The organism is Oceanobacillus sp. GQ8 (assembly GCF_059758495.1).
Genome location: NZ_JCAXEV010000002.1, coordinates 459,723 through 517,393 on the forward strand (window position 1 = coordinate 459,723; position 57,671 = coordinate 517,393).

Consider the following 57,671-nt stretch of genomic DNA (forward strand, 5'->3'; position numbering starts at 1 on the left):
ATCCCATGCCGGGTATAATGGCGCAATAAAGTCTCTTAACGCTTTGCCAGAAAAGGCATCCCAACCAATCATCGTTTGTGGCTGGTAGGCGATATGAGTTTTCCACTCTTCATTAAGACCGTTCACAAACATGTTGTGGATTTTAATATTGCCAGCATCTGCTTTAGCCAGATTCATCATCAGCTTAAGGAGCGTACTTTTTCCAGAGCCATTCGTTCCTACTAATGCTGTTATTGTCCCAGCTTCAATCGATAAATTTATTGGACCGAGTTTAAATTCGTCCACATTTTTTTGGACCTGTTTTACTTCTGCTAATGCCTTCATGTTTATGCATCTCCTTTAGGCTTGCGAGATTCTATAACTTCCGTGAATATTTCTTTCACTTGATCAACTGTATACTCGTAGCTGAGCGCGACGTCTAAGGCATTTTCAAATGCCTGATAGACGGCTGTTACCTTAATCTGTTGTTTCTTTTCATTGGCAATCTCTGCTACGAAGGTACCCTTACCTTGTTCTGTCTGGATAAATCCTTGGTATTCCAAATTCTGATAGGCACGACGAATCGTGATGACACTCGTCTCTAAATCCTTTGCCATAATGCGAATGGAGGGAAGTGGAGACCCGGCCTTTAAATAACCACCAGCAATGAGTGCTTTTATTTGGTTCTCAATTTGATGATAAATTGGTTCACGAGAAGTTTTGGAAAGGCTTATTGGTAACTCCATTGTAAACATCCTTCCTTTATAGATAATCCTGTTTCCCTATTCGCATTTTCATGTAAGAAATCCAATATCCCATTGTCCCAACGGTAAGTAGTAATGCAACAGCTAGAGAAGCGACAGGCCACTTTTCAATCGCTACTAAGCTCCAATAAACGGGTCCTTCGCCTGTGCTGATATGGACTGTTGTAAGGATCGTGAATGAGCCAATGAGCAATATTAAACTGGCAAAAATAGACCCAGCGATTGTTGTAGTAAGCTTACTCGTATCCCCGGCGTCTGCTACTGGCAGGGCAGATCCAAAAAATATGCCAATCAATATCCATAATGCTGCAAAAGCTAAATATTCTTGTGTGCTCAATACATTGTTAATTGGAGAAAAGATATAGAAGGCGATTAAGAAAAGCAGTTGATATGGGAAAGAGTAAAAAAACTGAATGATAAACCTGCTTTTCACCAACACAGAACGCTTTATAGGTAATGCCAGCTGCATCATTAAAATGGGTGATGCTAGGAGGACACCACTAACCTTTTGAATTTGAAAATCCTTTGGTTTTGCCCATATAGCCCCAACAGAAAATAAAAGTAAGAAAAAGAAATCATAACCAACGTACCCATTGTCCAAATAAGATGACAAAGTGGTAATGAGGAATAGTGTTACGAACATCGTGAGCGCAAATCCGTAGATAAAACTGAGTTTTGAAGCCTGTAGCTCGAGCTTAGCGAGCTGATAGGCTTGATTCCATTCTGACATAATCACAACTCCTTAACTGTTATACTGTATATATTTATATACACAGTATATGTCGGAGGTAGATTAGAAGTCAAGAGCGTTTTGAAATAAAACGGATGAAGTGCATGTTGCCTGGTTTTTCTCCCATTTCGCTGTCAAACATCATGGTAATACGCACCGTGACACAGTTTTGCCATAACTTTGTGTCTTAATTGTGAAATGGTGAGCAATCATCTTTTTTTATTGGAAAATGATGCTAAGATATAAGTGTAAGAAGGAAACACACAATATATTGTGAAACATTGAGCAATCATTCTAAAATAAAAGGAGTCGGTAAAAATGATGAACAACTTTATTAGAAAGAGCAGTGTTGCAGCAGCTATTTTAACGTTCTTGAGAGTATATCTTGGATATCAGTGGTTAACAGGTGGATGGGGAAAACTAACAGGTGGAGAATTTGATGCAACTGGGTTTATACAAGGTGCTATTAACAGTGCTGGTGGAGATCACCCAGCTGTGCAAAGCTGGTGGGCGACTTTCCTAGAAACGGTTGCTCTTCCAAACGCAGGCTTATTCAGCTTCATGGTTATGTGGGGTGAGGTTCTTGTAGGAGCAGCGTTGATTTTAGGAATCTTTACAAACTTTGCAGCATTAATGGCAATCACAATGAATTTCGCTTTCCTATTTAGTGGAACAGTAAGCACCAATGCACAAATGGTTTTGCTAACCGTATTTATTATAGCAGCAGGGTATAACGCCGGAAGATTTGGTTTAGACAGATGGGTTGTACCATTCTTGAAAAATCATAACCCTCGCCGTAATAAGAAAGAGAAAAAAGAATTAGCTGTCGCGTAGTCAAAAAACGATAACAGCGGTAAGAGCTAGTAAATGGATAGAAGCCCGGTTGAAACCCGGGCTTTCTTGTGCCCGACAATCAAAGCAAGACTTCCAACGTTTAAATGCTCTCTAAATGGAAATAAATAGGGCTATAATGAAGGAAGGGAGCAATGAATGTGAAGCGAATGTACATATTTTCTGTTATGACTTTTCTAGTACTATTCCTAACAGCATGTGGTGGGGATGAGACAAAACAGGAGCAAGGCAGCAATAGCAATGGAAGCGATAAGATGGAAAACAAGGAAACACAGGATGTCGCAAATGTAGTGGAAGAGGAAGTGTTGGTTTCCCTTAAAGATGCTGCTGGAGATGTGGTAGCAGTTGCGAATTTAACGCAAGAGGATGATTATATGAAAATAAAACTGGAAGGGCAAGGACTTTCTCCTGGTGAGCACGGTTTCCATATTCATGAAACGGGGGAATGCAAGGCACCAGACTTTACGTCAGCAGGGGGTCATTACAACCCAGAGGATACCAAGCATGGTAAAGAGCATCAGGACGGATCGCATGCTGGTGATTTACGTAATATTGAAGTGGCAGAGGACGGAACAGTAAATACAGAGATAATTGCAGAAAAGGTTACCCTAAAAAATGGGGAGCTGAATTCGGTTTTCAAAGAAAATGGTACAGCATTAGTTATCCATGCAGGAGCAGATGACTACGCTTCCCAGCCGTCAGGTGACGCAGGTGATCGAGTCGCGTGTGGCGTTATTGGCGATTAAGAGAAGCCCGGAGGATTCCGGGCTTTTTTAGTGGGTGGGCAATAGTATGTTTGCTATGCTACTCTCTTTTAAAATCCTATAGCGTCCACCTAATCGTTCCTTCCTTTTGCCAATTATCTCCTGTATACTATATTTCGAGTATCGAAGAAAGGGCGATCATGATGGATACAAAAAAAGCGATGAACGCACAAACTTCTTCAGATAAAATCTGGACGAAGGACTTTTTTCTAATATGCCTTGCAAACTTTTTTATATTTCTTGGCTTTCAAATGACGTTACCGACACTTCCACTGTTTGTTAATGAACTGGGGGGGAGTGATCAATTAATTGGTATTATTGTTGGTATTTTTACTTTTTCTGCATTGCTGTTACGACCTTATGCCGGTCATGCGCTTGACTCGAAGGGCAGGAGATTTGTTTACATGACAGGACTTGCCATCTTCGTTATTTCAGTTGGCTCCTTCTCTATTATTAGTAGTATTGCAGTATTACTGGTTATGCGCGTTGTACAGGGGGTAGGCTGGGGTTTTTCTACTACTGCAACAGGTACAATTGCCACAGATTTGATTCCTGAAAAGCGTCGTGGCGAGGGGATGGGATACTTTGGTCTTTCAGGGAACATTGCCTTAGCATTTGGGCCAGCATTAGGCCTGCAATTGGCAGGGCTCATTTCCTTTACACAGTTGTTTCTTATCTGTGCTGCATTGGGGCTTGTTGCCTTTTTACTATCAGCAAAAATAAAGTATAAAAAGGTAGAAGAATCACCTGCTAAATCTACCACGGTGAAATTTGATATATTTGAGAAAACAGCACTAGAGCCAGCGGTATTGTTATTTTTCATTACAGTAACATTCGGAGGAATAGCATCCTTTTTACCATTATATGCAGAGGATAAAGGGATCGAAGGGATCGGTTTATACTTCCTAGTGTTTGCTATTTTTCTTATGCTCTCAAGAACCTTTGCGGGTAAAATTTATGATAAACGAGGCCATATCTATGTATTTTTGCCTGGGACGGTATTAATTTTTATTGCCATGCTTTTGCTTTCTTGGCTTCCTAGCACTCCTGCACTGCTTATTGCGGCAGGTTTATATGGATTGGGATTCGGCAGTGTGCAGCCGGCACTACAGGCATGGGCTGTAAATAAGGCCCCGGATAATCGAAAAGGAATGGCCAATGCTACGTTTTTCTCCTTTTTTGATTTAGGTGTCGGACTTGGAGCTATCGTATTCGGACAGCTCGCTTTTCAATTCGGTTATGCAATTATTTATTTAACCGCAGCTGGATCTGTACTTCTTTCTATCATTCTATATGTCTACTTGCTGTTAAAAGCACGAGCTCGGTATGTAGAAAACTAACGTATATTAAAAAGGATGCCAGAATCTGTTCGATTTCAGCATCCTTTTTATGATTAACTAGCAACTCTTTAGAACTGCTTAGGCAGTACAATTCGCTTGTACATTTGCACTGTAATGAAATAGTAAATACCATAGATTACGAAGAACAATGTAAGCGGGATCCATATTTTTGTGTATGGTTCGATAATAATAAAGGAAAACATCTGCATTCCCACGATAACATGGACAATCCCAACAATGGCTGGGAAGAGGAATAGCAAAAACAGCTCCCGGTAAATCGACCTGACGAGTAGTGTCTTTCTAACCCCAATTTTGCGTAGCATACTATAACGATGGACGTCCGCGCCAGCGCTAGATAGAAGTTTAAACATGAGAACACTTGCCATCATCATTAGAAATGCAATACCAAGAAACACTCCCATAAAAATAGTTCCGCTGGCAAACCCTTTAAGTGCAACATAATTACTGTATTTTCCACCAAGTTGTTCAACTTGATTACCAGTATACTTCTCTGCAAGTGCTTTTTGACTTGCATTCAATTGTTCCAATTGTGTTAGATGGGCTGTGAAATCATCAAGCTTAGCTACTATTACTTGATGCTCTTCTCCGTTTACCTCTTGATAGTTGGATTCTCCATAAACAAAAATAGATCTGTTGCCAAACATGGAGCCTGCCCCTAATTCTGTACTAACTGCTGTCCACCAGTTTCCTGGTAATTCAGTCACGTCTTCTTCGCCATATAGTGCATACTCGTCCGCAGACAATTTTGCTTCAGGAATAGTAGGTGAAAAACCTTCCGATCCTTCTTCAAATGCCATAACTTCAGGTGCATCTGCTTCAAGGTCTGTTTTTAAAAAATAGACTCCCTCATCATTGTACTTATAGCGGTAATCCTCTTCTTCTGTCACATCCATTGTTGCCAATGTTTCTTTCTCGGTTTCGTTTGGCTCATAAAGCACAACATCATTGGCATGGAACATAGAGGCCTGAATCCCGATATTATGGTAAAAGGATGTCCCAGCTGTCATTGCTCCTAGTCCCAATGCAATGAGCATAGCGACAGTTCCTAACACCATCATTAAGTTCAGCATGCGAAAACGTAGCTGCCCTAATGTAAAGGAGTTAATGCCTTTTTCATTTAAATTTCGATTCTGCTTTAGCTTTTTAACCAAGTATGGCAGGAGGGAGACAAAAATAAGGTAAGTCCCCGGTATGATGGTCACGGTCGCAAGTATGATACCGAAATGCATCAATTCTGCAATATGCACCATTGCATAGTAACCGACAGCAATCAAGATGACGGATAACAAAACGCCAAAGAAAGTACGTAATCCACTTGTTTTCACCTGATCTTGTTGCTGACCTGAACGCAACAGACTAAGCACACTTTTCCTGCCAACTCTCCAAGCATTTACAATGGAAGTAAGGAAGAATAAAGCGACATAAAATAGCACTGTTATCAGAAGGGAAGAGGAGTAAAATGGCTGAAATCCTCCACCTTGAAAGTCAAGTTGCCACATAAGTAGCTCGGCGATGCCATAGGATAGTCCAACACCTAGCACAATCCCGATAATGAGGGCAGTTAAGCCGACAAAAAAGGTTTCCATAAACATTAACTGGGTGATCTTACGTTTTTTAGCGCCTAACGTCATGTACATGCCTAATTCCTTTTGCCGTAAAGATAAAAGAAAGGATGTCGCGTAGAAAATGTAGAAAACCGTGATAATGCCAAGAATAAATGTCCCCACATGAAATACGAAGACAATAGAGCTAATAAGGGAATTCGCTTCAAGAAATACTTTATTTTGGGCAAGTGTTTCAAACATATAAAAAATCGAAATGGAAATTGTTAAACCAAATAGTAAGACCAAATAGTCCTTTGCTAATTTTCGCATACTCGTTAAAGATAATTTTAGCAACATATTGTTCACTCCCCTAGTCCATATCCGGCGACGCAAATTGAGCAAGCACGTCAAGGATATCCTGATGAAATGCGCTTCTGGTGCTGTTTCGGTGAATTTCTTTATACAGTTTTCCATCCTGGATAAACAAGATGCGCTCACAATAGCTTGCACTTAATGGATCATGCGTTACAAGCATAATCGAGGTGCCGTGATTTTCATTTAAGTGGACCATCGTCTCCATTAGGCTCTTAGCATTCTTAGAATCAAGCGCGCCTGTTGGCTCATCTGCAAGAATTAATGCAGGCTCATGGACTAATGCACGAGCAGCAGCTACGCGCTGTTTTTGTCCACCAGAAATAGTGACAGGGTACTTATTTAAAATTGCCTCAATCCCAAGCTTTGTCGCAACACTTTCTACAGCTGGTTTAATGTTTCGCACTGCAACACTTTGTAAGGAGAGGGGCAGGGCAATATTTTCATAAACCGTTAAATTCTCCAACAAATTAAAGTCTTGAAAAATAAAGCCGAGTTGACTTGAACGGAAATCGGCTAGCTGACCTTGTTTCATTGCGGTGATGTCTGTTCCAGCAATTTTAACGGAACCGTTTGTCGCGGTATCCAATGTTGAGATGACATTAAGTAATGTGGTTTTACCTGCTCCAGATGGCCCCATTACGCCAACAAACTCTCCTTCAGCCATAGCGAAAGAAACACTATTTAAGGCATGAAATTGTTTCTCGCTCTTTTTCCCATAAATCTTATTTAATTGATGTACATCAAGTACGGACTGTCTCATTACACTTACCTCCAATATTATTGAATCTATTTACAGTGTAAACAGTATAGAGAAATGGTGGTATGTATCTTTCTTTCAGGTAGCTTACAGTTTTGTAAGAATGGATAATGTGAAAGGGGCGGATAAGATAGAAACAACTAAAACGTATAATATAGCTGATGTCATCCTATCCTTAAGAAAGGGAATAGTTTAAAAACAGAGGGAACTCGTTTACAATGGAGAGAAGAAGAACGGTGGAAGGTAGGTTGCTAGTATTTTGAAAAGTTTCAGCGATATTAACATCCAAAAGCTTTTTCCGGCCATTATTTATAAGCGTGGGCTGGAATATTATAAACGAGGAAAAGTAATGGATCTTTTATACGATCTTAACTACCAAGTCTGGACCGCTACCGTGAAAGGGTCTGAGGACTACTTTGTAGAAATAAATATGAGCCAATTTGCAGACGGGTCTATTGATACGTATTGTGATTGTCCTGCTTTTGATACATTTGGCTCCTGTAAGCATGTTGCAGCAACCTTGATCGGTATTTCCCAGAAAGAGACGGACCGCCCGCCAGCGCTCCCTCATTTTGATTACCAAACAACAAATCATTTTATCCAGGCATTGACGAATGTATCGCAAACGACGGCAACACATGATATTCTTCCGGAAAAAAGGGAGATGCAAGTCCAATACTTCTGTAGTTGGACCTTAGAAAACAGCCTGCAACTCGAACTTAAAGCAGGTGAGAAGCGCTGTTATGTTGTTAAAGATGCTGTACTATTTTTAGATAGTGTTTTAGATGGAAAAGAGCATTATTTTACAAAGGCATTTACTTATAGCCCTGACCAACATTATTTTCAGCAAGAGGACTTAGCAATTTTTGAGACATTGCGGGAAATATTAAACAACGAGCAGATGTATGAGGAACAAAGACAATTTTCTTCTTTTCGGAACAGTAAGGATACTCGCTATATAACCATTCCTCCATTAGCCGCGAAAGCTTTGCTTGAAGAGCTGGTAAATCGCGATTTTACGGTGGATACGATAAAGAAGAGCTATCATCCTGTAGAGATAGCGCAAGAAAAGCTACCATTTCAGTTTTCTTTATCAAAAAATGAGCGGAATGAATTAATATTAAATATGCCAGAACTTCGAGGTGGCACATACTTACGCCATTACCATATTCTTTTTTCTGATGGAGTGTTTTACTTTCCTTCGAAGGAGCAGATTCCCGTCGTCGAGCAGGTAAGCCAATTTGGTTTATCCGATTTACAATTGCCAATAACGAAGCAACAAGCAGACACCTTCTTATCTGAAGTATTGCCTTCATTGAAAAAAGTCGGGGAAGTGGAAATTTCTGAGAAAGTAACAGAAGAGATCATTCAGCTTCCTTTACAGGCAAAGCTGTATTTAGAAGTGAGCGATAATTGGATTGTTGGGAAACTGGAATATTATTATGGAGAACATTACATCAACCCGTTTGGTGGCAGGGAAGAGCATGACATCATTATTATACGGGATGTGGAGAAAGAGCAGCAGATCATGCAGCTAATCGAATATGCCAACTTTAAATATAATGGAAAAGAACTCTATATTGAAGCAGAAGCAGAGGAAGAGATTTATGATTTTCTTTATTATGTCTTGCCATTGCTTGATGAACACTTAGAGTTATTCTTAACCTCGGAAATTCGCAGTTTTATTATGGATAGGGAGCCTATGCCGAATACAAGTGTGCGACTTGAATCCTCCTCTAACCTTCTAGAAATAGGCTTTGATATAGAGGGCGTGAAGGATGAAGAGGTTTCCAGTATCCTTCAAGCAGTAATTGAAAAGAAAAGGTATTACCGTTTAGATAGTGGCGCCCTTCTATCTCTGGAAGGGGAAGAATTCAGTTCCATGAAGCAATTCTTTCAAGACATGGAAGTAGATAAAAAGGATCTAAATGATGGTAATATACATGTTCCTATTTATCGAGGGACACAGGTAGATGCATTAATTGAAACGAATAAAAATTATGATCCATCCTTTAGAAAGTTGCTACATCAGCTCAAGTCACCAGAGGAACAGGTTTATCCATTGCCGGAAGATCTTCAAGCGAACCTGAGGAATTACCAGCAAACAGGTTTTCAATGGTTTAAGTCATTAAGTCATTATCACCTTGGTGGAATTTTAGCGGATGATATGGGCTTGGGTAAAACGTTGCAGAGCATTGCTTATATCGCGTCAGAGCCTAGTGATTTACCACATTTGATCGTCGCACCTTCATCTGTGGTATACAACTGGAAAAACGAGTGTGAAAAATTTATGCCAAGTCTGTCCGTAGCAGTGTTGACAGGAACCCCTGTAGAAAGAAGGCAGCGGTTCGAGGAAGAAAAAGAGAAAGATGTATGGATTACCTCCTATGCAACACTAAGGCAGGACATTGAATATTACAGACAGTTACGTTTTCAAACATTGATTCTAGATGAAGCACAGTATATTAAAAACTATGTGACAAAGACCTCTCAGGCGATCCGGGAAATTAAGGCTGGTAGAAAGTTTGCACTAAGTGGTACACCAATAGAAAATTCAATTGATGAACTGTGGGCCATTTTTCAGGTGGTACTACCAGGTTTAATGCCAAGGCAGAGAGAGTTCAAACAGCTCTCCAATGAAAAAATAGCACTCATCACAAGGCCGTTTATCTTACGAAGATTAAAGAAGGATGTATTGAAGGAACTGCCTGACAAAATTGAGACTGTTCACGTTTCAGAGCTGACCAAAGAACAAAAGGATCTCTATCTCGGTTACCATAGGCAATTGCAAATTGAAGCGGCGCAGTCCATGAAAGAAAGTGGGTTCCAGCAAAACAGGATGAAAATTCTTGCTGGTCTTACGCGTTTAAGACAAATATGCTGTCATCCGTCCTTGTTTATTGAAAACTATGAAGGACAATCAGGCAAGCTTGAACAGTTAATGGATACCGTTAGGAACGCAATTGGCAATGGGAAGCGAATGCTAATATTCTCGCAATTCACAAGCATGCATGAGATTATTATTCAGCAACTAGAGAAAGAAAACATTGAATACTTTTATCTTAATGGCCAGACACCATCCCAAGAGCGAGTGAAAATGAGTGAAAGCTTTAATAATGGGGAGAAAAGTGTCTTCCTTATCTCGCTAAAAGCTGGAGGAACAGGTCTTAATTTGACAGGTGCAGACACGGTCATTTTATACGATCTATGGTGGAATCCTGCTGTGGAAGACCAAGCGACAGGGAGGGCACATCGATTTGGGCAGAAAAATGTCGTTCAAGTCATTCGTCTCTTAGCAGAAGGTACAATCGAAGAAAAGATTTACGAGCTCCAGCAAAAGAAACGAGAGCTAATCGATCAGGTGATCCAGCCTGGAGAAACCATGCTTTCTGGACTTAGCGAAGATGACGTCCGTGAGTTATTGAACATATAGAAATTTTTCCAAAGCCAAATGAGCATTCGAACGAACGAGATTCGAATTCATTTGGCTTTTTTGCATACTTTGGTTAGAACATGGTGAACAGGGGAATAGTGAAAACAAAAAGAAAGGATGTTTACAGGATGGTAAAAAGCTTTGTAGCATACTTTAAATCGGAAAATGATGCAGAAACAGCAAAGGCAAAATTAGAAAAACTGCGAGTCTCAAATGTTTTGGTTGATGAACTACCTGATACAAAAAAGCATAACGCTTCTTTTCCTATCGTTGGAATGGGTACTCCAGGGACGATGAGCACGGGAACTGGAGCGTTGGGACTAGGGGTAGCTGACGTTTCGGATAACAATAAAGAGGAGCATGGTCAAATAACACACTTATTGGAAGGTAAGGTAGAGGAAGAAGACTACGATCAAGCGATCTCCATATTGTCAGAGAGTAAAGGGTATAAAGATCAATAATGTAGTCTTTTCTTATCTTAACGAAGTGCGAATATTTTTCTAGGGCGTCCTTTTTGATAAGGCCTTTCTATCCCTGCTACCTTAATTATTTCTGCGGACAATAGCTTATTTATTGTCCGTTCTGCACTTCGTTTTGTCACGCTATAATAGTTAGCGACGTCATGAGAGGAAAAAGGTTTATTATTTCGCATCTTAATAAATTCAATAAAGTTGTAAGATAAATCATTGTTTAATTTCGCTTTATGGATCAGTGATTGGTATAGAAAGGATGGGTCTATTTGTTTTGTCACGCCCACAGGTCCGATGCTCACCTGACTTTCATTGACGATATAGCACGAGCTTCCTTTCTCATCAGCTGTCATCTCTAATGCGAGTAATGCATGCTGGTGTGCTAGATGGTGTGTAAGCCCGAGTCCAAAGCCAATCCCAACCGGCTCCTTAATCTGTTCCTCGATTTTTCGAAGCGGTGGGAAATTTCCAAAATGGTTACTTAAATAATTTAATAGCTTTTTGGAGCCGATTAAGACCATATCATGTTGCTCATTACGTAAGACGATGGCATCATGTTGTGTAGCAAATTTCTGCAAGAGAGTGTCTAATTCAGCCTGCCTTCTAAAAAGAATCATTTCTTTTACTGAGCTTGGAAGTTGCTCAAGATGTTTAAAACGGAAGTATCCAATGACATGTTGTACGGATGTATTGTTGTGAAAGGTGATACGTCTTTCCACCGTATCGAGAGCAGATTTGAAGCATAGGTCAGGAGTCGTAATAAGACGCACCGGTATGTTTTCTTTTTGCAGACGTATGGCTATTTCGCTGTATGCCGTAAGAGCAAAGTCGATGCTTTGATCCTCCCAAAGTTTGCGATGGTGGTCAACTATGTTTTCTACAGTTTGACCATCCCAAGCATCTTCATAGAATGGAAATAATTCAACTTGTATCTCCTTTAATGGTGTAAGGACATGTTGAACTACTTCTTCAGTTGTCCCATCGAGTGAAATACGCTTCTGAGGAAGCTTATCGGACAGTGACTGGAGAAGAGCAGTAGTTAGAATGTATTCATCGCAATGAATTACAATCGTGGAAAGGCGTTTCTTTTTTGTTTTGTCCTTTACATAACAATAGGCAATGGACTCGGTGAACAGAAAGATATCGCATAGGAAAGCCTGTTCTAACAACTCAGGAGTTTGCTTAGCTTCTGTATAGATAAAGGGGAACAATTCGTAGTTGGAGAATTCCTTCTTTAATCTCTGAATTCTAATGACCGCATTTTCTGGACCAAACACCGCTACCTTTGCCTTCATGACGACACTCCTATTAAAAATTAGATAAAGTAGATTTTGATCTTGTTATTACATAATCGATTGCATGTTTTCCTATTTGGGCAATAGTATGCTGTCCTTCTGCATTTGATGGTAAGTCGTTACTTAGCACAGTTATGTATACCCTTTCTTCCTTGCACTCTAGAATTGCAGCATCGTGTTCTACACCACATAACTCACCAGTCTTATGGAAAATCGTTACAGGCATACTAGGGTTTAAGTAGTTCGCAAGTTTATTCGTTAACTGTTGTTTAGCTAGTATACTCTTCATAAACTTCCTACTTTTACTAGCTATGTAATGGTTCTCCTCTTCGGAAATTGCCTTCAATAACGTAACCATATCCAGGGCAGTCGTATAATTTTCTTGTCCTTCTTGCTGTGCTTTCGTATCCATGAATTTCCGCTGTAAGACTGTATTTTTTGCGCCAAGCTGCTCTATCGTTTTATTAACTGATTCCATTCCCAGTGATTCGAGCAGAACATTGGCAGCAGTATTATCAGATACGATCATCATAAGTTCAATTAAGTTCATATAGCTATATATATGGGAATTTGTAAGATAGGCTATAATGCCAGACCCTCCTACAAACTGTTCTTCCTCTATGTAGACAAGTTTGTCAGGATGTAACCGACCACTTTCTATTTGCTGGCATGCCTCGATCAAAATTGGAATCTTGGCAAGACTTGCAGCTGGGCGTAATTGGTGTTCGTTAATGGCTAAGCTTCCCTCGCCTGAAGTAAGAAGGACAGAGTAATGTGCTTGCGTTTCATGGATTTCTTCACGGATAGATGTTTTAAGCTGATCTAGATTCATACAATCATTATCCTTTCCAAGTAAAGTATCAGATAGAAAATATAGATAGTGATAACAATATCAATAGTCCTATCTAATGGGAAACTAGGAATATTGTAGGTAGAACGAAATTGAAAACTGCAACAACATTTAATAATTAGTTATATAGTATTGAATTTTCGAAAAATTGTCAAGAATAGCTTATTCAAATTTACCTTAATGGTTTTATGGATAAGATAGTGGGACAAGGGGATGAAGGAAAGGGGCTGGGACGTTATGTCCCAGCCTCTTATACAAAAAGCGAAGTTTTATCCCGCCTTAACTGCCAGTAAAGGTCCAATTTCTTCAACTAACAATTGTGGGACACCCCCACCAATGAAGTTTCACTTTATTTGGTAATAGGTTTTAACTTCCTCTCTCAGCTGACGTTTCAGAAACTTACCGACAGACGTTTTTGGAATGTTTTTTAAGAATAAAATATCATCGGGTAGCCAGTATTTAGCAAATTGTGGCTCTAAGAAGGCTAGTAATTTTTCTTTGGTGCCCTCCTCTTTTATTCCATCCTTTAGTACAACACAGGCAATAGGCCTTTCCTGCCATTTTGGATCTGGAATAGCGATGACGCTTGCTTCCAAAACATCCGGATGGCTCATGATAGCGTTTTCGATTTCAACTGAAGAAATCCATTCTCCACCGCTTTTAATCAAGTCTTTGGTACGATCAACTATTTTTATTGTCCCTTCTTCGTCAACAGTCACGACATCGCCAGTATGGAACCATCCGTCATGGAATGCTTGGTCACTGCGATCATCTTTATAATATTCACTTGCTATCCAGTTTCCGCGTAAAAGCAATTCTCCCATTTCCTGATCATCCCATGCGATGTCTCCCGATTTACCTTTCACCTTCATTTCAAGGCCTGGAACAAGGATACCCTGTCTAGAACGCTCTTTTATCTTTTCCTCTTGACTCAACGCTTGTTGGTAGCTCTTCAATCGTGAAATAGTTGCCAATGGTGTTGTTTCTGTTGCTCCATATGCATGATAGAAAGGAATATTAAATTTTTCTTCAAATGATCGTATTAAGCCAAAAGGTGCAGCCGAGCCCCCACATAGTACTGCTCTTAAGCTGGAAGTATCATAGTCACCAGCCTCTAACTCTTGTAGAAGTCCTATCCAAATTGTTGGAACTCCAGCAGATATGGTAACCCGAAATTTCTCTATAAAAGACGCTAACCTCTTTGGTGTGAAATGGGGACCAGGCAATACCTGTGTAGAACCAAACCATGTACAGGCAAAAGGTGTTCCCCAGGCATTAACATGAAATTGAGGCACGACAGGCATGGATACATCAGACTCAGATAGCGCTGCTGAATCTGCTAAGCCTAGTGCGAGGCTATGCAGTACAATGCCCCTGTGAGAGTATGTGACACCTTTTGGCTTGCCCGTTGTGGCTGAGGTATAACACATGCCTGCAGGATCATTCTCATCGATTTCTTTTGTGAAAGGAAATGCGAGATCTCCGGTGCTGAGTAATTCTTCATAGGAGTACAATGGGTGTAGGGATGAATCAGGAAGTTCTTGTTTATCTGTCATTACAATAAAGGCTTCAACAGTGGTCAATTCGTCCTTTATTAGTTCAACAAGTGGAAGGATGTCTTCATCAATTAATAAAATTTTGTCCTCTGCATGATTAATGATGTAGATGATATGTTCTGGGGTGAGGCGAATATTAATAGTATGCAATACTGCATGCATACCAGGTGCAGCAAAGTAAATTTCTAAATGACGGTGGTGGTTCCAGGCAAGGGTACCAATTTTATCTCCTTTCTTAGCACCAAGTTTTGCAAACACGCTCATCAATTTTCTGACCCTTTCGCCAATCTCTTTGTAAGTCAACGAATGTAGCTTGTCATGTGTCTGGGAGTGCACAAGTTTTTTAGGGAAAAATTTCTCTGCATGCTCCATCATAGCTCCAACGGTCATCGGGACGTGCATCATTTCTCATCAACTCCTTAAAAGTAATATAGTACTCGTTCAAATATATCATAATATTTTAAAAATAATAATAATTATATTAAGAAAGCAAAGAGGTTAGACACAAGATGTACCGATAATGTGGTAGTCTAGTATTGTATAAAACTAGAAATTATTGGTACAAAATAGGGGGCCTAAAAGGTGTCAAATCTATGTATTAAGCCAAATTTGAAGGGAGAAAAAAAGTCTCTGAGTTGGGAAGAGTTTGACAACTTTATAGATTCAACTGTAAAATATAATTCACTATAGAGTATAAGGGGGAGTTTGTATGAAAAAGAAAAACTATCTATTTTCATTTGCTATGATTTTAGTACTTGCCTTGTTCCTAGCAGCCTGCGGCGGAGATGACGAGGCTGATAATGGAGATGGTGATTCTGCTGAAGGTGGAGAAACACCTGAGTTTTTACAAATGCTAACAGGTGGCACAAGTGGTACATATTACCCACTTGGTGGCGAAATGGCCAAAATCATATCTGACGAAACAGGTATGGAAACAAATGCAGTATCTTCAAATGCTTCTGCTGATAACATGATTTCTCTTCAGGAAGGCGAAGCAGAGCTTGCTTTTGTTCAAACCGACGTAGCCGCAAATGCAATTGACGGTGTTAATTCTTTTGATGGCAACCCTGTAGACAACGTATCAGCAATCGGTTCTTTGTATCCGGAAACAATCCAAATCGTGACGACTGCCGATTCAGGTATTGCATCAGTTGAGGATCTTGCAGGCAAAACGGTCTCTGTTGGGGCACCTGGTTCAGGGACATTCGTTAACGCAGAACAGATTTTAGAAATCCATGGGATGACGATGGATGATATTAATCAAGAGAATCTAGATTTTGGTGAATCAACTGGTGGGATCCAAGATGGAAATATTGATGCAGCTTTCATTACTTCTGGTACACCAACTGGTGCGGTAGAAGGGCTAGCGGCTACTGTTGATATTAGCATTGTTCCGATTGACCAGGAAAAAGTCGATGCCCTAGTTGAGGAGTATCCTTACTATGCAGCAGATGCGGTTCCAGCTGAAACATATAGTGGGCAGGCAGAAGAGGTAAATACAGTTGCTGTATTGGCAATGCTTGCTGTTACCAATTCTTTATCCGAAGATGCTGTTTACGATATTACGAAAGCGATTTACGAAAACACGGATGGAATGGCGCACGCAAAAGCAGAGTTTATTTCAACTGATTCTGCTCTAGATGGTATCGGGATTGACGTACACCCAGGTGCACAGAAATACTTTGATGAAGTAGGAGTAAGTGCTGAGTAAGCAACCTGTAGTCCCTTACTATAACGTTCTAGGGAAGATTTGGATACATGTCTAACAAGCATTCTCCTTTTCTTTCGTTAGGCTCATACTGCCAGTTACATGCAGGATAAACATGATGTGACGAGCGGCCGACTGTGAATCCTTTAGTCAGGAGTTGCGTCGGTCGCTCCGTTTTTTCATGTTATGTAAGTATAAGTTCAGAGTGGATGTTTGCTCTGCGTAATTCTTTAAGATTTCAGGTGGCATAATGATGAAGCACAATAAAAAGGTAAAAGTTTCTATTCTAATTTTTTTACTCGCAATTTTCTCTCTACTTCTATTTGTTCCTTTCCGAACAGCACTTGTATTTTATAAAGAAAATACAGAGGAGATTGAGGCCTTTCTTCCAGTGCAGGAAAAGGATACCTTTCAAATTATATTTACACACTCCATACACCTGACAGATGTGGTAGAAAAATACATCGTTATGGAAAACCACGATATTAAACAGTACGAAATTGTTTACGAAGAGTTTGGGATTGGAATGCCTTCCAATGCTCAAGAAGGGGAGAAGTTTGACTATAAGGATGGAAAATACCATATAACAGACCTTGACAATATCTTTCCTTCTATGAATGTAAGAAACGGCAAAACGGTCTCAGAAAACCGCCTCGTTTGGGGAGAGAACGATGAACATCTCGTTTACTTTAACGAATATTTTGAGCCAGGAGCATGGTTTAAATTAAAGGTAGAGAAACTCTCACTATGGCAGTCTATGAAAGGAGTGAGAATCCATGAGTGATTCAACGAAAGAAAACCTAACCGAAACAAACCAGGAAGAGTTATTACAAAAATATGATGCAGAAGCAAATACAAGAAAACTAGGTGGTGTTGCTGCCAAAGTTGTTTTCTTTGGGTTACTTGCATTCTCTCTATTTCAGCTCTATACAGGTGCTTTCGGCCAATATACAGCATATATTCAGCGAACAGTTCACCTAGGGTTTGCGCTATCCCTAATTTTTCTTTTGTTTCCTGCCAGTAAGAAGAAGGGAAATAAAAAGAAGGTTGCCTGGTATGATTATATTCTCGTTTTATTATCAATCATCGTTTGTGGATACTGGCCGGTATATTATGACACGCTAGTTCAGCAAATTGGTGGAATCGACCAGGCGCAGGTGATCATTGGTGGACTTGCCATACTTCTGGTATTAGAGGCGACAAGACGAGCAGTTGGGCTTCCAATTACAATCATTGCTATTTTATTTATGATTTATGCATTGCTGGGACCGGACATGCCAGGAGGACTTGCGCACCGTGGTCTATCACTTGAACAGCTAATTGATTCCATGTTCTTTACAACGGAAGGGATCCTGGGAACACCGTTACAAGTATCTTCCACGTATATTTTCTTATTCCTACTATTTGGGGCATTTCTTGTCCAAACAGGCGTAGGGAATTATTTCAACGACCTTGCGATTGCACTTGCTGGAAAACGTACAGGCGGACCTGCAAAGGTTGCCATTTTTTCCAGTGCCTTAAATGGAACGATTTCTGGAAGCTCTGTAGCGAATACTGTTACAACGGGTTCTTATACCATTCCAATGATGAAAAAGCTTGGCTACCGACCAAACTTCGCCGGAGCGGTGGAGGCAGCTTCCTCAACGGGTGGTCAAATTATGCCACCGATAATGGGGGCAGCTGCATTCCTCATGATTGAGTTTGCAGGCGTTGGATACTGGGAAATCGCGAAGGCAGCAACAATTCCAGCTATTCTATACTTCTCTGGTATTTGGATTATGACACATTTGGAAGCAAAGCGAATGGGACTTCATGGTTTACCTAAAGAACAAATACCGAGTAAGAAATCTGTATTGAAAAAGATACATTTGCTCTTGCCAATTGTGGCAATTGTTCTTCTTTTGTTCCAAGGCTATAGTATAGAGCGGACCGCATTATACGGGATTGGAATTACTGTCCTAGTTAGTTTATTTAGAGCAGACACACGGATTACCCCAGGAAAATTCGTGATTGCCTTAACATCTGGTGCGAGGACCGCATTAGGGGTTGCTGCAGCTACTGCATGTGCAGGGATAATCGTGGGCGTTGTAACCAAAACGGGCCTTGGTTTGAAGCTTGGAAACAGCCTTGTAGATGTTGCAGGCTCTCTAGCAAGCTCACCCGAAGCTCAATTGTTGTTAACATTATTCTTTACGATGATCGCTTCCATTATTTTGGGGATGGGATCGCCAACAACAGCAAATTATATAATTACTTCTACAATTGCATTGCCTGCAATCTTGGCATTAAATGACCAGCTTGAAGTAGCAATTCCTGTTTTAGCTGGACATATGTTTGTGTTCTACTTTGGTATCGTGGCAGATATCACGCCGCCTGTAGCACTCGCTGCATTCGCGGCAACGGGTATATCTGGTGGGGAACCAATTAGAACAGGGGTAAATGCTTCGAAATTAGCGATTGGGGCGTTTATTATTCCGTACATGTTCGTCCTCCAGCCACAGCTCTTAATGATTGATACCCACTTTTGGGAAATTATTTGGATATTATTTACGGCAATTAGTGGGATGATTGCTATAGGGGCTGGCTTAATTGGATTCTGGTACCGTAAGTTGCACTGGACACTGCGAATCGTATCAGTGGTAATAGGGCTATTCCTCATCTATCCAGAAGGGAATACAGACTTATTCGGACTAGGAGCATTTATTGCCATGATTGTTATGCAGCTTGTCTGGAAAAAAGGAAATCAGACAGATAAGAAACAACAAGTAAGTGATTGATCTTTTCGACCATTATGTGTAGAAGAAGGTGACCGGCTAACTCGATAGCTCGGTCACCTTTTCACGTTTATACATTAGGAAAGTATAAAGTTTCAGCAAGGAAGCAAAGTCGACTCAGTTGAAATTTTGAGGTGTCAAGTATAAGAAAAACGTACACATTCACTAAAGGACGAGCGAATGCGAGTTTTTCTAATAATATGCTCTGCGGTGTTACTATGGAGTAGGGAGTATAGTAAAATAGATAAAGTGAAACTTCAATCAGTGGGCGTTTTCATTCTTCCCCACTGATTGTTAGTTGAACGAATCGGGGTGTTAACGTCCGTTTACTCCCACTAAAAACTCACGGTTTCACCTCATGTTTTGAAGTGGGGTCTTACGGACGGTTGCACCGGGATAAATCACATAAATTGAGTGAAGCACAAAAGAAAGAAGGAAGAAGGATGAAGAGACAGCATGATTTTACACAGGGAAATATATTAAAACAGCTCATACTCTTTTCTGGACCTATCATGCTGGCGAATCTGCTTCAGACGTCTTACCAGGTTGTCGACAGTTTATGGGTGGGGAATCTGCTAGGCGCTAATGCACTTGGTGCTGTCGCAGTGTCAAGTACGATCGTCTTTACCGTATTATCTTTTGTTATAGGAATGAATAATGCGGCGTTAACCATCTTATCTCAACAAAAAGGCAAGAACAATGCAACTGGGTTGGAAAATTATCTCAACGCCTTCGTTGTATTATTAGCAATGATTTCTATCGGTCTAGGTATTACAGGTTTTTTCCTGACAGATTGGCTGCTATCCGTTCTTGGCACACCTGAAGAGATGATGGGCTTGGCTGCAAGTTATTTAAGGATTAATTTCCTTGGGATTTTATTTTTATTTGGCTACAATTTCATCGGTACTATATTACGTTCTATGGGTGATAGCAAGACACCACTGTTATTCGTGGTAACAGCAGTTTGTTTAAATATCATCCTTGATCCTTTATTTATCAGTTACTTCGGTTTTGGGGTCGAAGGTGCAGCATATGCAACTATTTTATCCCAAGGAATTTCCTTTATCGTTGGGTTGGTATTCATATTACATCGCAGACTAGTGCCTTTTACTGTACCTAAGCTGCCGCAGAGGCATGAAATTAAGTTGATTTTAAATCTCGGTATACCTTCTGGCTTACAAATGGCCGTTATTTCTGCAGGTGTGGCAGCTATTATGAGTGTGGTAACAGGGTTTGGTCCTAGTGTAGTGGCTGGATTTAGCGCTGCACAAAGGCTCGATAGTATTCTCATGCTGCCTGCACATGCGCTCGGCACCTCTGTTAGTAGCATGGCCGGACAAAACATCGGATCTGATGACTGGGGCAGGGTAAATAAGATTGCTAAATACGGTGTTTTGTATAATTTTACGATTATGCTCTTAGTTGGGCTCCTTGTATTTCTTCTGGCAGATTACGGTGTTCGATTGTTTATTGATGATCCTCAATCCATAGTCTTTGGTACCACTTATTTGCAAATCATTGCCTTTTGCTACCCGTTTCTTGGCATAAATTTTATTTTAAATGGTATCGTGCGCGCAGCCGGTGCAATGTATCAGGTATTGGCATTAAACATACTATCCTTTTGGGTATTGCGCTATCCATTAACAGCGTTCTTTTCAGGAATGCTAGGTGAAACAGGTATTGCGATTGGGATGGGGAGTAGTTTTCTTATCAGCAGTCTGGTTGCTTATTTGTATTACCAGTTTGGCGGATGGAGGAAGAAGGAACTGTTTAAGAAAAAGCATGGAGGATAAATATGAAACGTTTAAGTCTCGCATTCATAGGAATCATTTCGGGTTTATTTTTAGGGGGATTCTTGTGGGTCGTTCAAATTATAACTACTATAAATGTATATACATTACTAATAAATGTTGACTATATTCCTTTATTAAAGGAATGGAATATGCATCGTTTAACCGAACTTATCTTGCATATTATTATATCCATAATAGTTGTTTTTGTCCTGTATGCTATTTTCAAACGATGGGGCATGCAACATCGTGTCTTCCCATATGTGCTGGCCAATGGTGTTATAGGTGTTCTGCTTTATGGGACAACCGCTTTCTCTACCCGGACCCCAGCGCTTCTTGACTATTTCGCTATCTTTTATTGGATACTCGGGCATCTCTTATACGGTTTAATCGTTGGCATCTTCTTGCAAAAGCTTGAAAGGACGTTCCCATGAAACGAAGGAAACGTCACATAAAAGCAATTAAACGTGCGACAATACTATTTTTATTATTTAGTGGGATATTTTTGATTCTTTCCTTTTTCACGAGTGAGAAAAGCAATATTACAGAAAATAGTAGGAAGCCAAAGATTAGTGAGGAAATCAGACAATACCAACCTTTAGTTAAAATGTATGCAGAGCAATACGGTGTCGAAGACTATATGGATGTCATCCTGGGAATTATGATGCAGGAATCTGGAGGGAGAGGTCAGGATCCTATGCAGGCATCTGAAAGCTATTGTGGTGAAAGAAACTGTATTGAGGATCCAGAGCTTTCAATAAAACAAGGTGTTTCATATTTTTCCAAAACATTAGATGAAGCGAACGGGGATGTGCAGCTTGCTGTTCAATCCTATAATTTCGGTTTAGGCTTTATTGATTTTGTTCAAGAACGGTCTGGAGAATACTCACAGGAGACCGCCATCAACTTTTCACAGTATATGTATGAACAGGACCCGGATAAAGAAAAATATCGTTGTTTGCGAGAAGGCTCGCGGGAGCTAGATGCATGCTATGGAGACATTTACTATGTTAATGCGGTGATGGGGTATCGAGACGTCATAGAAGCAGAAGCCCAGTGAAACATGATATGATGAACAGACAACATCTAATCAAAAGGAGGTAAAGTTTATGGGGAAGGCTATATTCACGAATAAGGCACCTGCTGCAATTGGTCCTTATTCTCAAGCAATCGAGGCTGGCGATTTTATCTATGTTTCAGGGCAAATCCCGATTAACCCTTCAACCGGTGAGGTAGTAGAAGGAATTGAAAGTCAAACAGAGCAAGTATTACAAAATTTAAGTGCCATACTGGAAGAAGCAAAGGTCACGTTTGAAGATGTCGTAAAATTTACGATCTATTTGAAAAGCATGGATGACTTTGCAACCGTAAATGAAATTTATGGAAAGTACTTAACTGAACCATATCCTGCAAGAGCTACCGTAGAGGTTAGCCGTTTACCGAAGGATGTCCTCGTAGAAATGGACGTCGTCGTTTATCGCAAATAATAGGAGGTTTATATTTTGGAAAACTTTACGTATCATAACCCAACGAAGTTAATTTTCGGCAGAGGTCAAATGGATGCACTGCCTAACGAGGTTGCACAATATGGAAAAAAAGTGCTTATTGTCTATGGCGGTGGAAGCATAAAGCGTAACGGAATTTATGATAGTGTGCTAACAAAGCTCGATGGAATTGATGCAGAAGTATTCGAATTAGCTGGAGTGGAGCCAAACCCAAGAATTTCTACTGTTCGTAAAGGGGTAGAAATCTGTAAGACTGAAGGAATTGAGTTTCTGCTTGCGATAGGTGGCGGAAGCACAATTGACTGCACAAAAGCTATCGCTACAGGTGCTAAAACAGATACAGATATGTGGGACATTGTGACTAAGAAAGAACAAGCAACAGATGCATTGCCTTTCGGTACAATCCTTACTTTAGCAGCAACCGGTTCAGAAATGAATCGTGGCTCTGTTATTACCAATTGGGAGACAAACGAAAAACATGGATGGGGGCCCCCGTACACAAGTCCAAAATTCTCTATCTTGGATCCAGCCCATACGTATTCCGTGCCACGGGATCAAACAGTATATGGCATTGTTGATATGATGTCACATGTGCTTGAGCACTATTTCCATCAAACGACTAACACACCAATTCAGGATAGATTCTGTGAGTCAATACTAAAAACAGTAATGGAAACTGCTCCAAAACTGTTGGAAGATATGGAGAACTACGAATACCGTGAGACGATTATGCTAAGCGGAACCCTTGCTTTAAATGATATGTTGAACATGGGATTCAGAGGAGATTGGGCAAGCCACAACTTGGAACATGCCGTTTCAGCAGTGCATGATATTCCCCATGGTGGTGGATTGGCAATTTTATTCCCGAACTGGATGAAGCATGTAATTGATGAAAAGAACGAAGGTCGCTTCAAGCAAATGGCAGTCCGGGTGTTTGATGTAGAGACATCTGGGAAGTCTGACAGGGAAGTAGCTTTAGAAGGAATTAACCAGTTAAGAGCATTCTGGAGTAGCATTGGCGCACCAGCAACGCTTGCAGATTACGATATTGAAGAAAATAGTGTTCAGGAAATGGCTGAAAAGACGGTTGTAGCAAGTCCGCAATTTGGAAACTTTAAGAAGCTAACCCAAGAGGATGCTGTCGAAATTTATAAAGCAAGTTTATAAAATCCGACGAAATATTTCCCGGGAAATTGTTTTGTCATATTATGGTTAGAAAAGCGCGGATTCGCTCACTAGTAACGAACCCGCGCTTATATTCATAAAAAAGAACTGGCTATTATTGATAAACGGCCAGTTCTTCTTTTATAGCTATTCGTATTTTATCTAAACATTCTTCAGGTGTGTTACCGAAAATGCGTCTGTTATTAATAAGTGCATATGGTTTTACTCTGCACAAACCGCAAAAAGATAAACATTCGTTCATCAAAACGGCTACTTCTGGAAATTCCTTTTCCAAAATTTCTTCTATATTAATTGTAGTGATTGCATTTCCGTCACAGACCTCAACTACGACTATACCCATACGATCACGTACCTTCTATTGAAATTCTATCCTAATATAGGACTCTGTTAGTTTTAGCATATATTTAAAAAGAAATCAATCGTTTGGTTTTTGTACCTTGCTGGAAATGTAGAAAAGTTTGGCTAGATAGCAATGTATACGTAGTTAACCAACTCGATGTTTATTGCTCTGTTCGATCAACGAAACTCATGCTGACCCAGTGACGTTTCCTCCATCTACGTAACATAAAGACTCCTCTCAGCCATTCATCCGCGATAAACGCAATCCAAATTCCAATGAGCCCAAGATCTAAAAAGATCCCGAAGAACCATGCAAACGTTACGCTGATTCCCCACATGGAAGCAATGCCTATATAAACGGGGAACTTTACATCGCCAGCAGCTCGTAATGAACTGATCATTACTAAATTAAACGCTCTTCCAGGCTCTAAAATGACAGTCATAAGGAGAAGGAAGGCACCAGTTTCAAGGATGGTTGGATTGTCTGTGAAAATGCCAAGTAACTGGTCGTGCAGTATATAGACGATGCCTGCTGTTGCCAAGGAAATGAAAATAGAAATTCGCAGGCTCTTAATCGCACGTTCATAAGCATCTTCTATCTTCCCTGCGCCAATCATATGGCCAATTAAAATTTGGGTTCCCTGACCGATGGCAATCGAGAAGAGAAAAATGAACATCATGATGTTTTGGGCATATACTTTAGTTGTAATAGCTACAGTACCAAGCTGTGCTACAAAGTATGTGATAACCATTTGACTAGCATTATAGGAAAGCTGTTCACCGGCAGATGGGATACCAATCTGCAGTAACCCTTTTACATGCTGCTTTGGATAACGAAGAAATCGGGAAAAGTCTAGCTCACCTTGCGTACGTTTAATAAGAAGTAATAACAGTACAACAAAACCGATGAAACGGCTAATGGCGGTGGAGTAAGCCACACCTGCTACACCAAAGACAGGAAATCCGAAAGGTCCAAAGATAACGAAATAGTTTCCGACCACATTTAATATATTCATACCAATAGTGACCATCATCGTATCCTTTGTATGTCCATAGCTTCGTAAAATAGCACCAGTCGTCATAATGAGTGCCTGAACAAAAATAAGTCCCCCAACAATTTGCATGTAGGCTGTAGCTTCACCCATTATTTCATTTGGAAGGTCCATGATACGTAGGATACTTTTTGCGCCAAGAAACAGTGCGACACTTAATAGAAGGGAGAACCAGAGATTTAAGCTAATCGAAAGTACAGAAATTTCTCCGGCTTGTTTGCTGCGATTCGCCCCAAGGTTTTGTGCAATTAATATTGCTGCCCCTTGTGCTACGAAACCGAACATAACGATTACAACAGAGAGTATTTGATTGGATACGCCAACAGCAGCAACAGCCTTATCCGAATACTGGCTGAGCATAAGTGTATCGGCATTTCCCATCAGCATATGCAGGAGTATTTCTACAAAAATAGGCCACGTAAGAGCGAACAACGTGAGATGCTTCGTTTTATTTTCTTTCATTCAGACCCCTCTTTCCTTTCAAAATAAAGAATATATCCATTAACTAATGGCTGAATAAATGCAATTTGGTATAGGACAATAAAGACAGTCTACCTTTTATTATAGAAAATAAAAAGGTACAAATTCATTACATAATTACTGATCAAAATGGAGCAAGTAGCCCCCACGCCATCTAGAAGTTAACAATAAAAAACATCCCAAGTGGGCAAAGGCTCCCTGGGATGTTATAGAGCGTCATGCGTTTTTTAAAAATCTACTCAGTAAAAGGTGGTTAACTAGTTAATGTCGTGAGGCGGAAAAAGAATGATTGTGTCTTCCACTATATTCATGTTTATACCATGTCACAAGCATGATGATGCCACTAATAATGAGTAATACACTTGTCACAAGAAAAACAGAAGAGAAGCCGAAAAATCCCGACAGCGCTCCGCCTAACGCGGGACCAATAATGTTTCCAAGGAAGCGTAAACTGGTGTTATAGCCGAGCACTTCTCCTTGCATGGAAAGTGGTGCTTCCTGCCTTATATATGCTATACGTACTGGTATAATGCCACCAATTGAAATGCCAAGCAAAAATCTTAGTACAACTAGTTGCCAGATGTTTGTAACAAATGCACCAGGTAAGTAGACTATCCCTGCCATGAATAAAAGGATGATGAGAATCTTAATATAGCCAATTCGATCACCTAACCTGCCCCATCTTCTGGCCATGAGTAAGTTACCGAGCCCGGCTGCTGAAAAGGCCATGCCAGAAAAGAAAGCAATACTCGCGGGACCATGTATTTCGGCTACGAACAAAGACAGGATCGGCTGAATGCTAAAGTGTGCTATTTGAACGAGTACGGAAATCAACATAACAACAAGCAAGACAGGTTTACTTATAATATGAAGTATGACCTCTTTACTCGAGTAGGATTTATAATCCGAATCATCTTCAGAAATTCTCAAATTCAGTTCTTTAATGCCAAAGAAAACAATAATAGCAGAAAGAAATACGGTTAGAGATACCCATTTAAAGGTACTCGCATAACCAAACGCATCTGCAAGGACCCCACCGAGTAATGGACCCATTAACGTTCCTGTAATACTCCCGGTTTGCAGGGTTCCTAAGACCTTCCCAGCAACTTCCTTAGGAGTCTGTGTAGAAATGAATGCCTGTGACATTGGAATAAATCCAGTTACGATACCCATAAATAAACGCAATAAAAAAAGCTGCCAGACTGTTGTGGCGTAGCCCATTAAAAATACAGATAAACCTAATCCGATGGCTAATATAATGAGGATTCTTTTTCTGCCGTATTTGTCACCTATTCTCCCCCAGATCGGCGAAAAGAGAAAAGCAGATACGAACGTTATAGCAAAAATCCATCCTGACCAATTCTGTACATAAGCATCAGAGAAATTCCCCATTGATTCTATATATAAAGAGATAAATGGCAGCACCATCGTGATACTTCCGGCAATAAAAAAGTTAGCTAACCACATGATAGCTAAGTTTCGTTTTACTAAACTATTCTGATCAATGATTGCAATGCCCTTCTTTCTTAAACTTATTTCGTTACCCTAAATATATCTTATTTTACCCTTTGTTTAAAGTTATTTGCATTCTTTTTCTTAACAATTCAACTGTATTCATTTATACCCGAAAAAGGTATAATAGTTACAAGGGATATTGCCAAATGGACAGGCATATGCTAAAGAGAAGTGCAGACAGCCACATGGAGTTGGACCCTCGCACAACAACCTTCTTATTATCTTAAGAAAAAAGGGGAAACGAAGATGAAAAAATATACGATGAAAAAAATATTTACTCTTATGCTTATTGCATTATTTATGGTGGGAACTTCCGTACAAGTAATGGCCGATAGTGGTGCCAGTGATTCAGACAGTATTAATGAAAAGCTTGGAGCTCCAATTGTTGTATATGGGGACACTTTATCGGAATCACAGAGAGAAGAGGTTCGAAGCCTACTAAAGGTTGCTGATGCTACAGCAGTACAAGAATACAATGTTACAGGAGAGGATATAGCGAAATATATTAACGGTGATGTGCACTCCAATATGTATTCAAGTGCAAAGATAGTGCGGCAAGAGGAAGGAAATGGTCTGACGATCAATATTGTAACACCAGAAAATATAACGGAAGTAACAAAGGAAATGTATGCCAATGCGTTGCTTACTGCTGGTGTTGAAAATGCCACCGTTGATGTTGCCTCACCTGTAAAGGTTAGTGGTCATTCTGCTTTGACAGGTATTTATAAAGCGTATGATGTAGAGGGAGAAGAGCTCGACAAGGAACGGATGGAATTAGCTAGTGACGAACTCGATGTTGCTACAGATCTTGCGGAAAAAGAAGGCATGGATCAAGAGAAAGTAAGTGAGTTGTTAGCTGAGATTAAGAAGATGATTGCAGAGCAAAACCCTGCAACAAAAGAGGAAGTTGAACAAATTGTTGAAGATCAATTAAGCAAGTTGAACATCACTTTAAGTGATGCGGATAGACAAATGCTAGTTGATTTATTTAATAGAATGCGTGACCTTAATATAAATTTTGATCAGGTAAAAAATCAATTAGAGGATATTGCTTCAACAATTAAAGATAAAGCTGATGAACTCGGCTTAGATGAGGGATTTTGGGAGAAGGTAGGAAACTTTTTCAGAGAAATCTTCCAATCTCTAAGTAACCTGATAAAAGGTTTATTTAACTAGATATAATTGGGGGATGTGTAACAAAAGTCGTTGTTATCCATAAATAAGTGGGCAAGGAGAAGGCTTGACGCATAATGCATTTGTGCACTTATCCATCTCTACCTAATGATCAAACCATTTAAAAGCAGATTTTAAATATTGCAATAAAAGCACTCTTGACCTCGCGGGGCTATGAGTGCTTTTATTGTGATTATTTTGTTTTATGGATACCAACCACGCGTTTTTCAGAATTACGCATGCTTAAAAAGACAGGTTATACCATAATAAAGTGCAAAGCATTACAGCTATTGTTATTACACCTACTATGAAAGGAATTAAGTAGTTTTGCGGTACGAGTTCTGATAGTGGACGCCTGTCCTTATCATGCATACGACTAAAAAAATGCTGAAAACTATAAAACACAATATCAAAAAACCGGCCTTTCAACACATAGCCAGCTAATGAATATAGGATGAAGAAGGTACCAACAACAAAGGAGACATTTGTATAGGACAGAAGGTTAAGCCCTTTGTAAAAAATAAAAGAGAACAAGAGGATTAATAATTGTGATATTACCATCCACCACAAGATTTTTTTTAACATATTATCAACTTCCTTAAAAGAATATATGAATCATTATATCACTAGTTAGTTAAAAAATTATAAATCCTATTATTGGACAAAGAAATAAGGGTAAGAGAAGGGGGTCCTTGTTAACACAAGCTAGACTAAAGTCCCGTTAATTAAATTACCAGTAAATAGCAATATTTTAAAAGTTTGGTATTTTAAATATTGGAAAAATTATGAAATAAAGCGCTGGTTTTGTCGAAAATTGTTTGAAGATTCCCCTTATAAACCCTTATAACACGCCAGTTTTACCTATTTTGCGACGTAAAATGTCAAATTTTATCGAATTAAAAGACAATTTACAATTAATTTCCTTGTTTGTATAATAACTATTGTGAATAAGAAAAGGGAGTGTAAAAAGTGAAAAAGTCAAAATATTATCTCATTATTGCTTTAGCTTTAACAGTAGGATTAGTACTTTCTGCCTGTAACTCTGGTTCAGATTCTGGCAGTGGTGATGGAGGAGATAGTAACAATTCCTCAGAGTCAGGAAAACAAGTCCTAAATATGATAGAAACAGCAGAAATTCCGACTGGCGACCCGGCACTAGCTACAGATGCCTCAAGCTTTATTGTTTTTGGACAAACAATGGAAGGTCTATATATTTTAGATGAAAATGATAACCCTATCCCAGCAATAGCCGATGGGGAGCCTGAAATAAGTGAAGATGGAAAGGAATACACTTTTAAATTGCGTGAAGATGCAAAATGGTCTAACGGTGACTCAGTCACTGCAAACGATTTTGTTTATGCTTGGAAAAGAGCAGTAGATCCTGATACTGGATCACAATATGCTTACATGTTTTCTGGAATTATAGAAAATGCAACGGCGATCATAAATGGAGAAGCTGATCCAGAAGAATTGAGTGTAGAAGCCACTGATGATTATACATTAAAGGTAACTCTTGAAGAACCGGTTGAGTATTTGAATTCATTACTTGCATTTGGAACATATTTACCATTAAATGAAGAGTTCGTTGAAGAAAAAGGTGACGATTTTGGTACAAATAGTGACAATATGCTAGCAAACGGTCCATTTGTACTTGAAGAGTGGGATGGTACAGGCCTAAATTGGAAATATGCTAAAAATGACGAATATTACGATCTAGAAAACGTAAGCTTAGATGAAGTAAATGTACAGATTTCTAAAGAACCAGGTACAGCGGTTAACTTATTTGAAACTGGAAAAGCAGATCGTACAGCTGCCTTAAGCGCTGAATATGCGAAACAGTACAAAGGTAACGAGAATGCTGCTACGTTTGAAGAAGGAAGCTCTTGGTATTTGAAGTTTAACCAAGAACGTAATGGTGAAGAAACTCCATTAGCTAATGAGAATATTCGTAAAGCGTTAGCTATGTCTTTTGACAAAGAGGCTTATACTGAACAGGTACTATCTAACGGTTCCGTTCCAGCTGACGGTTATGTGCCAAGAGGCTTGGCAAAAAATCCGGAGTCTGGTGAGGACTTCAGAGAAGAAAGTGGAAGTTTAATTTCATATGATGTAGAAAAAGCTCAAGAGTATTGGGAAAAAGGCTTGGAAGAATTAGGCGTTGATGAACTTAACCTAGATTATCTAAGTGATGATACAGAAAATGCCAAAAAAACGTCTGAGTATTTCAAAAATCAATTGGAAACAAATCTTGAAGGTCTAACTGTTAATCTGAAAAATGTACCATTTAAAGTACGTCTTGATACAGTGACGAAGCAAGATTACGATATTGTAATGCATGGTTGGGGGCCTGACTACCTAGATCCAATGACCTTCCTTGACTTGTATGTTACAGACGGTGGAAACAATAATACAGGTTATTCAAGTGAAGAATACGATCAGTTAATTGACGATGCTAAAGTGAAATATGCAAATGATCCTGCTAAACGTTGGGAAGTAATGTTAGAAGCTGAAAAACTTTTAGTTCAAGAGGATACGGTAGTTGCACCTATTTACCAACGCGGAAGATTAACACTGATTAAACCATATGTAAAAGGGTTAGAAGAACATTTATTTGGCCCAGATTATTCACTTAAAAATGTAACAATTGAAAAGTAAGACAAGTAATTAAAAGAATAACCAGCAAAATGGTAAAAGAGGGTATTTCATATACTCTCTTTTATCCGTTTTTGTGCCCATTTATTTAGAAAATTTTCATTTATTTGTGTTTAGGAGGAAACAGGATGGCGAAGTATATTACAAAGCGTATAATTTTTCTAGTTATTACGTTGTTTATTATAGCTTCAGTAACATTTTTCTTAATGAAGTTTCTGCCTGGTACCCCATTTCAAAATGAAGAAAAATTATCAGTTGAACAGCGAGAGATTTTAAATGAGAAGTATGGCTTGGATCAACCGGTACCTATACAATATGCGAATTATATGATCAATATTGTAAAAGGTGATTTGGGAGTATCGTTTCAATTTGACAATCAATCTGTAACGCACCTATTAGCAAATCGAGTAGGACCATCATTACAGCTTGGTTTTCAAGCAATGCTAGTAGGAACAATCATTGGTGTTTTACTTGGTGTACTGGCTGCAATGTTCCAAAATACGTGGATTGATTACGGGAGTACGTTCTTGGCGGTATTTGGAAAATCTATACCATCCTTTGTATTCGCAGCACTCCTTCAATTCGTAATAGGAGTTAAGCTCGGATGGCTCCCCGTCGCTTCATGGGATGGATTTTCCTCATCGATCATGCCCACCATTGCATTAGCAATTTTCCCTATCGCAACAGCAGCTCGTTTTATGAGAACGGAACTGATTGATGTTTTAGGGTCAGACTATATCACATTAGCTAAAGCAAAAGGTAATTCCAGAATGGAAGTATCCTTCAAACATGCTGTCCGCAACGCGCTCATTCCCCTGATAACTGTACTAGGGCCAATGGCCGTTGGATTAATGACCGGCTCCATGGTTGTAGAGCAAATATTTGCTATTCCAGGAATTGGTGAGCAGTTTGTAAAATCCATTCAAACAAATGATTTCCCAATTATTATGGGGACAACACTGTTTTTTGCTTTCTTGTTGACAGTGATCATTTTAATTATCGATATACTTTATGGAATCATTGATCCAAGAATCCGCTTGGCTGGAGGGGATAAATCATGACAAAAAGTGCAGAAGAGATAGAAAAGCACCGGTTTGCACCTGCTCCTCAGCAGAGTGGTGATAATGAGAGAATCGCGAAACCACAACTTTCGTTTGCTAAAGATGCTTGGCTTCGTGTTAGAAAGAATAAAGGTGCACTAATTAGTTTAGTTGTTTTGGCCCTTGTGGTTCTAATGGCTATAATAGGCCCGCATCTTTCTCCTCACGATGGGTACGAACAAGATGTTACAAGAAACAACCTTGCGCCTCGTATCCAAGGTTTAGAGAAATTAGGGATATTTGATGGTACCCAGAAAATTGGTGGGGAAGAAGTAAATAAATATAATGATCTCAACATAGACGATTATTACTGGTTTGGAACAGATAGCCTTGGACGTGATTTATTCACTCGTACTTGGTTGGGAACTAGAGTTTCATTATATATAGCACTTTTAGCAGCAGTTATCGATATGATTATCGGTGTGATTTACGGTTTGATTTCTGGTTTCAGAGGTGGACGAGTTGATAATGTCATGCAACGAATCCTAGAGGTGCTTTCTGGCATACCGAATTTGATCGTTGTAATTTTAATGTTGTTGATTTTAAATCCTGGTATCTTGTCAATTACAATTGCCATGGTTATCACTGGCTGGATCGGAATGGCTAGGGTTGTACGTGGACAAGTATTAAAACTAAAGGATCAGGAGTATATATTAGCTTCAAGAACACTTGGAGCCAAAAACAATAGGTTGCTATTTAAACACTTATTACCAAATTTGTCAGGCGTTATTATTATAAACACGATGTTCACGATACCAAGTGCTATTTTCTTTGAGGCTTTTCTAAGTTTTATTGGAATCGGGTTACAGGCACCAGAAGCATCCCTAGGTACATTAATTTCCGACGGATATAAAACGTTCCAATTCTTGCCTCACTTAATGGTTATTCCATGTATTGTGATTTGTATTATTTTAATAACATGTAATTTAATTGGAGATGGACTTCGTGATGCATTTGATCCAAAAATGCGCGATTAAAATTGAGGTGAAATGGATATGAAAAAACTATTGGAAGTGAAAGATCTTCATATATCGTTCCATACATTTGCAGGAGAAGTACAGGCAATCCGTGGAGTGGACTTTGATTTAAATGAAGGAGAAACGCTTGCGATTGTAGGAGAATCAGGTTCTGGTAAATCGGTAACAACCAAGTCTATTATGCGCTTGCTACCCCCAGGGAATTCTGAAATAAAAGCTGGGAACATCCTTTTTAATGGTAAAGATCTTACCAAAGCATCGGAAAAAGAGATGCAAAAAGTGCGTGGCCAGGATATTTCAATGATTTTCCAGGATCCGATGACCTCTTTGAATCCTACAATGACAATAGGAAAGCAGATTATGGAGCCTTTATTAAAACATCAAAAGTTAAGCAAACAGGAAGCAAAGGAACGTGCAATTAAATTGTTGGATTTAGTTGGAATTCCCAAACCGGAAATTCGCCTAAAGCAATATCCGCATCAATTCTCTGGAGGAATGAGACAGCGTGTGGTAATTGCAATTGCACTCGCTTGTGCTCCCAAAGTACTGATTGCAGATGAACCAACCACTGCTTTGGATGTTACGATACAAGGCCAAATATTGGACTTAATGAAAGATCTACAAAAACAAATAGAGACATCGATTATTTTTATTACGCATGATCTAGGGGTAGTAGCAAATGTTGCTGACCGTGTAGCAGTCATGTATGGTGGTAAAATTGTCGAAATCGGAACAGTGGATGAAATATTTTATAATCCACAACATCCATATACCTGGGGGCTAATTAGCTCAATGCCAAGCCTGGATAGTACAGACGAGGAGCTGTATGTAATCCCTGGTACTCCACCAGACTTGCTTAATCCTCCTAAGGGTGATGCGTTTGCTCAAAGAAACCCTTATGCTATGATGATAGATTTGGAAGAAGAACCACCAATGTTCAAAGTGTCGGACACCCATTTCGCTTCTACTTGGCTTCTACATCCCGATGCACCTAAAGTAGAGCCGCCTAGTGCAGTCAAAGAAAGAATGGCTAAATTCCAAGCGAAAAAAGCTGGTTCTTTGAAAGGGGAAGAGTGATTTGACAGAAAAGCTATTGGAAGTAAAAAATCTTAAACAATATTTTAATGTTGGAAAACCGAAAGAAGTACGAGCTGTTGATGATATAACTTTTGATATATACAAAGGGGAAACATTAGGGCTAGTTGGGGAATCTGGTTGTGGGAAATCGACAACCGGAAGAACGATAATACGTTTATATGATGCTACAGATGGCGAGGTTCTGTATAAAGGTGTTAATGTTCATGGGAAAAAATCTAGTTCTGAGTTAAAGGAATTTAACCAAAAAATGCAAATGATTTTCCAGGATCCTTATGCATCATTAAACCCAAGGATGAAGGTATCTGATATTATTGCAGAGGGAATGGATATCCACGGTCTTGCCAAATCACAAAAAGATCGGGCGGAAAAAGTCTACTCACTATTGGAGACAGTAGGTCTAAATCGTGAACATGCCAACCGTTACCCACATGAATTTTCTGGTGGACAAAGACAAAGGATCGGGATTGCCCGCGCACTAGCGGTAAATCCTGAATTTATCATTGCTGATGAGCCAATTTCGGCTTTGGATGTATCAATTCAAGCGCAAGTAGTCAACCTGTTGAAGAAATTGCAAAAAGAAAAACAGTTAACTTATTTATTCATAGCGCATGATTTGTCTATGATTAAATATATAAGTGACCGTATTGGTGTTATGTATTTTGGGAAGTTGGTTGAACTTGCACCAGCAGAGGATTTATACCGTAATCCCATGCATCCTTATACGCAATCATTACTCTCAGCTATTCCGCTTCCAGACCCTGATTACGAGCGGTCAAGAGTGCGAAAAACTTATGACGCTAGTCAGCATAATTATGAGCAAGAGGAAGAGGTAAAAATGCGTGAAGTAGCACCAGGACATTTTGTCAGCAGTTCAGAGAAAGAGTTTGCAGAATACAAAGCAAAGTATATTGTATAAAAGTTTCACTAGAGAGAAACTACCACATAATTAGTCTAGTTAGATAGAAGGCTCCGGTTATCAATTTTTGATAATCGGAGTTTTTTTACACGTCAGGAAAGTATAAAATTTCAGCAAGGAAGCAAAGAAGGCGCAGTGGAAATTTTGAAGTTCCAAGTATAAGAAAAACTTTCCAATTTGCTAAAGGACAAGTGAATGCGAGTTTTTCTAAGGTTCCTTGTATTTTAAAAGAGTAAATTATGAAATTAATTTAAGTGAAAAAGTTTGAATTCTATCAGTCTAAATCCCTATAATAGCAATAGTTCTAGTGGATAATCAAAAAATATTGAATATTTAAAATATCTAACAATACTATTTTTTTGCACAAAAAATAGTGAAATAATTCTAAATTAGTAGTATAATTTGCTTATAGGTAATTTAGAATTATCTGTTAACTAAATTAGAGAAGAATTAGGAGGGTCAAAGAATGTTAAAGAAGAAATGGTTTTTGCTATTAACTTTGGTTTTTGCTTTAGGTCTTCTATTAGCAGCGTGTAGCGGGGATGATTCGGGAGATGAATCCAGTGGAGACAGTAATGCAGGGGAAGACAGTTCAGATAATTCAGAAGGATCAGATGGGGAAGAGAAGCTTGCTTCTGACCAAACATTTGATATAAACATAAAAACAGAGCCACCTTCACTTAATCCAGGAACCGCGTCGGATACTACTTCCGGAGCTGTACTTGATCAGGTTTTCGAAGGTCTAATGCGAATTAACCAAGATGGCGAAGTGGAAGAAGCAATGGCTGAGTCGTATGAAGTCTCAGATGATCAAAAAACATACACATTTAAAATTCGTGAAGATGCAACTTGGTCAAACGGTGACCCTGTAACAGCGCAGGATTTTGAATATGCTTGGAAATGGGTACTAGATCCTGACCATGCAGATACTGATTATGCTTACCAGCTATATCCAATTAAAGGAGCTCAAGCAGCAAAAGAAGAAGGAGCACCCTTGGATGATGTAGGAATTACGGTAGAAGACGACAAAACACTTGTCGTGGAACTAAACCAAGGAACTCCATATTTCCTTGATCTAACAGCATTTTATACTTATTATCCAGTTAATCACAACGTCGTAGAAGGTAATGATGACTGGGCTCAGGAAGCATCTGACATGTACGTAACCAATGGTCCATTCACTTTGGAATCATGGGCACATAAAGATCAGGTAGTACTTAAGAAGTATGAAGATTACTGGGATGCCGAAACTGTAAAACTTGAAACAATTAACATGTATATGGTTGACGATGCCAATACAGCACTTGAAATGTACAATGATGGAGAATTGGATTGGGCAGGGGATCCAACAAGCTCATTACCACTTCCAGCAATTCCATCTTTGAAGCAGGACGGATCGTTAAATCTATCTTCACTAGCAGGCGTATACTATTATGCATTTAATACAGAAGAGTCACCTTTTGACAATGTAAATATCCGTAAAGCATTTGCTTCAGCGATTAACCGTGAAGGAATTGTTCAAAGTATTACGCAGCGTGAAGAACAGCCTGCAATGGCATTAGTTCCTCCATCAATCTGGGAAGAAAATGAAGAAGGATATTTTGAAGACAATAACGCTGAGCAAGCAAAAGAATATTTAGAAGCTGGCTTGGAAGAATTAGGTATGGATGAGTTACCACAAATAAGTTTATCTTATAATACGGATGAAGGGCATGCTGCAATTGCGCAGGCCGTACAGGATATGTGGAAAGAAAATCTTGGTGTAGATGTTGAGTTAAATAACGAAGAGTGGAACGTATATCTTGACAGCATGAGTGAAGGAAACTTCCAAGCAGGAAGAATGGGTTGGTTAGCTGACTTTAACGATGCGATCAACTTCCTTGAAATCTTCCAATCAGTTGGTGGAAATAACTATACAAATTGGGAGAGCGAAGAGTACTCCGATCTACTTGAGCAATCAAGAACAGAGGGCGATGCTGATGCACGTAAAGAAATCTTACGTGAAGCAGAGAAGCTGTTTATGGATGAGATGCCAATTGCTCCAGTATACTTCTATACAAACGCATGGTTAAGTAAAGACTATGTTAAAAATATCGAAGTTTCTGGACTTGGAGGAGTACAATTTAAGTGGGGTTATCTAACAGAAGAGTAAAAAAAGATTATAAACAATAATGGAGTATAGGGGTATATAAATTATATACCCCTATACTCCCCATATCTTTTAACACAGAAATTTTCAGAAAATAACAACACGACTATTAAACTCCTAGAAAGAATAATGAACAAAACAGCGAAGCTCTTACTAGAGCTTTGTTTATCAGCTGTGTATCTGACACCAAAATGTTGGGTGACTCGGTACTTTTTAGGGGGGGGTGAACATTTCACCCTCTTTAATTTTGGAATTAACTAAATACTGCGTTTATTTAGAAAGAAAAGTGGAGGTGTGTACATTTGGCTAGATATCTGCTGAAACGACTTGTTTACATTGTTGTTTCCTTGTTTTTAATCGTAACCATTACTTTTTTCTTGATGCAAGCCGCCCCAGGTGGGCCCTTTGCAGCCGAAAAAAAATTGACTCCCGCAATAGAGGCACAAATGAACGAAGCATATGGGTTAGATGAACCATTGCACGTACAGTATATAAATTATGTGGTCAACGCTTTTTCCTTTGATTTTGGTCCTTCCTTTAAATATGTTGGTCAAGATGTAACGGAAATTATAGCAAGGAGCTTTCCATATTCGCTAATACTAGGTCTGGAAGCTATTCTTATCGCCTTATCAATTGGCGTGTTACTAGGGGTTATTGCGGCCGTAAAGCATAACAAGTTTGGTGATTATACGGCAATGGTAATTGCGGTACTAGGTATCTCGGTTCCAAGCTTTATAATGGCAACTATTCTTCAGTATATATTTGCTATAAAGCTGGGAGCGTTACCTGTTGCTAGATTTGATTCATTCTGGCATTCTATCCTTCCTGCCGTGGCACTTGCTACGACACCACTCGCATTTATTGCACGACTTATGCGTTCCAGTATGCTGGAAGTACTTAATTCGGATTATATAAAGACGGCAAAATCCAAAGGGATGAGCCAAAAAGTAGTAACATACAAACACGGACTTCGAAATGCCATACTTCCAGTAGTATCTTATTTGGGGCCACTGGTTGTTAGCATCCTTACGGGAAGTTTTATTATTGAGAGTATCTTTGGTATTCCCGGATTGGGCAGTGAGTTTGTACAGAGTGTAACGAATCGTGATTACACAGTAATTATGGGTACGACAGTATTCTTCAGTGTACTACTACTTATATCAATTCTTCTAGTGGACTTATTGTATGGTCTCGTTGATCCACGAATTAAGGTTACTGGCAAGGGAGGCAAATCGTAATGGCACAAACACAATTGAAGGATTCAGATTTCGAACCACTATACGTGGATGAAAATGAAGCTGAGAAAATTGCAGGAGAAAGTAACTCCTATTGGAAGGATGCCTGGCGTCGTTTTAAAAAGAATAAACTCGCACTTTCTGGCGTGGTCGTCATCATTCTATTAGGAATCATGTCTTTTATTGGCGGACCGATATCAGGACATAATTATTTTTCAAACGACCTTTTAAGCGCAAACAAACAACCTTCTGCAGAACATTGGTTTGGGACAGACAACCTTGGTAGGGATATCTTTGCAAGAACGTGGTATGGTGCCAAAATTTCGTTGTTTATTGGACTAATGGCAGCCTTGATTGACCTTATTATTGGAATTATTTGGGGTTCTATTGCAGGCTTCTTTGGCGGAAAAGTAGATGAGTATATGATGCGTGTTGCGGATATTCTATACGGTGTGCCATATCTTCTTGTTGTAATATTGCTAATGGTAATACTTCCACAGGGCCTATGGACGCTGATTATAGCGATGACAATTACTGGTTGGATAAATATGGCCAGAATTGTTAGAGGACAGGTTATGCAATTAAAGTCTGAGGAATATGTACTTGCTTCCCAGTCTCTTGGAGCGAGTAATGTAAGATTGCTATTTAAACATCTTGTGCCGAATACAATGGGCCCGATTCTTGTTACGTTAACATTAACTATTCCGACTGCAATCTTTACAGAAGCATTCCTTAGTTTTCTTGGACTTGGTGTCCCTGCACCACTTGCGAGTTGGGGAACCATGTCATCTGATGCATTAGCATCGTTTCAGTACTTCCCATTCCAGCTATTCTTTCCAGCCTTTTTCATTTGTTTGACCATGCTGGCTTTTAACGTAATTGGAGATGGAATGAGAGATGCTCTAGATCCGAAAGAAAGATAGAAAAGGGGAAGATACAAATGAGTAAAATATTAGAGGTGAAAGACCTTTCGATAGCATTTGAAACGTATGGAGGAGAAGTCCAGGCGGTCCGTGGTGTAGAGTTTGACCTACATGAACAGGAAACGTTGGCCATTGTCGGAGAGTCTGGTTCAGGTAAAAGTGTAACTGCACAATCACTTATGAGATTAACTCCGATGCCTCCCGGAAAATTTACCAGCGGTTCGATTATGTTTAATGGCGAAAATCTTGTCGATAAGTCGGACAAGCAAATGGAAGAGATTCGTGGAAGAGACATTAGTATGATTTTTCAGGATCCAATGACATCTCTAAACCCAACTATGACAGTTGGAAAGCAAATTGCTGAAGGCCTGATTAAGCACCAAAATATGTCGAAAAAAGCAGCCCATAATCGTGGGGTTGAGTTGTTAAAACTTGTTGGTATTCCAAATCCAGAAACTAGAATTAATCAATACCCCCATCAATATTCGGGGGGAATGAGGCAACGGGCTATGATTGCAATAGCGCTTGCTTGTGATCCAAAGCTATTGATAGCTGATGAACCTACCACGGCTTTAGATGTAACAATCCAGGCGCAGATACTTGACCTGATGCGTGAAATCCAAAAGAAAACTGGAACAGCTATTATTCTCATTACACATGACCTTGGCGTGGTTGCGAATGCGGCGAGTAGGGTTGCTGTAATGTATGGAGGGAAAATTGTAGAAACAGGGAATGTTGATGAAATCTTTTATCAACCAAAACATCCATATACATGGGGCTTGCTTTCTTCAATGCCAAGTCTAGATAGTAAAGAGGAAGAATTGGAGGCGATACCAGGGTCTCCACCAGATTTAAAGGATCCTCCAAAGGGTTGTCCTTTCGTTACCCGTTGCCCCTATGCAATGAAAGTTTGTGAGAATCACATGCCGGAATATACCGATGTTTCTGCAACACAAAAAACAGCCTGCTGGTTGCTAGATGAGCGTGCTCCTGATGTGGAACCACCTCAATCTGCAAGAGTTGAAGGGGTGAAGACACATGCATAGCAGCAAAGAAAAATTACTAGAAATAAAGGATCTAAAAAAGCATTTTAAACTAGATAGAAAAAATATATTGAAAGCTGTCGATGGTGTTTCATTTGATATTTATAAAGGTGAAACTTTTGGACTTGTAGGGGAATCTGGTTGCGGGAAATCCACTGCAGGAAGAACCATTATGCGATTATACGAGGCAACAGAAGGCAAAGTTGACTTTTATGGCGAAAACGTTCATGGGAAGAAACGTAAAAAGGAATTAAAGAAGTTTAACCAGGATATGCAGATGATTTTCCAAGACCCTTATGCGTCATTAAACCCACGTATGACGGTTAAGGATATTATTGCCGAAGGGCTTGATATCCATAAGCTGGCTCATTCAAGAAAAGAAAGAATGGACAAGGTAAATGAATTGCTAGAAACAGTAGGGCTCAACAGTGAACATGGAAACAGGTATCCCCATGAGTTCAGTGGAGGGCAGCGACAACGTATTGGTATCGCCCGTGCATTGGCAGTAGACCCTAAATTTATTGTAGCTGATGAGCCGATATCTGCACTGGATGTTTCTATTCAAGCACAGGTTGTTAATCTTCTTAAAAGATTACAAAAAGAACATGGGCTTACCTACTTATTCATCGCTCATGACCTGTCCATGGTAAAACATATCAGCGATCGGGTAGGGGTTATGTACTTAGGGAAAATGGCAGAAATTGCGCCAAGTGATGATTTGTACGCAGAGCCTTTGCATCCGTACACACAGGCATTACTAAGTGCTATTCCTATTTCAAACCCAGAAGTAGAGCGTTCCCGCGAGCGTATTATAGTGGAAGGAGATGTACCAAGCCCTGTAAGCCCACCAAGCGGTTGTCGTTTTAGAACAAGATGCCCATTTGCTATGGAGTCATGTGCTAAAGTGGAACCAGAATGGCAAGAGCATACAGAAGGGCATTGGGTTGCATGCCACTTGTATAATGATAAGTACAATCAAGAGTACAAACAAAAACAGGCTAACTAATAGATAGAAGAGGACGGGACATAACTGAAAGTTTTAGTCAAAAGACGGAGGATAGCTAGAATAAGCGTAAGAAATATACGGAGACTCCTATGGGAGGAAGGCCTAGGCGAGACCCCGGAATGCGGAGCATCCGGAGGCTCACCAGCCGCCCATGGAAAGCGAAGTATATTTCTGAAGTGGTTTTTCAATCACTATTCCTTTGGATTTATCATTTGCGTAAATAACTTTGTCCTGGCCTCTTCTTTTCTGTTGTGCATTTATGTAACAAGATACGATATATTAGCAATCTATTGTAATACTAGTGAGATATATAGGTAATTTGACACAAATCTATTATATTTGTAATATTTGAGGCTAGTTTTGGTAATGCTTGTAATAGACTCTTAAAAGTCTTGTAACTGCATTGGCTCTACCCGTGTGGTACGATAGTCAATGTCAGAAATTCAAGGAGGGACTATCGAATGAGAAAATTAGTAGCTTCATTCGCAACAGGCATTATTATTGCTGGCGCTGCTGCAACAACTGTTTCAGCAGAAGAGTACGAGGTAAAACACGGAGACAACCTGTGGGACATTGCAGACGAATATAACACAACCGTAGACGATCTAGTTGACATAAATGAATTAAAATCCACTGTGATACTACCAAAACAAACATTATTTATTAATGAAATGTATGAGGTAGAAAAAGGAGATACGTTAATTGGTATTTCTAAAAAGTTTGATACTACGGTAGAAGATTTGAAAGACTGGAACGAGTTAGACTCTGATTTACTTACAATTGGACAAGAGTTAAAAATTCAGGGTGTAAACGTTGCAGAGGAAAACAAGCCAGCTACCAAAGTTGAAAAGAAAGAAACAAAGGAAAAAGAAGTAACTACACAGAACACTGCTAAAGCCGATAAAGAAGAGAAAGAAGCCAAAGCAGAGAAAACATCGAAACAAACTTCAAATTCCGATCAAAAAGCAGAAGGAAAAACTATCTCTGTAACAGCAACTGCGTACACTGCAAATTGTGATGGTTGCTCTGGTGTTACTTCAACAGGTGTTGATTTAAATGAAAATCCTGATGCAAAAGTAATCGCTGTTGACCCTAATGTAATTCCACTTGGTTCTAAAGTTTATGTGGAAGGTTATGGTTATGCAACAGCTGCCGATATCGGCGGTGCAATTAAAGGTAATAAAATTGACTTGCACGTACCAAATAAAGATGCCGCTTATGACTGGGGCGTACGTACAGTAGATGTTACTGTTGTTGAATAAGTAAACAATTAAAATTAAATATAAGCTTTATAAAATAAAAGGAAAGCATCGTTTAGTAGATGTTTTCCTTTTATTTTTTTATATTAAACATATATATTATCTAAGATTGGATACTAATAGAATGTGAGTTTTCGTCAACTATTTCTGTTGCGTCATCATTGACTTGAGTATAACCAATTACGCCAAACCCAACGATGAGCACTGCAAATAAGGCTACAAGTAATTTCTTCATGCTGATGCCTCCACTAATTTATTTATCCCGCCTTGATTGGCAGTAATCCCCTCATCAATTGAAGGTTCACTTTATATTTTAAGTATAATCGAGAATGTTAGTCTTAGCTATGCTTTTTGGTTACATTTTTACAGGTAATTCTTACAAATTTGTAAGAGTTTTAGAAGAGTTAGACTATTTAGCAGGTATCTACTTCCATTAAACATTTAGTTGGCTTTGTGTTAAACTTAAAGTGAAGAAGAAGTGCAATAAATCCATGTGGTTGCCATATAAGGAGGAAAAAGTAATGAGTAGTAAGATACTAAATAACTTTTTAAATGAAAATATTGCTGAACTTAAAGAACGTGGATTATATAATGAAATTGATCCAGTAATCGGTGCAAACGGCCCGGAAATTAACATTGATGGAAAGTCGTTAGTGAACTTGTCTTCTAACAACTATTTAGGTCTTGCAACAGATGATAGACTGAAAGCGGTTGCGAAAGATGCTGTAGACTCGCATGGTGTTGGAGCTGGTGCTGTACGTACAATTAATGGGACATTGGACCTCCATCTAAATTTAGAAAAAAAGCTAGCTGAATTTAAAGGTACAGAGGCGGCAATTTCCTTCCAATCTGGTTTTAACTGTAACATGGCAGCAATTTCAGCTGTTATGGATAAGAATGATGCTATTTTATCAGATGAACTAAACCATGCATCTATTATTGATGGTTGCCGTCTATCTAAGGCGAAAATAATCCGTGTAAATCACTCTGATATGGAAGATCTTCGTCAAAAAGCAAAAGAGGCAACAGAATCAGGCAATTATAATAAAGTAATGGTAATAACCGATGGAGTATTTTCCATGGATGGCGATATTGCCAAGCTTCCTGAGATTGTGGAAATTGCAGAGGAGTTTGATCTGATCACCTATGTGGATGATGCACATGGCTCAGGAGTACTTGGTAAAGGCGCCGGAACAGTGAAGCATTTCGGCTTGCAGGATAAGGTGGACTTCCAAATGGGAACACTTTCTAAAGCAATTGGCGTTATCGGTGGGTATGTCGCTGGTAAGGCAAACTTAATTGACTGGCTGAAAGTTCGCTCTCGTCCATTTCTTTTCTCCACAGCCGTTTCACCAGCAGATGCAGTTGCAAGTACCCGAGCTATCGAGTTATTAATGGAAAGCACGGAACTTAATGAAAAACTATGGGAAAATGCCAATTACTTGAAAGCCGGTTTGAAAGAATTAGGCTTTGATATTGGAAATAGTGAAACACCAATTACCCCGTGTGTAATTGGAGATGAAAATGATACCCAAAAATTTAGCAGAAGACTTTATGAAGAAGGCGTATATGCAAAATCCATTGTGTTTCCAACAGTCCCACGAGGCACAGGGCGTGTCCGTAACATGCCAACTGCTGCACACACGAAAGAAATGCTGGATAACGCCTTGAAGGTTTACCAAAAAGTAGGAAAAGAGATGGGCATAATCTAGCATCAACGAAGATGAGGGGTTTGAAAAAATGAAAAAAATACTAGTGACAGGGGCCCTAGGTCAAATTGGCTCCGAACTTTTGGGCAAACTACGAGAGACTTATGGCATGGATAATGTTATTGGTACAGATATTCGAGAAGCAGAAGGAGACCACAATGACGGCCCTTTTGAAATTGTCGATGTGACGAATGCTGAACGTCTCCATGAAGTAGCAAACAAGTACAATGTGGATACAGTTATGCACTTGGCTGCATTGCTGTCTGCGAAAGCGGAGGTCTATCCAAAGGTCGCATGGGATATTAATATGGGTGGTCTTGTAAATGCTCTTGAGGTAGCGCGTGAGCTGGATTTGCAGTTCTTCACGCCTAGTTCAATCGGCGCATTCGGACCATCTACACCAAAAGATAACACTCCACAGGACACGCTTCAGCGTCCAACCACGATGTACGGTGTAAACAAGGTAGCAGGAGAACTATTGGCTGATTATTATTATCACCGCTTTGGTGTGGATACGAGAGGGGTACGTTTTCCTGGCCTGATTTCTTATGTCGCACCTCCGGGCGGGGGAACCACAGATTATGCCGTGGAGATATATTATGAAGCAATTAAAAAGAAGGCCTATCACTCTTATATAGGCGAAGGCACAAAAATGGATATGATGTACATGCCGGATGCTCTAAATGCGATTATCCAGTTAATGGAATCTGATCCTACTAAATTGGAGCATCGTAACGCTTTTAATATTTCTGCGATATCTGCAGCACCAGAGGACTTCGAAACAGCGATCCAAAAGCATATACCAGATTTCAAATTAAGCTATGATGTGGACCCAGTCCGACAAAATATCGCCAACAGCTGGCCGAATAGCATAGATTCATCTGTTGCCTCGAAAGAATGGGGATTTAAAGCAGATTACGATATTGATAGAATGACAAAAGAAATGCTGGAAAAAGTAGAACAGAAGCTTGTAAAACAATAAGAATTCAATAAGTAACACCCCGAAAGGTAGGCACTATCTTTCGGGGTGTTTTTTAGGGAGGCAAACTTTGACAAAAAAAGTCGAGTATTTAAGGTAAAAAAAGAGCGAATTACGCTTGATGCGTTATTCGCTCCGATTCATGTTTAGTGTAACAGATTAACCAGCATACATTGCAGCAATTTCTTTTTGAAGCTTCTTATCTGCAACATACTCGTCATAGCTCATTTCTTTATCGACAATACCATTTGGTGTGATTTCAATTAGACGGTTTGCGATACTTTGCACAAACTGATGGTCATGTGACGTGAACAAGATGGAACCTTTGAATTTAATTAGTCCATTATTTAAAGAGGTAATGGATTCCAAATCAAGATGGTTAGTTGGTTCATCTAACATTAAGACATTGGCATTGCTTAGCATCATTTTAGAAAGCATACAACGCACTTTTTCACCACCGGAAAGGACGCTTGCTTTTTTAAGTGCTTCTTCACCAGAGAACAGCATTCTTCCAAGGAAGCCTCGAAGGAATGTTTCTGTTTCATCCTCTGGTGAATATTGACGAAGCCAGTCAACTAATGGTAGGTCATTGTTTTCAAAATAAGCAGCGTTATCTTTAGGGAAGTAGGACTGAGATGTTGTTACACCCCATTTATACGTACCCTCATCTGGCTCTATTTCGCCTGCAAGGATTTTAAATAACGTTGTTTTTGCAATGTCATTTTTACCGACTAAGGCAATTTTATCATCCTTATTCATTGTAAAGCTGATATTATCAAGGACTTTCACACCACTAACAGTTTTTGTTAACCCCTCTACACGTAAAAGATCATTACCAATTTCGCGTTCAGGCGTGAAAGCAATGTATGGATACTTACGTGATGATGGTTTGATATCATCTAATGTAATATTATCCAACATTTTCTTTCTTGATGTTGCTTGCTTAGATTTAGAGGCGTTTGCACTAAACCTGGCAATAAAGCTTTGTAATTCTTTAATTTTTTCTTCTTTTTTCTTGTTATCATTTTGTGCCATTTGTGCAGCCAACTGGCTGGATTCGTACCAGAAATCATAGTTCCCGATATAAATTTGGATTTTACCAAAATCGACATCCGCTATGTGTGTACATACCTTGTTTAGGAAGTGACGGTCATGTGATACTACAATAACAGTATTCTCAAAGTTGATTAGAAATTCTTCTAACCATTGAATTGCTTGAATATCTAGTCCGTTTGTTGGCTCATCCAGTAGAAGAATATCTGGATTACCGAACAAAGCTTGAGCTAGGAGTACCTTAATCTTTTGGTCTGCAGCAAGGTCGCCCATTTGTAGCATGTGAAGGGATTCGTCAATGCCTAGTCCTTTTAATAAAACAGCGGCATCAGATTCAGCTTCCCAACCATTCATTTCAGCGAATTCGCCTTCTAGTTCAGCTGCACGCATACCGTCTTCCTCGGAAAAGTCGCCTTTCATGTAAATAGCATCTTTTTCTTGTTTGACAGCATATAGTTCCTCATGACCCATCAGAACTGTTTCCAACACTTGATGTTCTTCATAAGCAAAATGATCCTGTTTTAATACGGCAAGTCTTTCTCCTGGTGAGAGACTTACATTTCCGGATTGGGCTTCAACTTCACCCGATAAAACCTTCAGAAACGTTGACTTACCTGCACCATTGGCCCCAATTAGGCCATAACAATTGCCGGGTGTAAATTTTAAATTTACATCCTCAAACAATTTTTTATCTCCATATCGTAAACTTACATTATTTACATTAATCATGTATAACCGATTCCTCCAATAAAAATGAAATTGCAGTCACAGTTAGATTACGGTATTTAAGAGGTTTCGTCAATGTATAACACGCATATATTATAATAGGAAGTAATCTTTTCTAAAAATTTACTTGTATATTTGTTCGTTTTTTGCAATAGTAGATAAAAAGGGATTATGAAACAAGCATCTTAACATATAGAGAGAAGTAAGATTGGAGAGGGGGGACTGATTTGCAAGAGCGAACAATTTATTTGCTATTTACTGATACAGGTACTTACTTGGCAAAAGCCATAAACTTTTGTACACGGCAATCGCTAAACCACGTTTCCATTTCTCTTGATGGAGAGCTGAGACAAGTATATAGCTTTGGAAGAAAACGTCCTAGAAACCCTTTTATTGGAGGTTTTGTAGAAGAAGACGTAACAAGTGATTTTCTAAGAAACTCCCAGTGTGCTGTTTACAGCTGTAGTGTTTCAGTAGAAGAATGCGAACAGATCATGAAAAACATAAAAGAAATTGAAGCAAAGAAAGATAATTATCGATATAATTTCATTGGACTTTTTGGCGTATTATTTCATATTAAAATAAATCGTAAAAACGCCCTGTTTTGCTCACAATTTGTGGCGACAGTGCTAGAGGGTGTAAATACAATCCAGGTAAAGAAACCATCCCATTTTATAAGGCCTGGTGATTTACGAACTCTGGAAGGCATGCAATTAATTTACCAAGGGAAATTAGAACATTATCCACGTCATTTAATGAGACAAGAGCAAACTTTGGTAACAGGAACACAGACAGAGCAAAAGCAATCATTTATTTTTCTATTATCTTCTAAAGTTAAACGATTTGTTATTCGATAAAAACGAGCTATTGCTCGTTTTTTTATGTTAGGAGAGAATTAGGATGCAATTACGATTACTTTTCCCTCTCCCAACAACATTAGTCAATTCCTAAGGTCTGGTAAGGAATTCGGATACGGAAAGCAAGATTATTTGCCTCAAGATCGATATGCTCTACACCAACTTCGAAATTACTTCGAATATCCATTTCTGTAACGGCAACATAAATTTCTTCCTTTTTTGGATTCACGGTCACCCAGTCTGGCATTGGAAGGTACTTTCCAATATACTCCATTATTTTTCGATTCGGTAATTCAAGTAACCCTATGGATATCGATTTTTGCTTCAATATAATATCCCCATTTTCCTGTACCAATGGTTCTAGGTGCGCAGAGAGCGGAACCGTTGCGGAGAATACAGGAAGTTCTCCAATCAGGTGCACATCCTCGTCTAATTCGATACGGTAATGATGACTCGTGCCCTTTAATAATTGGTCTGTATAAGCGTTTATTAGGTCATTAAGATTTTGTTTTGTCGTTCTTACAACAAATTCTGAGCTTTCGTCCTGAGATGTAGCCTCATTTTCTGGATAGGAAGCATCAGGGACTGGCCAGAAGATAAGCGCAAGGAGGATGACTACCACTACAACATTTATCGCTAATAAGCTATAAAATAACTTTTTCCATTTACTTTTTACTTTCCTACGTTCTTTTCGATCTGTCATTGTTTTCATCCTTCTTCACTTGTTAGATATTCAAGAACCCTTTTAGCAATCCGTTTATATCCCTTGTCATTGGGATGAAAGTTATCTTCGGAAAACAGATCAGCTTCTGACCCTTCAAAAAGATCTGTCGTTGGAATATACATTGTATTATCCAGCTCCTCGGTGACCTTACGACTGGTACCATTCCATTCCTCTACGATAACGCTTAGCTCCTTAATTTCTCGGAAATATTTACTAAAAGGATCGTAAAAACCTAGCAAGTATATTTGAGATTTCGGACTAATATCGTGGATTTTAGAAAAGATTTTTCTTAATCTGTCTTCATACATGTCCCGTGCTTCATCAAAGTTTTCCATTTTTAGGTTGGTGAAATTTTCTTTTACCACTTGCATAATATCATTCGCACCAATCGTAATGAGGACTATGTCTGACTGATGTATGGAGTCGACTACCTCGGGATCTTCTAACCTAGAGAGTAATTGATCTGAGCGATTACCGCGTATACCAAGGTTATCAAATGCTACAAGCTCCTCTTCCTCGTTAATGGAACGGTCTAATATTCCGACATAACCACCTTGTTCATTTGTCGCGCCAACCCCCTGGGTGAGCGAATCACCGATGGCCGTTACATGTGTCTCTCTTAATGAAAAGAACTCCAAGGTGCTTTCTACGACATTAACAACGATTTCTGAAAGGGGCTTCTGTTCTGTTTCGCTAGCTGACTCTTGTTCAGTCTGCTCCTCTTCTTCTTTTTCAAGGTCCTCTTTCTCTTCTTCCGGCAGTTCGCTTTCCATAATAGTTACATCTTTAAATTGCGAGTTAGGCTGGTAAGAATAGATAACAACCATGCCGATACCGATAATAAGAACGGACAGCGAAATAAGTATTATTACATTACGTTTTTTCATCAATATCCCACACCTAGCTGTTTAAATTTATTTAACATGTCAGGGAGTGTAAGTTCCAACAGATTAATTTGTTGGATTCATATTATCCTATGCAAGATAGGCCTGTATTACATGTTGTCAGGCTAGTACTTCTAAAATATCACACTAGATTATCTCATGAATTCCGTCATTTAGGAAGTGGACAACTTCTTTTGTATGTTATGTAGGAACACTAGGTTAGAAGAGCAACGTGGGCCCGGAGGATCCGGGTCATGCCGACATTGACCCAGGACGGGTCGAACTTCGTCGGCCTTCCTTCATTCATACGCTCTTCGCTTTTCTTTGTCTAGCTCAGAGCGTCAGAAACTAGGCGGCTTCACGCATCACCCAACGATAAAGAAGACTTGCCGACTGGTGAAAACCAGAGGCTTAGTCACCCTTATACCCGGAGGGTGAAAGTCATCATCGATTCGACAATTAAGGTCGGTCGGCTAATACCGGCCTTTGCGGCCAACGCCGACATACCCCGTTTGCAGGGGCATGATTCCTTTATCTCCTACGTAGGAATGCTCCATTAAAATCGCCACTTTGCGTGGCAACACGGAGCCACCTGGCATGGCCAGGCGCAGTTCGTACGTGTCTAAACGACGCTTTGAGCTTTTCTTTTAACATCAAAGAAAAATCGCCTTTTAAAAGGCGATAGGTGAAAGAAAAGGGTTATGTTTATTTTCCCCCATTTTGCAGAAGGATAAACCTGTTTTTCTGTAAGCTATTATATTAATTGTTTAGAAAGTGTTCGACCACGTGTCCCCATTTATTGAATTCTGTAAGGAAACCATCATGGCCAAATTCTGTATCTACGTGAAAATAACTTCCATTTGCCACTTCGCTTACGAACTGTTTCATGAAGGAGGGCTCAAAAATCAAATCCCTATCGTAGCTGATTGCAAGCAGGGGAGGCTTCATGCTTCTTGCGGCAACCTCCCAACCACCTCTGTCCTTTCCAATATCATGATCGTTCATTGCACGGAGCAACGTCAAATAACTGTTCGCATCAAATCTCTCTGTCAATTTTTTCCCCTGGTGGTCTAAATAACTACTAACATCATATTTAAGCTGATTGCCTTTTCGATCAAAACGCTGATTGAATAAGGCACCACTTCTATAGGTAACCATGCCAATCATTCGCGCAATTTCCAACCCTTTTAAAGAATGATTCGATTCATACTGGCCATTATTCCAGGCCGGGTCCTGTTTAATGGATGTTTCAGCAATATGGTTGTAAGCAATCCCGTAGTCTGTAAACACTGGAGTAGAGGCAAGGACGATGAGTTTATCCATTTGATCAGGATAGAGGAGTCCCCATTCCATTACCTGCATACCTCCAAGGGACCCTCCAATCACGGCTGCCAGGTGGTGGATACCCATTATTGTCAATGCTTTGTGTTGAGCATGCACCATATCTCTAACCGTGATGTCAGGGAAATGACTTCGGTAGGGCGCCTTGGTTTTGTGATTAATAGTGGTGGGACCTGTTGAGCCATGACAACCACCAAGTACATTAAAGGTAAGCACTTGATAGGCGTCTGTGTCAACATACATCCTCTCGCCAATAAGACCACTCCACCAGCCTGGATTTTTATCATTTCCAATTGTATGCTGATTCCCTGTTAAGGCGTGGCATACAAGAATAAAAGGAGCACCCTCCGGTCCCGAAATCTCATAACGGAGAGAAACCTCCTCAAGCAGCTCCCCAGAAGTGAGGAGGAGTGGTCCTATGGAGATGTTCCCAATAGTAGGGACCGTCCTCTGGGAATTTGTCATAAAACACCCTCCTTAACCTTGAAGAGTAGTGCTTTGGTTGATTCATTCATCACAAGATAACCTCCCGGGAAAGTTCCATTCTCACACTCCTGCAATCACACTCTCACGAAGCCCTCCCCGTAAGCGGACGAATTCATCATAGGGGGTGTTTCCAGAGACAACTGTAATCCCGGTTGCCTCAGCATTTTCAATAAGCTGTGTATGGCCCTCTGGATAACGTACCCATAAGATACTGCTTTGCTTATTTATGAATTGTTCTAAAGTGTCAGATGGAAGGACGTTATGATCTACATAGACAGCGTCTACTTGATAAGGTACATCTGCTAACTGAGTAAAACGATTCTCTTCTCCGTTGATTTCCTGCTGGATTGTTGGAACAAGGAATCCGAGTGCTTTAAGCTGTTCAATTGTTTTGTTCACTTCTCTATTGTTTTCTGCAGTGTAAACTGCGATTGCTTTTTGTCTTACTGTCCCATTACTTCGGTCGAATGGTGATCTTACAAGCCATTCTATTGCATCTTTTTCCGAAGGTTTTTGGGTCGTTGTTTTACCAACAGCCTGATTGATCGCCTCATCCAATGTGCTTAGCAGGTCAGAAGTAGCTTCTAACCCGATAGATAACCGAACTAACTCTTCCGACACCCCGGAGCTTTTCAACTCTTCTGAGTTTAGCTGTTGATGGGTTGTCGAGGCAGGGTGGATAATGAGCGACTTCGCATCCCCCACATTTGCTACATGTGACCATAGTGATATGGAATCAATCAGTTTCCGGCCAGCTTCCCGGCCACCTTTTATGCCAAACGTTATGATGGAACCATATCCGTCTTTCAAATACTTTTTAGCTAGCTGGTGAGAGGGATGGTTTTGTAAACCTGGGTAGTTAACCCACTCAACAGCAGGGTGATCGGCTAGGTATGCAGCAATTTCTTGAGCGTTTTTAGTGTGTTTTTCTATTCGTAAATGCAATGTCTCCAGTCCCTGTAACAACTGAAAGGCACTTTGTGGGCTTAAACAAGCTCCAATATCACGTAAAAGCTCTACGCGTAATTTTGTCGCAAAGGCGGCTGCCCCGACATCAATAAAACGTAACCCGTTATAGCTTTCCTGAGGCTCAGTAAAACCTTTAAATCTCGCATTGTTCCAATTAAAACGGCCACCGTCAACTACTACGCCCCCAATTGTTGTTCCATGTCCACCGATCCATTTTGTAGCTGAATGGACAACGACATCCGCTCCCCAAGTAAGTGGCTTGGTTAAGTACGGTGCAAAAGTGTTATCAATAATGAGCGGGATGCCATGCTGGTGAGCGATGGCTGATACAGCCTCTACATTAAAGATATTTAGACTAGGGTTTGTAATGATTTCCCCAAAAATAGCTTTTGTCTTGTCTGTTATAGCATTTTTGATTTCTTCAAGATCGGTCCCATCTACAAATTTTACAGTTATTCCATAGCGCGGCAACGTGTGAGCAAATAAGTTGTAGGTACCACCATACAAATTGCTGTCTGCAACAATTTCATCTCCAGATCCGGCAATGTTTAATATTGCAAAGGATATTGCGGCCATACCTGATGACGTAGCTACAGCTGCAACTCCATCTTCCAGTTGGGCAATTCGTTGTTCAAATACGTCAACCGTTGGGTTCCCTATCCGTGAATAAATGTTACCCGCCTCTGATAAACCAAATAGGTTTTGTGCATGCTCCGTATTATTGAACACATAAGAAGTTGTTTGATAAATGGGTACAGCCCTTGCCCCGGTAGATGGATCAGGCACCTGTCCTCCGTGAAGTAACGTTGTTTCATCCTGTTGGTAAGTAAATGATGACATGTAAATTCCTCCTTTAAGATTATGGACTGCCAGTCAACAGTTTTTCGATGTAAGACTGCAGTTTGCAGTGTAACCGGTCTGGGGGAGGAGGGGGGAATATAAAAAGCCCTCTTCCTAAGAAGAGGGCGTATCATTCACGTTCCTCCTCTTATCTTCCAGATCCAAGATGATCTGTAGGATTTAGCACCATCGGAAGCAAACAAGGTTTGCTTTCAGGTTGCCGGGTTTCGCAGGGCCTATTCCCTCCACCACTCTTGATAAGAGATTTAATTTTTAAATTATTCACATTATAAAACCAACTATACGCAATTGTCAACCGTTTATTGAAAATAATTGTATAGTAAAAAACAAGAGGCAGGAACCTCTTGTTAAGTGACATGCGCTCTAATCTCTCGTCCTTTTATGAAAAGGGAAATAAGTTGATAGCATATAGTTGATTAGGGCTATCCAGATAAGAGAAAATGCGATTAAATGAGCAGTAGTGAAGGTTTCATTATATACAAACACACCGAGAATCAGCATAATGGTCGGGGCTATGTATTGGAGGAACCCAATCATCGCTAGCGGAATTCTTCTTGCTCCACCTGCAAACAATAGTAGCGGAACCGCTGTAACTATTCCTGCGCCAATGAGTAGCAAGGTGGATGTCGTGAAGAAAGTATTAGCCTGAAAAATGTTTTCCGGGATAATCAGTAAATATAGGATAGCTATTGGTGTAATAAACATTGTTTCAATTGTTAAACTAGCAAAAGCTCCTACATTTAATCTCTTTTTAAATAATCCATATAGCCCAAAGCTCATTGCGAGCAATAAGGATACCCAAGGGAAAACCCCGTAGCTGACTGTTAAAAATAAAACACCCGCACCTGCAAGAATAAAGGAAACTAGCTGTCTTTTTGTCAGGGTTTCTTTTAAAACGAGAATACCGAGTAATATACTAATTAATGGATTAATATAATAGCCAAGGCTTGCTTGAAGAACATGGTCGCTATTCACAGCCCAAATGAAGGTCAGCCAGTTGAGTGTAATCATAATGGATGCAAAAATCACAGCAATTAATTGCTTTTTGTTGGCCAGGATGGCTTTGCATTCCTTGAGTACGGTTGGCCACTTTCCTAGCAAAGCAATGAGTACTAGCATGAAGAAGAACGACCATACGATTCTGTGTGCGAGAATTTCACCCGCAGATACATGATTCACTGCCTTCCAGTAGATCGGTAGAAAACCCCAGAGTAAATATGCCCCTGCAGTAAGTAGAATGCCTGTTTGTTCCTGTTTTGCGTCCATGCCAACCCTTCTTTTCTATACAAATTTGTCCCGCATGTAACTGCAGTAAGTCCTAAACTTCTTTTATCAAATAAACTCCATTTTAAAAGAGTCTGATCTAAAAAGCAAAAAGCATGATTTCCGTTAAAAGAAAACGCTTTCAAAAAGAGTGTTAATAGAATAAGATAGTAGTAGAATAAGAAATAATTTCAGGGGGGATCTTTGTGAAGAAAGACGATCAACATATCGAAACAGCAGTTATCCACCAAGGCTATGACGCGAAGGATATGCTGGGGAGTCTGACACCACCTATTTTCCAGACCTCCACATTCACATTTGCTACCGCAGAACAAGGGGAAAGGCGGTTTGCAGGGGAGGAAGAGGGCTACATTTATTCTCGGCTAGGGAATCCGACTGTAAAGATTCTAGAAGAAAGAATTGCTTCATTAGAGCAGGCTGAACGTGGTCTAGCTTTTGCTTCAGGAATGGCTGCTGTGTCTTCAGTGCTAATTTCGCTTACTAAAGCAAACGATCATATACTTTGTTCTTCGGGGCTTTATGGCTGTACCTATGGTCTTTTATCTATGCTACAAGAGAAGTACCAGATAAGCCATGATTTTTCAGTAATGGATACAAAAGAGAGTATCCGAGAAAAAATAAAACCAGAAACAGCATGTATTTATGTCGAAACACCAATTAATCCAACGATCCGGCTTATTAATCTTAAGATGGTTGCAGATATAGCAAAGGAGTATAATATTCCTGTGGTTGTTGACAATACATTCTCCACACCCTATTTACAGCGACCACTGGAACTTGGCTGTGACATCATAGTTCATAGTGCTACCAAGTATATTGGTGGGCATGGTGATGTGATAGCAGGTCTAGTAGTGGGCAAGAAAGCGTTTCTTGATTCAGTTGCCATGACTACACAGAAAGATATTGGAGGCATTATTTCTCCATTTGATGCATGGCTGCTCCTTCGGGGTATGAAAACATTGCCTATTCGAATGGACCGGCATTGTGATAATGCAGAAAAGATTGCAAGTATGCTCGAGAACCATCCCAAGATATCAGCTGTTTATTATCCATTTAGTGCCCAGATGAAGGAGCAGCATTTTGATAAACAGATGAGACGCGGCGGCGGGGTTCTCTCATTTGAGATTAATGGTTCAAAAAAGGACGCACAAACTTTGCTTAACCATCTCACTTTTATAAAAATTGCAGTAAGCTTAGGGGATGCGGAGACATTAATTGAGCATCCGGCAACAATGACACATGCGGTTATCCCAGAAGACACTCGTATTGAGATGGGGATAACTGATCAGCTTATACGGCTTTCAGCGGGATTAGAGGCATGGGAAGATATTTGGCATGATTTGGAACAGGCACTAAGTAAAATATAGAATGGCTAACCCTTGCAGAGGCACTCTGTGAGGGTTTTTTCTCGGCTTCTCCGATTTTGTTTTTAATTAGGCGTTATTTGCTTGTCATTTTTTCTGGCATAATCTTCAAGCTCGGAGGGTAAATATATAAGATGGGTTAGGTGCATGGTACCCATATGACGGTTTGTAGAAAGATGTGCTATATTATATAAATGATCCGTTTTAGACCGTGAGCAGAGTTTTGGAGGGAGCCTTACATATGGAAATCATATCCTTATTATTAGGTCTAACTATCTTTTTTAATATTGCGCTAGGCATCTCCATTATCTTTTTGGAAAGAAAGGATGCCACTTCTACGTGGGCGTGGTTAATGGTATTATTGTTTATTCCGATTATCGGGTTCTTTCTTTACTTAATTTTTGGAAAGCCAATAAGTAAACGTAGAATTTTCACTTGGGACACGAAAAGTCGTCTCGGTGTAAAGACTGCTGTCCAGTCCCAATTGCGGGCCCTGGAAAGAGATAGCTTTAGCTTTAAGCATGAGGAAATTGCGGAGTATGAAGATTTAGTATATCTACATCTACGCAATGATGATGCTATTTTTACACAAGATAATACCGTGGATATTTTTACAGACGGTAAGAAGAAGTTTGATGCTTTAATCCAGGATATGGAGAGAGCTACCGATCACATACATCTTCTGTACTATATTTTAAGAAGTGATCAACTAGGAGATAGAATTGCAGATGTATTAATCAAGAAGGCAAACGAGGGAATTGAAGTTCGGGTGCTCTATGATGACATGGGTTCCAGAACCCTAAAACCCAGATACATAAAAAGACTTCGCCGGGCTGGCGCTCAAGTAGAAGCCTTTTTTCCGCCAAAGATACCCAAGATTAACTTTAAAATAAATTATCGCAATCACCGTAAATTAGCCATTATTGATGGGAAGGTGGGTTATACTGGGGGATTTAATATTGGAGATGAATACCTTGGTACAGTCAAAAAGTTTGGATATTGGCGCGACACCCATTTAAGAATATGCGGAGATGCGGTAACAAATATGCAGACACGATTTATACTAGATTGGAATCAGGCTTCACGACATCATATTCTTTATGATGAACGATACTATAACCATAGCCATAAGGGAGATGTCGGAATTCAGATTGTCTCCAGTGGCCCAGATTCCGAGTGGGAACAAATTAAAAATGGCTATCTTAAAATGATCATGTCAGCCAAAGATTATATCTATATTCAGACGCCTTATTTTATTCCTGATGACAGTTTGCGAGACGCACTACGTATTGCCACGCTGTCAGGGGTGAAAGTAAGGATTATGATCCCGAATAAGCCTGACCATCCTTTTGTGTACTGGGCAACTCTGTCCTACATTGGTGATTTATTAAATGCAGGAGCAGAGATTTATATTTATCAAAATGGCTTTCTGCATGCTAAAACCATAGTAGTAGATGGGAAAATAGCCTCTGTGGGAACTGCAAATATTGATGTTCGCAGTTTCCGTTTAAATTTTGAAGTGAATGCATTTCTCTATGATAAAGAGGTAACCGAAAGGCTAGCCGAGGCATTTAACAATGATATTGAACACTCGACACAAATGACGAAAAAGCTTTATGACCAGCGTTCTCTAGGGATTCGCTTTAAAGAATCTATTTCACGACTATTATCACCTGTTTTGTAAAATACTAAAGAGAGATGGGGACGGGCTTTTGCCTATGCAATGACTTGTGGTAATATATATCAATACGTTTTAAAACGATTAATCTTATAATGAAGGAATATAAAGGAGGAAGTGCTGTGAATAGAAAGCCATGCTCAGAAT

General features: G+C 39.7%; 50 protein-coding genes and 1 riboswitch (2 of these 51 cut by a window edge). Of the genes, 31 read left to right on the forward strand and 19 right to left on the reverse strand.

Translation table 11 applies throughout. The annotated features are described in order from the left end of the window. The 3 genes in view from AC6CHS_RS07255 to AC6CHS_RS07265 are tightly spaced (at most 16 nt apart) and all read right to left on the reverse strand, a layout consistent with a single transcriptional unit that may run on beyond the window. Positions 1 to 324, reverse strand: the 5' end (the start) of a protein-coding gene (locus tag AC6CHS_RS07255; protein ID WP_498235211.1) for an ATP-binding cassette domain-containing protein. 528 nt of this gene lie to the left of the window's left edge; only the first 324 of its 852 coding nucleotides appear in the window; it begins with the start codon at positions 322 to 324; its stop codon lies beyond the left edge, outside the window. A 2-nt stretch (positions 325 to 326) separates the two neighbouring features. Then, on the reverse strand, positions 327 to 725 hold the full coding sequence (locus tag AC6CHS_RS07260) for a GntR family transcriptional regulator (protein ID WP_498235213.1): 399 nt from the start codon (positions 723 to 725) through the stop codon (positions 327 to 329). A gap of 16 nt (positions 726 to 741) precedes the next feature. Then, positions 742 to 1,473: a hypothetical protein gene (locus tag AC6CHS_RS07265; protein ID WP_498235215.1), complete on the reverse strand. Its 732-nt coding sequence runs from the start codon at positions 1,471 to 1,473 to the stop codon at positions 742 to 744. Between the two features lie 318 nt (positions 1,474 to 1,791). Between AC6CHS_RS07265 and AC6CHS_RS07270 the strand changes: the two genes are divergently transcribed. From AC6CHS_RS07270 to AC6CHS_RS07280, 3 genes are all read left to right on the forward strand, one after another. Then, entirely contained in the window at positions 1,792 to 2,307 is a 516-nt protein-coding gene (locus AC6CHS_RS07270) for a DoxX family protein (protein ID WP_498235217.1), read from the forward strand. 152 nt (positions 2,308 to 2,459) lie between these two features. Then, on the forward strand, positions 2,460 to 3,071 hold the full coding sequence (locus tag AC6CHS_RS07275) for a superoxide dismutase family protein (protein WP_498235219.1): 612 nt from the start codon (positions 2,460 to 2,462) through the stop codon (positions 3,069 to 3,071). Between the two features lie 161 nt (positions 3,072 to 3,232). Continuing rightward, entirely contained in the window at positions 3,233 to 4,429 is a 1,197-nt protein-coding gene (locus AC6CHS_RS07280) for an MFS transporter (protein WP_498235220.1), read from the forward strand. A gap of 68 nt (positions 4,430 to 4,497) precedes the next feature. Here the strand turns inward: AC6CHS_RS07280 and AC6CHS_RS07285 are convergent, their stop codons facing one another. Next, a complete protein-coding gene (locus tag AC6CHS_RS07285; protein ID WP_498235222.1) occupies positions 4,498 to 6,351 on the reverse strand; it encodes an ABC transporter permease in 1,854 nt (617 codons plus the stop codon). A 13-nt stretch (positions 6,352 to 6,364) separates the two neighbouring features. Further along, complete coding sequence (locus AC6CHS_RS07290) at positions 6,365 to 7,129, reverse strand: ABC transporter ATP-binding protein (RefSeq protein ID WP_498235224.1); 765 nt, start codon at positions 7,127 to 7,129, stop codon at positions 6,365 to 6,367. Between the two features lie 256 nt (positions 7,130 to 7,385). Between AC6CHS_RS07290 and AC6CHS_RS07295 the strand changes: the two genes are divergently transcribed. Both AC6CHS_RS07295 and AC6CHS_RS07300 read left to right on the forward strand, forming a co-directional pair. Next, positions 7,386 to 10,559, forward strand: a complete 3,174-nt coding sequence (locus AC6CHS_RS07295) for a DEAD/DEAH box helicase (RefSeq protein ID WP_498235226.1) — start codon at positions 7,386 to 7,388, stop codon at positions 10,557 to 10,559. Between the two features lie 128 nt (positions 10,560 to 10,687). Next, positions 10,688 to 11,020, forward strand: coding sequence for a hypothetical protein (locus tag AC6CHS_RS07300; RefSeq protein ID WP_498235227.1), 333 nt, complete (start codon positions 10,688 to 10,690; stop codon positions 11,018 to 11,020). 17 nt (positions 11,021 to 11,037) lie between these two features. Here the strand turns inward: AC6CHS_RS07300 and AC6CHS_RS07305 are convergent, their stop codons facing one another. From AC6CHS_RS07305 to AC6CHS_RS07315, 3 genes are all read right to left on the reverse strand, one after another. After that, positions 11,038 to 12,324, reverse strand: a complete 1,287-nt coding sequence (locus tag AC6CHS_RS07305; protein WP_498235229.1) for a hypothetical protein — start codon at positions 12,322 to 12,324, stop codon at positions 11,038 to 11,040. A 13-nt stretch (positions 12,325 to 12,337) separates the two neighbouring features. Continuing rightward, a complete protein-coding gene (locus AC6CHS_RS07310) occupies positions 12,338 to 13,156 on the reverse strand; it encodes a serine hydrolase (protein WP_498235231.1) in 819 nt (272 codons plus the stop codon). Positions 13,157 to 13,518: 362 nt separating this feature from the next. Further along, the gene (locus AC6CHS_RS07315; protein ID WP_498235233.1) at positions 13,519 to 15,135 is read right to left on the reverse strand and encodes a long-chain fatty acid--CoA ligase; all 1,617 of its coding nucleotides are present in this window, start codon (positions 15,133 to 15,135) and stop codon (positions 13,519 to 13,521) included. Positions 15,136 to 15,439: 304 nt separating this feature from the next. Between AC6CHS_RS07315 and AC6CHS_RS07320 the strand changes: the two genes are divergently transcribed. The 8 genes from AC6CHS_RS07320 to AC6CHS_RS07355 all read left to right on the forward strand — a co-directional run bounded on the left by AC6CHS_RS07320 (position 15,440) and on the right by AC6CHS_RS07355 (position 23,674). Further along, positions 15,440 to 16,441, forward strand: coding sequence for a TAXI family TRAP transporter solute-binding subunit (locus AC6CHS_RS07320; protein WP_498235235.1), 1,002 nt, complete (start codon positions 15,440 to 15,442; stop codon positions 16,439 to 16,441). 250 nt (positions 16,442 to 16,691) lie between these two features. Continuing rightward, positions 16,692 to 17,222 (forward strand): DUF1850 domain-containing protein, encoded by a 531-nt coding sequence (locus AC6CHS_RS07325; RefSeq protein ID WP_498235236.1) that lies wholly within the window; start codon positions 16,692 to 16,694, stop codon positions 17,220 to 17,222. Continuing rightward, positions 17,215 to 19,215: a TRAP transporter permease gene (locus AC6CHS_RS07330; RefSeq protein ID WP_498235237.1), complete on the forward strand. Its 2,001-nt coding sequence runs from the start codon at positions 17,215 to 17,217 to the stop codon at positions 19,213 to 19,215. The genes AC6CHS_RS07325 and AC6CHS_RS07330 overlap by 8 nt, the downstream gene beginning before the upstream one ends. 440 nt (positions 19,216 to 19,655) lie before the next feature. Further along, positions 19,656 to 21,005: an MATE family efflux transporter gene (locus tag AC6CHS_RS07335; RefSeq protein ID WP_498235239.1), complete on the forward strand. Its 1,350-nt coding sequence runs from the start codon at positions 19,656 to 19,658 to the stop codon at positions 21,003 to 21,005. A gap of 2 nt (positions 21,006 to 21,007) precedes the next feature. Continuing rightward, positions 21,008 to 21,436, forward strand: coding sequence for a hypothetical protein (locus tag AC6CHS_RS07340; protein ID WP_498235241.1), 429 nt, complete (start codon positions 21,008 to 21,010; stop codon positions 21,434 to 21,436). After that, positions 21,433 to 22,062 carry a lysozyme family protein gene (locus tag AC6CHS_RS07345; protein WP_498235243.1) on the forward strand — a complete coding sequence of 210 codons (630 nt, stop codon included), beginning with the start codon at positions 21,433 to 21,435 and terminating at the stop codon, positions 22,060 to 22,062. Before AC6CHS_RS07340 ends, AC6CHS_RS07345 begins: the two co-directional genes overlap by 4 nt. 49 nt (positions 22,063 to 22,111) lie before the next feature. After that, on the forward strand, positions 22,112 to 22,489 hold the full coding sequence (locus tag AC6CHS_RS07350) for a RidA family protein (RefSeq protein ID WP_498235244.1): 378 nt from the start codon (positions 22,112 to 22,114) through the stop codon (positions 22,487 to 22,489). A gap of 15 nt (positions 22,490 to 22,504) precedes the next feature. Beyond that, the gene (locus tag AC6CHS_RS07355; protein ID WP_498235246.1) at positions 22,505 to 23,674 is read left to right on the forward strand and encodes an iron-containing alcohol dehydrogenase; all 1,170 of its coding nucleotides are present in this window, start codon (positions 22,505 to 22,507) and stop codon (positions 23,672 to 23,674) included. A 112-nt stretch (positions 23,675 to 23,786) separates the two neighbouring features. Here AC6CHS_RS07355 and AC6CHS_RS07360 read toward each other — a convergent pair whose 3' ends face one another. The 3 genes from AC6CHS_RS07360 to AC6CHS_RS07370 form a co-directional block, all read right to left on the reverse strand. After that, positions 23,787 to 24,032 (reverse strand): YuzB family protein, encoded by a 246-nt coding sequence (locus AC6CHS_RS07360; protein WP_036577616.1) that lies wholly within the window; start codon positions 24,030 to 24,032, stop codon positions 23,787 to 23,789. 160 nt (positions 24,033 to 24,192) lie between these two features. Continuing rightward, the gene (locus tag AC6CHS_RS07365) at positions 24,193 to 25,545 is read right to left on the reverse strand and encodes an MATE family efflux transporter (RefSeq protein WP_498235248.1); all 1,353 of its coding nucleotides are present in this window, start codon (positions 25,543 to 25,545) and stop codon (positions 24,193 to 24,195) included. Between the two features lie 279 nt (positions 25,546 to 25,824). After that, complete coding sequence (locus AC6CHS_RS07370; RefSeq protein WP_498235249.1) at positions 25,825 to 27,030, reverse strand: MFS transporter; 1,206 nt, start codon at positions 27,028 to 27,030, stop codon at positions 25,825 to 25,827. Positions 27,031 to 27,324: 294 nt separating this feature from the next. Here AC6CHS_RS07370 and AC6CHS_RS07375 point away from each other — a divergent pair, with 294 nt between their 5' ends. Beyond that, positions 27,325 to 28,254, forward strand: a complete 930-nt coding sequence (locus AC6CHS_RS07375) for a DUF1002 domain-containing protein (protein WP_498235251.1) — start codon at positions 27,325 to 27,327, stop codon at positions 28,252 to 28,254. A 240-nt stretch (positions 28,255 to 28,494) separates the two neighbouring features. On the opposite strand, the gene AC6CHS_RS07380 is transcribed toward AC6CHS_RS07375, so the two are convergent. After that, the gene (locus AC6CHS_RS07380) at positions 28,495 to 28,836 is read right to left on the reverse strand and encodes a DUF3899 domain-containing protein (RefSeq protein ID WP_498235252.1); all 342 of its coding nucleotides are present in this window, start codon (positions 28,834 to 28,836) and stop codon (positions 28,495 to 28,497) included. Positions 28,837 to 29,220: 384 nt separating this feature from the next. Between AC6CHS_RS07380 and AC6CHS_RS07385 the strand changes: the two genes are divergently transcribed. The 11 genes from AC6CHS_RS07385 to AC6CHS_RS07435 all read left to right on the forward strand — a co-directional run bounded on the left by AC6CHS_RS07385 (position 29,221) and on the right by AC6CHS_RS07435 (position 42,612). After that, on the forward strand, positions 29,221 to 30,906 hold the full coding sequence (locus AC6CHS_RS07385) for a peptide ABC transporter substrate-binding protein (protein WP_498235253.1): 1,686 nt from the start codon (positions 29,221 to 29,223) through the stop codon (positions 30,904 to 30,906). Between the two features lie 125 nt (positions 30,907 to 31,031). Further along, positions 31,032 to 31,964, forward strand: a complete 933-nt coding sequence (opp3b, locus tag AC6CHS_RS07390; RefSeq protein WP_498235255.1) for an oligopeptide ABC transporter permease — start codon at positions 31,032 to 31,034, stop codon at positions 31,962 to 31,964. Beyond that, positions 31,961 to 32,980, forward strand: coding sequence for an oligopeptide ABC transporter permease (opp3C, locus tag AC6CHS_RS07395; protein WP_498235257.1), 1,020 nt, complete (start codon positions 31,961 to 31,963; stop codon positions 32,978 to 32,980). The genes opp3b and opp3C overlap by 4 nt, the downstream gene beginning before the upstream one ends. An 18-nt stretch (positions 32,981 to 32,998) precedes the next feature. After that, positions 32,999 to 34,057, forward strand: coding sequence for an ABC transporter ATP-binding protein (locus tag AC6CHS_RS07400; RefSeq protein WP_498235259.1), 1,059 nt, complete (start codon positions 32,999 to 33,001; stop codon positions 34,055 to 34,057). 1 nt (position 34,058) lies between these two features. Continuing rightward, positions 34,059 to 34,994 carry an ABC transporter ATP-binding protein gene (locus AC6CHS_RS07405; protein WP_498235261.1) on the forward strand — a complete coding sequence of 312 codons (936 nt, stop codon included), beginning with the start codon at positions 34,059 to 34,061 and terminating at the stop codon, positions 34,992 to 34,994. A 466-nt stretch (positions 34,995 to 35,460) separates the two neighbouring features. Further along, positions 35,461 to 37,146 (forward strand): peptide ABC transporter substrate-binding protein, encoded by a 1,686-nt coding sequence (locus AC6CHS_RS07410; protein ID WP_498235263.1) that lies wholly within the window; start codon positions 35,461 to 35,463, stop codon positions 37,144 to 37,146. A gap of 299 nt (positions 37,147 to 37,445) precedes the next feature. Next, positions 37,446 to 38,381, forward strand: a complete 936-nt coding sequence (locus tag AC6CHS_RS07415) for an ABC transporter permease (RefSeq protein WP_498235265.1) — start codon at positions 37,446 to 37,448, stop codon at positions 38,379 to 38,381. After that, positions 38,381 to 39,301: an ABC transporter permease gene (locus AC6CHS_RS07420; RefSeq protein ID WP_498235267.1), complete on the forward strand. Its 921-nt coding sequence runs from the start codon at positions 38,381 to 38,383 to the stop codon at positions 39,299 to 39,301. Before AC6CHS_RS07415 ends, AC6CHS_RS07420 begins: the two co-directional genes overlap by 1 nt. A 17-nt stretch (positions 39,302 to 39,318) precedes the next feature. Continuing rightward, positions 39,319 to 40,347, forward strand: coding sequence for an ABC transporter ATP-binding protein (locus tag AC6CHS_RS07425; protein WP_238017821.1), 1,029 nt, complete (start codon positions 39,319 to 39,321; stop codon positions 40,345 to 40,347). Continuing rightward, complete coding sequence (locus AC6CHS_RS07430) at positions 40,340 to 41,350, forward strand: ABC transporter ATP-binding protein (RefSeq protein WP_379551464.1); 1,011 nt, start codon at positions 40,340 to 40,342, stop codon at positions 41,348 to 41,350. The genes AC6CHS_RS07425 and AC6CHS_RS07430 overlap by 8 nt, the downstream gene beginning before the upstream one ends. A 461-nt stretch (positions 41,351 to 41,811) precedes the next feature. Then, the gene (locus AC6CHS_RS07435; protein ID WP_498235269.1) at positions 41,812 to 42,612 is read left to right on the forward strand and encodes a 3D domain-containing protein; all 801 of its coding nucleotides are present in this window, start codon (positions 41,812 to 41,814) and stop codon (positions 42,610 to 42,612) included. 100 nt (positions 42,613 to 42,712) lie between these two features. On the opposite strand, the gene AC6CHS_RS07440 is transcribed toward AC6CHS_RS07435, so the two are convergent. Then, a complete protein-coding gene (locus AC6CHS_RS07440) occupies positions 42,713 to 42,844 on the reverse strand; it encodes a hypothetical protein (protein ID WP_498235271.1) in 132 nt (43 codons plus the stop codon). A gap of 286 nt (positions 42,845 to 43,130) precedes the next feature. Here AC6CHS_RS07440 and AC6CHS_RS07445 point away from each other — a divergent pair, with 286 nt between their 5' ends. Beyond that, entirely contained in the window at positions 43,131 to 44,321 is a 1,191-nt protein-coding gene (locus AC6CHS_RS07445; protein WP_498235273.1) for a glycine C-acetyltransferase, read from the forward strand. Positions 44,322 to 44,349: 28 nt separating this feature from the next. After that, positions 44,350 to 45,300, forward strand: coding sequence for an L-threonine 3-dehydrogenase (locus tag AC6CHS_RS07450; RefSeq protein WP_498235275.1), 951 nt, complete (start codon positions 44,350 to 44,352; stop codon positions 45,298 to 45,300). A 156-nt stretch (positions 45,301 to 45,456) separates the two neighbouring features. Here AC6CHS_RS07450 and AC6CHS_RS07455 read toward each other — a convergent pair whose 3' ends face one another. After that, positions 45,457 to 47,079, reverse strand: coding sequence for an ABC-F family ATP-binding cassette domain-containing protein (locus AC6CHS_RS07455; protein WP_498235276.1), 1,623 nt, complete (start codon positions 47,077 to 47,079; stop codon positions 45,457 to 45,459). 224 nt (positions 47,080 to 47,303) lie between these two features. Here AC6CHS_RS07455 and AC6CHS_RS07460 point away from each other — a divergent pair, with 224 nt between their 5' ends. Then, on the forward strand, positions 47,304 to 47,933 hold the full coding sequence (locus tag AC6CHS_RS07460) for a hypothetical protein (protein WP_498235277.1): 630 nt from the start codon (positions 47,304 to 47,306) through the stop codon (positions 47,931 to 47,933). A 79-nt stretch (positions 47,934 to 48,012) separates the two neighbouring features. On the opposite strand, the gene AC6CHS_RS07465 is transcribed toward AC6CHS_RS07460, so the two are convergent. The 5 genes from AC6CHS_RS07465 to rarD form a co-directional block, all read right to left on the reverse strand. Further along, the gene (locus tag AC6CHS_RS07465) at positions 48,013 to 48,636 is read right to left on the reverse strand and encodes a YpmS family protein (protein ID WP_498235279.1); all 624 of its coding nucleotides are present in this window, start codon (positions 48,634 to 48,636) and stop codon (positions 48,013 to 48,015) included. 5 nt (positions 48,637 to 48,641) lie between these two features. After that, positions 48,642 to 49,544 (reverse strand): SGNH/GDSL hydrolase family protein, encoded by a 903-nt coding sequence (locus tag AC6CHS_RS07470; protein WP_498235281.1) that lies wholly within the window; start codon positions 49,542 to 49,544, stop codon positions 48,642 to 48,644. Between the two features lie 756 nt (positions 49,545 to 50,300). Next, complete coding sequence (metX, locus tag AC6CHS_RS07475; protein WP_498235283.1) at positions 50,301 to 51,347, reverse strand: homoserine O-acetyltransferase MetX; 1,047 nt, start codon at positions 51,345 to 51,347, stop codon at positions 50,301 to 50,303. 81 nt (positions 51,348 to 51,428) lie between these two features. Next, a complete protein-coding gene (locus tag AC6CHS_RS07480; protein WP_498235285.1) occupies positions 51,429 to 53,177 on the reverse strand; it encodes a PLP-dependent aspartate aminotransferase family protein in 1,749 nt (582 codons plus the stop codon). Between the two features lie 145 nt (positions 53,178 to 53,322). Then, a riboswitch (SAM riboswitch) is annotated at positions 53,323 to 53,441 on the reverse strand. A gap of 120 nt (positions 53,442 to 53,561) precedes the next feature. Next, positions 53,562 to 54,464 carry an EamA family transporter RarD gene (gene rarD / locus AC6CHS_RS07485; RefSeq protein ID WP_498235287.1) on the reverse strand — a complete coding sequence of 301 codons (903 nt, stop codon included), beginning with the start codon at positions 54,462 to 54,464 and terminating at the stop codon, positions 53,562 to 53,564. Positions 54,465 to 54,667: 203 nt separating this feature from the next. Here rarD and megL point away from each other — a divergent pair, with 203 nt between their 5' ends. The 3 genes from megL to AC6CHS_RS07500 all read left to right on the forward strand — a co-directional run. Beyond that, the gene (gene megL / locus AC6CHS_RS07490; RefSeq protein ID WP_498235289.1) at positions 54,668 to 55,849 is read left to right on the forward strand and encodes a methionine gamma-lyase; all 1,182 of its coding nucleotides are present in this window, start codon (positions 54,668 to 54,670) and stop codon (positions 55,847 to 55,849) included. 238 nt (positions 55,850 to 56,087) lie between these two features. Continuing rightward, positions 56,088 to 57,530 carry a cardiolipin synthase gene (cls, locus tag AC6CHS_RS07495; protein WP_498235291.1) on the forward strand — a complete coding sequence of 481 codons (1,443 nt, stop codon included), beginning with the start codon at positions 56,088 to 56,090 and terminating at the stop codon, positions 57,528 to 57,530. A 116-nt stretch (positions 57,531 to 57,646) separates the two neighbouring features. Next, positions 57,647 to 57,671, forward strand: partial view of an acyl-CoA thioesterase gene (locus AC6CHS_RS07500; protein WP_498235293.1) — the start only. The gene runs 497 nt beyond the window's last position; 25 of the gene's 522 nt are visible here — the first part of the coding sequence; its start codon is at positions 57,647 to 57,649; its stop codon lies off the right edge, out of view.

Bases quoted from the DNA above. Each gene is read 5' to 3' on its own strand.
- AC6CHS_RS07445 (WP_498235273.1), top strand. From the start codon at position 43,131: ATGAGTAGTAAGATACTAAATAACTTTTTAAATGAAAATATTGCTGAA.
- AC6CHS_RS07370 (WP_498235249.1), bottom strand. From the start codon at position 27,030: ATGTGGTTAGCTAACTTTTTTATTGCCGGAAGTATCACGATGGTGCTG.
- AC6CHS_RS07335 (WP_498235239.1), top strand. From the start codon at position 19,656: ATGAAGAGACAGCATGATTTTACACAGGGAAATATATTAAAACAGCTC.
- AC6CHS_RS07365 (WP_498235248.1), bottom strand. From the start codon at position 25,545: ATGAAAGAAAATAAAACGAAGCATCTCACGTTGTTCGCTCTTACGTGG.
- AC6CHS_RS07280 (WP_498235220.1), top strand. From the start codon at position 3,233: ATGGATACAAAAAAAGCGATGAACGCACAAACTTCTTCAGATAAAATC.
- opp3C (WP_498235257.1), top strand. From the start codon at position 31,961: ATGACAAAAAGTGCAGAAGAGATAGAAAAGCACCGGTTTGCACCTGCT.
- AC6CHS_RS07430 (WP_379551464.1), top strand. From the start codon at position 40,340: ATGCATAGCAGCAAAGAAAAATTACTAGAAATAAAGGATCTAAAAAAG.
- AC6CHS_RS07470 (WP_498235281.1), bottom strand. From the start codon at position 49,544: ATGAAAAAACGTAATGTAATAATACTTATTTCGCTGTCCGTTCTTATT.
- AC6CHS_RS07350 (WP_498235244.1), top strand. From the start codon at position 22,112: ATGGGGAAGGCTATATTCACGAATAAGGCACCTGCTGCAATTGGTCCT.
- AC6CHS_RS07330 (WP_498235237.1), top strand. From the start codon at position 17,215: ATGAGTGATTCAACGAAAGAAAACCTAACCGAAACAAACCAGGAAGAG.
- AC6CHS_RS07480 (WP_498235285.1), bottom strand. From the start codon at position 53,177: ATGTCATCATTTACTTACCAACAGGATGAAACAACGTTACTTCACGGA.
- opp3b (WP_498235255.1), top strand. From the start codon at position 31,032: ATGGCGAAGTATATTACAAAGCGTATAATTTTTCTAGTTATTACGTTG.
- AC6CHS_RS07260 (WP_498235213.1), bottom strand. From the start codon at position 725: ATGGAGTTACCAATAAGCCTTTCCAAAACTTCTCGTGAACCAATTTAT.
- AC6CHS_RS07305 (WP_498235229.1), bottom strand. From the start codon at position 12,324: ATGAAGGCAAAGGTAGCGGTGTTTGGTCCAGAAAATGCGGTCATTAGA.
- AC6CHS_RS07465 (WP_498235279.1), bottom strand. From the start codon at position 48,636: ATGACAGATCGAAAAGAACGTAGGAAAGTAAAAAGTAAATGGAAAAAG.
- AC6CHS_RS07400 (WP_498235259.1), top strand. From the start codon at position 32,999: ATGAAAAAACTATTGGAAGTGAAAGATCTTCATATATCGTTCCATACA.
- AC6CHS_RS07270 (WP_498235217.1), top strand. From the start codon at position 1,792: ATGATGAACAACTTTATTAGAAAGAGCAGTGTTGCAGCAGCTATTTTA.
- AC6CHS_RS07455 (WP_498235276.1), bottom strand. From the start codon at position 47,079: ATGATTAATGTAAATAATGTAAGTTTACGATATGGAGATAAAAAATTG.
- AC6CHS_RS07275 (WP_498235219.1), top strand. From the start codon at position 2,460: ATGAATGTGAAGCGAATGTACATATTTTCTGTTATGACTTTTCTAGTA.
- AC6CHS_RS07435 (WP_498235269.1), top strand. From the start codon at position 41,812: ATGAGAAAATTAGTAGCTTCATTCGCAACAGGCATTATTATTGCTGGC.
- AC6CHS_RS07320 (WP_498235235.1), top strand. From the start codon at position 15,440: ATGAAAAAGAAAAACTATCTATTTTCATTTGCTATGATTTTAGTACTT.
- AC6CHS_RS07290 (WP_498235224.1), bottom strand. From the start codon at position 7,129: ATGAGACAGTCCGTACTTGATGTACATCAATTAAATAAGATTTATGGG.
- AC6CHS_RS07410 (WP_498235263.1), top strand. From the start codon at position 35,461: ATGTTAAAGAAGAAATGGTTTTTGCTATTAACTTTGGTTTTTGCTTTA.
- rarD (WP_498235287.1), bottom strand. From the start codon at position 54,464: ATGGACGCAAAACAGGAACAAACAGGCATTCTACTTACTGCAGGGGCA.
- AC6CHS_RS07300 (WP_498235227.1), top strand. From the start codon at position 10,688: ATGGTAAAAAGCTTTGTAGCATACTTTAAATCGGAAAATGATGCAGAA.
- AC6CHS_RS07340 (WP_498235241.1), top strand. From the start codon at position 21,008: ATGAAACGTTTAAGTCTCGCATTCATAGGAATCATTTCGGGTTTATTT.
- AC6CHS_RS07450 (WP_498235275.1), top strand. From the start codon at position 44,350: ATGAAAAAAATACTAGTGACAGGGGCCCTAGGTCAAATTGGCTCCGAA.
- AC6CHS_RS07345 (WP_498235243.1), top strand. From the start codon at position 21,433: ATGAAACGAAGGAAACGTCACATAAAAGCAATTAAACGTGCGACAATA.
- AC6CHS_RS07380 (WP_498235252.1), bottom strand. From the start codon at position 28,836: ATGTTAAAAAAAATCTTGTGGTGGATGGTAATATCACAATTATTAATC.
- cls (WP_498235291.1), top strand. From the start codon at position 56,088: ATGGAAATCATATCCTTATTATTAGGTCTAACTATCTTTTTTAATATT.
- AC6CHS_RS07425 (WP_238017821.1), top strand. From the start codon at position 39,319: ATGAGTAAAATATTAGAGGTGAAAGACCTTTCGATAGCATTTGAAACG.
- metX (WP_498235283.1), bottom strand. From the start codon at position 51,347: ATGACAAATTCCCAGAGGACGGTCCCTACTATTGGGAACATCTCCATA.
- AC6CHS_RS07315 (WP_498235233.1), bottom strand. From the start codon at position 15,135: ATGATGCACGTCCCGATGACCGTTGGAGCTATGATGGAGCATGCAGAG.
- AC6CHS_RS07265 (WP_498235215.1), bottom strand. From the start codon at position 1,473: ATGTCAGAATGGAATCAAGCCTATCAGCTCGCTAAGCTCGAGCTACAG.
- AC6CHS_RS07325 (WP_498235236.1), top strand. From the start codon at position 16,692: ATGAAGCACAATAAAAAGGTAAAAGTTTCTATTCTAATTTTTTTACTC.
- AC6CHS_RS07360 (WP_036577616.1), bottom strand. From the start codon at position 24,032: ATGGGTATAGTCGTAGTTGAGGTCTGTGACGGAAATGCAATCACTACA.
- AC6CHS_RS07420 (WP_498235267.1), top strand. From the start codon at position 38,381: ATGGCACAAACACAATTGAAGGATTCAGATTTCGAACCACTATACGTG.
- AC6CHS_RS07285 (WP_498235222.1), bottom strand. From the start codon at position 6,351: ATGTTGCTAAAATTATCTTTAACGAGTATGCGAAAATTAGCAAAGGAC.
- AC6CHS_RS07310 (WP_498235231.1), bottom strand. From the start codon at position 13,156: ATGAATCTAGATCAGCTTAAAACATCTATCCGTGAAGAAATCCATGAA.
- AC6CHS_RS07440 (WP_498235271.1), bottom strand. From the start codon at position 42,844: ATGAAGAAATTACTTGTAGCCTTATTTGCAGTGCTCATCGTTGGGTTT.
- AC6CHS_RS07375 (WP_498235251.1), top strand. From the start codon at position 27,325: ATGAAAAAATATACGATGAAAAAAATATTTACTCTTATGCTTATTGCA.